The following is a 57,671-nucleotide window of genomic DNA, read 5'->3' on the forward strand; positions in this document are numbered from 1 at the left end:
TGTGCGACAGCTTCGTGGTTGCCCAACACGCAGCTCTAAACGAGGGAACGCTCCAGAGCGCCGGCCGACTCCTGCTCGGAAGTGCAGCACAGCCGGGCTTTCCATGAAGTGGTTCACCCACGTCCCCACACGCTCTGCAGCTACGAATTGCAGAGCCTGCGATATGATGCGGCCTGCGGTTGCAAGGACTTGGCGGCCTGCCGGCCTTGTTTAAAGGACAAGAAAGAGAGAGACCCTTGCGGTCAGGCGCTTCTCAAAAACACCACCGCATCTCCATAGAGCATCCCCTCCCCGCCGCACTTGCCCCATTTCCTCATACGACCGCGGCTATCGGCCCGGAGATCAACCGGCCCGCACATTCCGGACACGCGCCAGCACGCTCCAGAACATCTGCATCGTCAGGCTAAAAGGCCTTGAATCGCACGCGACGTCACGGTGTACCATGAGAAATAGATGACGAGGATGCCCCGAAAATCGGAGCGGACGGCGGCTTCCTGCCATCGGTGAGACGATGATGCCAATGCGGTCGTTGTGTGTGCAGCAGAGGGCCCTCGCGTGCGGGATCGCGCGAACGGGCAACGAGTGCTCGCATGCGAAAAATAACGTACTTCGTCCCAGCCCAGGGGAAGCTGGGTTGCTGCGCTCTGCGGCCGACACATTGACGCCATTCAGCTGCGGATCGTCTCTGTTCGGCAACGCTCACTTTATCACCATGGCTCGACGATCCTCAGGATAACGGACAATACACCCTTCAAGGTTTGTGCGAGCCAGCGTTGAGCCGCATTCGGTCAATATCGTCTGATAGAAAGGAAAAGGCGCGAGATTTCTCCGGTCATTAATCCTTTCGTAATTAGAATTTGCGGTGAACGTTTTGCCGCAAATAACCGTCGACAGTTCTCCCTCTGTCGACGACTGACTTCGGCCCGGCTATCGAAATGAGGCCGGGCTTTTTTTTGCCACCGATCGACGACAGTTTGGACTGTTCTGGCCCGTGGTATCTGATGATTGCGAAGCTTGGGGAGACAGAGACAAACGTCAGAATGATCGAGAGGATAGTTCATCACATCCTGAAGCCGATTGATCCGATCCTAGTGCCCGAGCTGCTCTGGCTGCTCGCCTCCATGGGCCATGGCGACCACCCTCGCGGCCCGGGCACCCACGACTCTGCTCGGAGCGCCTGATCCAGCTCCCGGGCATGAGTATGGAGAAGACTGTCCACGCCATCCTAACCTTCTACCCGCTTGAGATTTCGCCGATCCGCGCGCGTGATGATGCCGGTCGACGATCTCGACCGTGTGCCCGGACGCACGCACGGTGCAGACCGAGATCGAGCGCTGGGTCGGTCGCCCCATCAGTCGCAGCAAACTCTCATGTCCGGATCTTCTCGCGCTAAGGCTTAGGGCTGGCGCGGTGCAGGTGGGTGACAGCACCGGATATGCGTGCTTTCTGATCAGGAAGGGCGTGATCAGCTGAGAGAACAATTCTGCGCAAGATTGCGCAGGACTCTGCACCCAAATTTGAATAGCCTCCGCGCAACAGACCGACTATTGTCGATCCATGTCGCGCGCCTTGTGTGTCTAACTGCTACTATCATCCTGTCGCTGCTGTCGGTCGTCGCGAACGCTGCGCCAATCCAAAAGCGGCCCAAGCCGGTCTGGCAAGGTTACGGCTTCCTGCCCGGCTATCGCCAGCCGCTCAGCAACAGCATTCCGCTCTACGGGCATAAGGACGCGATGCGCCGGCTCTCGCGCGCCGACCGGCGCCACTGGTATATTGACCCGGTTCATCAGTACCACGGTTGGGATGGCGAATGGCACTATTTCGGCCGCCCCGGCTTCCGCCGGCGGCCGCTACAATGGCGGCGGTTTCGGGCCGTGCTGGACGCGGACGCCGATCGGGCCGATCTGGAATTGCGGGTGATCGGGCGGCGCGGCTAGGAGAATCTTCGGCCATTGCGCCAGCATTACGTCAAGGCGTTTCCTGACATCCTCGCCGATCTTCGTCATCGCGCCGCAGCCGCACGGGCCGAGCGTGCTCGCAGATTCGATGATCAACTCCGCTTGCGACACATGAGCAGCAAGTAACCGCGATTACGATGGCGGTCTTGATCCGATCCGGCACGAGATCGGCCGCTGATGATCGCGGCCCCCTTCTCCTGCGCCGCACGCTTTGCTGGACAATCGGCTGCTGCAGTTATGCTGGACGCCTCACGGCGACCTTCATATGGCATAAACACATGCTTCAGCTCGCTTTCCGATTGAGACAAGGAACTACGAGAACCAGTTGCTTCGAAGCAGTGCACCAGCTTACCAGAGGTTCAGACCATCAGCTGCCGTTCAGATGATTCCACGCTTCGAGCCCCAGCTGGCAGTGTTGATTCAAACATATGAAACGGCTCGGCCTGCTGGCTGCAAAGTCCTCGGTCGTGCCGGCTCGCCAAATAAATGATTGTCAGAGACCCACCACCCGCCCGACGCCGACGTGATGCGTGTGGTCTGCAATGGCAGCCGGAAACCGGAGTGCCCGCTCGGCTACTGACATCCCCTCGCCTTCATGACGCCAATTGTGCAGCTTTGGGTGGCATGGAGCGCGCTGGTCAGGTCTCCCAGCAATGAATGAGGCGCTCGATACGAGCAGCCACTAGAAGCGCGTATTTTTGAGCAATACATCACCTTCCACTGTGCGCGGATAATGGGCCGCCACTTCGAATGATGGTAGCAAGTCCAGAATGGCTTGCAGGGACAACTGCCCTTCGTAGAGCTCACGGTCGCTATATTCCGTGTAGATGAAGCGCGTGTTGCTCAAGGTCCGCATGCCGCCGGCAATAACATCGGCTTCGGCTCCCTGGACATCCATCCAGATGAAATCGACCGTGTTCAGCTCCGCCTCGCCGCACCAGTCATCCAGCCGCCGCGTTTCAACCGAGACAGGGCGATCGAATCGGACCCAATCATACTCAGTGAGATGATTCTTTGGGCGGCGTATTGAGCCGGAGAGGTCCCATTCCTTCGCGTCACCATCTGCATTGCTTGGATGGAAGTCGATCATCCCGTTTCGATCACTGATCGCGATTTCAAGCAGCTTCACCTTATTGAGGGACGAGCCCAGCTTTTTCTTGAAGCGCGCGATCGCTCTGGGGTCCGGCTCAAAGCAGTAGAGCTGAGCTTGCGGGCAGAGGTTGAGAAACTGTTGCGTATCGGTCCCGTCATTGCAGCCGATATCCAGGATGACTGGATTCGGCTTCTGAAGAAGTGAGACGATGTACTGGTGGACTTCTACAGAGGACACAGGTGCTTTTCCCATTGGGCGCGGAGATCGCGTGAATTTCGAGCTTCGAAGCTGCAATCACACGCCAGATGCGCCGGCACAACGTATATCAACGTATATTATTCATATGCCCCTCAGTCCCCTTGATCCATGACGGCTATTTGGATGCCATCGACATAAAAAGGGAAACCTCTCGGACCGACAGGTGCAGCGACTGCCATGGCGGGCCTCTGCTGGGTTCGTACCAGCGTGCAATGACCTTATCGAGCTCGGTCCAGATCAATTCTTGAAGGTCCCGCGCTCAAGATAGTTGGCATAATCGTTATTATGCGCGAGGATCTCATATTGTTCGAACCCGCCCTTCGATGAATCTTGTGCGCCGCACGTTTCCCCGGCTCCTAGATGCTGCTGTAAGACGAACCAATTATGTGCAGCCAGGCCGCCGCCGTCGAAATACGCCGGCGCTTCGATCGGTGTAAGGGCCGCCAAGTTGAGGAACCCTGGGATCAACCGGGTGTTCCGACGAAACGCAATGTCATTTTCGCAACAGCTTGGCGGACTGTGTACCTGAGGGCGTTTGCTTCCGGACAAAGACACGCGCAGACCAGGCAGCGATTCAGCAGAACTGCAGGCATGATCGTTCAGCTCATTTTTGGCCTGACTCTTGCTGTAATTGGGCTCGTCACAATGTGACTATCTCCAACTTGTTCAGACGCTCAGGAGACTTGTATGAATTTCCGTCCGCTTCACGACCGCGTCGTGGTCAAGCGCATCGACGCCGATGAGAAGACCGCTGGCGGCATTATCATTCCCGACACAGCCAAGGAAAAGCCTTCGCAGGGCGAAGTCATTGCAATCGGCCCGGGCGGCCGCGATGAGACCGGCAAGCTGATTCCGATCGACATCGAGGTCGGCGACCGCGTGCTGTTCGGCAAGTGGTCCGGCACCGAGGTCAAAATCGACGGCCAGGACCTGCTGATCATGAAGGAGAGCGACGTGATGGGCGTTCTCACCGATGTGTTTTCCACGAAGAAAGCCGCCTAACCCAGCGCTCGCACAGCCCACCCCCTGACGAGCGCCCGGCGGGCGCGCTGAAGGAAGAGAAAATAAGAACTGAGGAATTCTTTATGTCAGCCAAAGAAGTCAAATTCGGAGTAGACGCGCGGGACCGCATGCTGCGCGGCGTCGACATCCTCGCCAATGCCGTGCAGGTCACGCTCGGTCCGAAGGGCCGCAACGTAGTGCTCGACAAGTCGTTCGGCGCGCCTCGCATCACCAAGGACGGCGTTGCCGTCGCCAAGGACATCGAACTCGACGACAAGTTCGAGAACATGGGCGCCCAAATGGTGCGCGAGGTGGCTTCGAAGGCGGCGGATGCTGCCGGCGACGGCACCACCACCGCGACCGTCCTGGCCGCCGCGATTGTCCGCGAGGGCGCCAAGTCGGTTGCCGCCGGCATGAACCCGATGGACCTCAAGCGCGGTATCGACCTCGCGGTCGAGGCCGTCGTTGCGGACCTGCAGAAGAACTCCAAGAAGGTCACCTCGAACGAGGAGATCGCCCAGGTCGGCACCATTTCGGCCAACGGCGACCAGGAGATCGGCAAGTTCCTCGCCGACGCCGTGAAGAAGATCGGCAACGAAGGCGTGATCACGGTCGAAGAGGCCAAGTCGCTGGAGACCGAGCTCGACGTCGTCGAGGGCATGCAGTTCGACCGCGGCTACATCTCGCCCTACTTCGTCACCAACGCCGACAAGATGCGGGTTGAAATGGAGGACCCTTACATCCTGATATACGAGAAGAAGCTCTCCTCGCTGAACGAGCTGCTGCCGCTGCTCGAGGCCGTGGTGCAGAGTGGCAAGCCGCTGGTCATCGTCGCCGAGGACGTCGAAGGCGAGGCCTTGGCCACGCTTGTGGTGAACCGTCTCCGTGGTGGTCTGAAGGTCGCGGCCGTCAAGGCTCCGGGCTTCGGCGATCGCCGCAAGGCCATGCTCCAGGACATCGCGATCCTGACCGGCGGCCAGGCGATCTCGGAAGATCTCGGCATCAAGCTCGAGAACGTCACGCTCAACATGCTCGGTCGCGCCAAGAAGGTGACGATCGACAAGGAGAACACCACGATCGTCAACGGCGCCGGCAAGAAGGCCGACATCGAGGCGCGCGTGGCCCAGATCAAGGCGCAGATCGAGGAGACCACCTCGGAATACGACCGTGAGAAGCTCCAGGAGCGTCTCGCCAAGCTCGCGGGCGGCGTCGCGGTGATCCGCGTCGGCGGCGCGACCGAGGTCGAGGTAAAGGAGCGCAAGGATCGCGTTGATGACGCGATGCACGCGACCCGCGCGGCAGTCGAGGAAGGCATCCTGCCGGGCGGCGGCGTCGCCCTGCTCCGGGCTTCCGAGCAGCTCAAGGGCCTGCGCACCAAGAACGACGACCAGAAGACCGGCGTCGAGATCGTCCGCAAGGCGCTGTCCTGGCCGGCCCGCCAGATCGCGATCAACGCCGGTGAAGACGGTTCGATCGTGGTCGGCAAAGTCCTCGACAACGAGCAGTACTCTTATGGCTTCGATGCGCAGACAGGCGAGTATAGCAACCTTGTCTCCAAAGGCATCATTGACCCGACCAAGGTCGTGCGCATCGCAGTCCAGAACGCCTCCTCGGTGGCGGCGCTGCTGATTACGACGGAAGCGATGGTTGCCGAGCTGCCGAAGAAGGCCGGGGCTGGTCCAGCAATGCCTCCAGGCGCCGGCATGGGCGGTATGGACTTCTGATCCACTCTCTCAAAGTATCGATGACATCAAAAACCCTGGCACGAATGCCAGGGTTTTGCTCGGGCGAGCTTGCAACGTAGCCCTTGCAAGCCGCGCCAAAGGCCCAACCCATCCGCCTATCCGTATGAACGGCGGTAGGGCCCAGACTTAATTTGCTTGTGACTTTTCCTTCGGCGGGGAAATGGCCTCGGTCGACGTTAAACGGGTCCAGCACTGCGATGGAAGTGGGCCTGTCGCTATTTCAGTCTCACGAACCTACCTCTGCTGAGTGTTTGAACCCTTCGTCTGGCGCTTATCCGGCGCCGCCTACCCGTTTTCGACCTTCTTGCCTACTTTCCTGTCCTGACGCGTGGTCCCAAGCGCCCAAATACCTTTCCTGCAGTTTCGCACTTACATCTCATGGCGAGAGCGCTTGTTTGAAACCCCTCAGGAGAAGTGCTCATTGTCAAGAGCCACAAGATGTCCCGTGGAAGTGCCATGATTTAGCGTGCGCTTCATTTTTGTCCTCGCGGATGGGCTCCGCTTCGCCTACTGGGCCCTGAACTCCGCCGCAGGGTCCTACCATGATATCTGTTTTAGAGAGAGTGTGTGTCAGCAGGTTGCGCAATTGAGGCTGTTGAGCATACGGCCAGGCAAATCACGGGGAATGACTTTTGAGGATGCAGCGGGACCGAAACTTTGGACTACCCAGAAGTAGAGTTTTACGACTCTGAACACTTTGGCGGGCTGGTTGCGCCACGTGAGTTCGCAGCAAAATCGGCGATCTATTGCCGATTGCCCTCCGGGAGCATTCTTTGTTGTAGAATTTGCGCCAAATCCCCACGTTTCCTGGGCGTCTGCATGGCTGAGGAACTGATCGGCGCTGAGATCGGCCGGGAAGCGGTAGGCGCAATAAACCCCCGTCCCCGACAACGTGCTTATACTGCGCTTGCATCCACACTATACCAATGTGTAGCCAAGCTAGCCACGCGGATGAATTGGCCCGAAGCGGGGCCGGGATCATTATGGGCCTTATGGCTATGTATACTCAGGTTAACGCCCAATTCGGTGAGGCGCAGGAACGCACAGCTGAGGGCCGTGCAGCTGCACTTTTCTCCAGTTTGATCGCTGACCTCAGTCAGCTGAATTTCGCAGACGCTGATGACCGCCGAGCATTCCCTCCAACCCTACACAGCATCTTGGCAAGGCATGGACTGTTCGGGCTCACCACACCAGGAGAGCACGGCGGATTAGCTCTTTCCTTGCAAGAGGCCATCGACCTCATCTCCGCCACTGCATCCTTCGACGTCTCCGCTGCCTCCACCCTCGTCATCCATAACTTCCTAGCCTTGCCCTGCATCGAAGCGGCACCGCACATCCCCGAACAAAAGCATATCATTCGGGGTGCAACACGCGGCGATCTCTGCGCTTTCGCTTTGACCGAGCCTGGAGCTGGCTCTGCCCCGAGGCATATAGAAGCTTCGGCTCTCATGCGCGAAGATAAAGTTCGGATCTCTGGCCGCAAGATCTGGATCGGCCTCGCTGACTGGGCTCGCTGGATCGTTTGCTTTGCTCGCGCGTCTGGTCCCGATGCGAAAGGTCGGCTCGTTGGTGTACTCGTTGACAGGCAGGCTCCAGGGCTAAAGGTCACGCACGAGCATCGCACACTCGGTCTACGTGGCATTATTCAGAATACTCTGGAGTTTCAGGATGTCGAGGTGCCGCGTGCTTACGTGCTCTCTCGCGATCAAGACGGCTGGGGCGCGGCGTCATCTAGTATGAACCGCGGCCGCATCGGTGTGGCTGCTATGGGTCTTGGAGCGCTTGAGCGCGCTATCCAGCTCGCAGCCTCTTATGCAAGCCATCGTCGACTCGGTAAACTGCGTATGATCGAGAACAGCTACATCGAGCAGTTATTTGGGCAGATGGTGCTGCGGCGGGAGGTCGTGAAGGCGATGCTGGCAGCATCCTGCCGACTTGTTTCAGCGCAGGGCGCGCCCAACGTCCACCTTGCGTCGGCAACGAAGGTTTTGTCCTCGGAATGGTGCGGTCTTGTCGCTGATCAATGCGTCCAGCTGTTAGGTGGCCGTGGTTACGATGAGGGAACGCCTTTAGCTAAAATCTATCGAGACGCTCGCATCCTCCGCATCTTCGAAGGTCCGACTGAGGCGCTCTTATCACACCTCGGCCGCTGCCTCCTCTCTAAAGCCACCCGTGATGAAATAGCCGATCTGTTTCGGTCAGTTGGTGCGGCTTCAGTCCATGCTGCTGCAGTTGAGGAACTCTCTGGGCTCCATGAGACAGACGGTGCCGTGCTGATCTATGCGGGTTGGCTCACCACATTGGGCTTGGCAAAAGCTGTCATGTCTGCTGGTTGCTTCTCTATCTCAGATTGCGCCGCAGCAGCGGCTGACCTGGTCAGTTCCGAGCTAGCAACTCTCCGTACTCGCGCGCCGGCACGGCAATCTGTCGAAGTCCGCAATCGGGCCAGTCGGACTCTGACCACCTTCCTTCAAGACGCGGCTTGTTCTATTCGCTCACCTGTTCTCACTGACGATTACCTTAAGCTAGTGCAGTATGTCTGAGAACTAGCGGATGCCGGACCTCTTTCCACCTGGTGGTCCCGCGCGCGACTATGCAACTCCGGAAAGCCGAAGACTCAACGGCGAGATCAATCGGCGGACCGAGGTGGTCGGCATCTTCCCCAACGAGGACGCCATCGTCCGCCTCATCGGTGCAATTCCTGCCCGATCAGAACCACGAATGGGCCGTCCAGCGCGCCCATTACATGACGCTGGAAGCCATCGCAACGTTGAGCGATGATCCCACCATCAAGCCTACCGGCGATCGCCAACTGACCTCCCGGCTCCAGCCGCTGGACGCCGTGACCCGCCGCCCGTTGCACTATGACATGGGACACGATCGCATCGTATCATCTACGTGACACCCGACCACAATGTCGAGAAAGAGGGGTCCGTGAAAGGCAAGCGTAGATCGGATCCCGTTTTGACTGGCCGTTCACGGCTATTTTGGCCCGCGTGAAGCGCTGATGCGCCTTCCATTTTCCGGACAATGCGGAGACAGCGGCCTCGAGCGCTATCCGGTCGATGAAGCGGCGATCGAATCTCTCTGGGCCGCACGGACGCATATGTCCGTGCTCGGGACGAGAGGGGTCACCTATGACATCGAGGTATTCCGACATAGTCCGGCACACCGCCGACATCCGGCGGCATCGAGTAAGAGTGGAAGGCCGTTCGTTCGCCTGTTGTCGGATCACTTTTCGCGCTTGATCGGATGGGCCCAGCTGTCGTCGAAGTCGCAGAGATAATGGATCGTCTTTCGTGAATGATGTCGCGGAGCCGCGCCTTGCAAACATCGATGGGCTTCTGATGACACTTTCTGCGACACATGGCACATGCGAGTTTCACGACCTCTTTGAAGAGATCGGCTTGTGTCTATGCTTGACCATACCCTTAAGTCGGACGTCCGCTGGACAGACGCGTGGGTTCCAGACAGGAGCATCGACCCACCCACACCGGCCGCTTTCGTTTTATAGATCGCGTCGGGTTCGTCAGCTTTCGGAAAGCTAGTCCGTGTACAATGCCGTTGAAGTTAGCGGCGCGTGGTAGGGACAGCGCTTGCTCCGTGTATGCGTGGGGCTTTTGGGCGCCGAGTCACGTTTCTGCTAACTTCAACCAGTGCGGGCGTGGCAGGGACAGCGTCTGATCCATCCAGCCCGACCAGCGCCGAGTCGCGCCCGCGCTGCTTCCGGTGTGAGACTGGAATCATATCTAAACCACGGGGCGACGTCTTCCAGATCAAGCTAATAGCCAGCTTGCGCGCATTCCGCGGAGAGGGCTCCGGGTCGCATGTCACCTGGCATTGTTCGGGAAGTGTCAAATGACCTTCTAGCCCAGCTCGATGCAAAGTTTGACCGTCAGGCTTGGAACGAACCTGCGTCGGTTCCGGGGCTGAGGTCTTCTCCAGAGCTGAACGTCAGCGGAAGTGCAGCGACGAGGACAAGGCGCGGATTGTTGCGGAGCTCGTGGCGAACGTCGACTCGGTCGTGCGCTGGTGCGACGGCATGCATTGTCGTCCACGGCAGCTGTCTGGCTGGCGAGTTCAGTAGAGAAGTGGCCGGCGACGATTCCGAAGCCGACGAAATACAGCTTGTGCCGCCTGTGTTGGATCCGTGATGCTTGCCCTTGGCCCTGAGCGTAAGGACGAAAAGCGCCGAACCCCACGCGAGGAGCTTAACCAGCTTTCATGCAAGCTCTAACGGGCCAACGGTCCTGCTTCAGTGCAAGCGAAGCCCATTCAGTCTTTGACGCGCGAGGGCACGAGCTCATGAACCCGAGTGACCGGCCAGCCTCTCTCTGAATATTCTCCCCCTCGCTGCACTACTTCCAGAGAGCTTCCGTCGAGCGTGCCCCTCCAACGTCCGAAGGGCGCCGGTGAGCTCCGCTACCACGTCGGGCGCACGTTCAGGGTGCCACAATCCGTCTTCCGTGCCGTGGTGTTGCACTGTCGGACGCGACGCGGCTGTCCGGCATTAATCGCGAAAGCATCCGCGCGTGGGATCGGCAAGGCCCGTTTTGGAACCTCCGCAACACTCACGTCATCCTCTGTGTGACGACCATCGATATATCAAGTCCGTTCGGCGGGTTGCGGTAGCGGTCGGCAAGACTTTTGAACAAATCACCCATCTGATCTGACCGAACTGTAAACTCTCCATAGTTAGGATCAAAGAGGGTCGTCATTCCGTTCGATGTAGACGTTGCGATCATGTGGGCGTCACCTTCGGCGAATCGCAAGCTGACCAAATAGATCGATGGATCGTGGGTGACCTCGCTCACGATCTGGTCAATGCGCGAAGATGTACCAAACCTATATCGCTTTTGCTCGGCGGACGGCTCTAGGCCAGCTTCGCGTAACATCGTGCTTCTTGCCTGAGGATTGTGAGAACTTTCCGCCGACTTGAGGCGTTCATACCGCTGCTGCAGCACTGCGGCTGAGCTGTGAGTTTCAGTACCCGGGCGGAGCGCCCTCATCCGGGATGAAGGACTGCTTGGGAGATTGCGGATCCACTCCGCTGCCAATCCAACGCAGATGCCGTTGACATTGGCCTCGGACAATTCAGCAGTCCTGTAACCGAACAGAGGAGGGATAGGCCTCGCTGGAGAGGATGGACTTGAGCTGGAGGACAAAGAGGTTATGCTGGAATCTGAGGTGCTTGGACTGTAAATGTTTGCATCGGAGGTATGTGGCCTGCTGCAGCAGAGCCCCATTTTGTCGGGCAATTCCCCAGGTGACGAGCTCTCCCGTCGAGCGAGATCCATCAGTGTTTGCGCAAATTCGCTGCTGTCTGCCGGCTGACGCGGTTCGTTAGTTTGATTAGGGCGTGTGGATTGACCACTAACTCGATTATACATGGCGGCTCGCCTGCCTCTTCAGCGTACGTTTCCTCAGAGCGAGGGCGGGCTGCTTACGCCCTGCCTGCGAATGCTATTGCGGCAAGCTGACGACGAGCTGACAACCAAATAGGCTTGGAGAAGCTACCGCCCGAGTTGGCTATTTGGCGACTCGACCGTCTCTGCTCATCAGCCCCGCTTCAGATGAGGAGTAGTGCCGACGAGCTACCGGCTCTTGCAGAGCGACCGGTAGGCCTAGCTTGAGCAATTCCGCATGCCGTCAGGGTGACCGGACCCCGGCTCGTGGCGTAGGCGGCGCCTGGACAGCGCCTTCGTCAAACTGAATTCGGCCTTCGCTTTGGCTTCGGTCTCAGCATTTCGCGTTATGCCATTCGGTCGGCACATGCTTTTCGCTTCGTCGGATCGTCCAGTGATTGACTCGTGACAAGTCGTCTGCCCGGTGAGACGTCGTTGTTGCTGCCGAACCGGCGTTCAGCACGGTACTGCAAACACTGGTTTGAATGCCACCAAGACCCGAACTCCAATTCGTTCCTTCGATAATAATTGGTCCCAAGCGCATACGAGACATCTCTTGAACCGGATCAGTGCACCATCAGCAGCTCCTTTGAAAACAGCGATTTCAGGCTCAGCACCCCTGCACAGTGCAACAGGCGATCGGCGACTATATCCGCTTGCGACGCCGCGTTCCGGCGGCGCCGAACCGGTGCTTCTGCACCCGCTCGGCCTCATCTTCCGCTCAGATGTCCTTTTAACTCAGCTCATCATGCTGTCGCGCTCATCTGGGCGAACAACTTTGCGGCTTCTGATGGCCCTAGCCCAACGATGCCCACAAAGCTCGGCGGCGGCATTGGGATGCCGCGATGAGTGGGTCTCCACAGGTGCAGGCAATATCGGCTGTTATTCACATACTGCGAATGTGGCGGATGCAATTGCATGACACACTCCTCTTCATCCCAGAACAGGTCTTTGACAAAGCACATCTCGTCCCAATTCGGACAGCGCCGCGGCGTCGAGACAGCGACATGCTCCCAGCCAGGACGGACGAATCCACTTATCTTTAGTTCACACCCGCAAGGCCCCTGCACGAGGAACACGCCGCAAGGGCCTGATCCCGGAACGGTAGCGAACCGGCCGTGTTGCACGCGGCCGGCCTCCAGCTTCTCTATCATCTGCGCCCGCACGCCCGCTCCTTTGCCTCTCGGATGGCCTTGAACTCGACGCAGATGACGTTGTCTCGCAACTCGTCAACCGGCTCGATCCTCGGCCCAGCGCTCCTATACCCCTTTTCAGCGCACCATCTGAGAAAGCCGCAGATGTTCATCATCACTCGTTCTCCTGTTATAGTCTTCTAACACTCGCATTGTGGGCGAAGGTCGCTCTCAAGGGCCACTGATTGCCTGAGCATGCGCGATAACACGATCTGCGCGATGGCGAATCAGTCCGCCGATTGCACCTTCCCGCTCGTAAGGCAGCTGTGCCATCAAGCCCCTCTCATGCGAATCATCTTACTTATCGATGCCAGCCAGTATTGGTCGCACGTCGCCGAACAGATCGCGCATCAGCAACAGCAATGTCCGCCATCGCTCTTGCCCACTTCAAGCAAGCGTTAGCGCCCATTCATGTTTCATGGTGACCTTCTTCACAAGAACTTGTCGGCTCTTGGCCGTCACCTCCTCTTCAATGAATTGGTCGGCATCATGGCATGCTCCCTATGGTGGCGTTTGACATCCACATTCTATGATGACTCGCAAAACCACTGCTGGCACCAGTTGATGCTTCGCGGCGATCTTACTGCTTGGTGAGATCGTAGTACTTGACCATTCGCAGCTTTCGGTCGAGTCTGAACGGTGCCAATGCGCCATCTACGTAAGCTCGATTGAATTGTACGGGACCAAATCAAACGGGCCTGCACCAGAGCCGCTGACGCCGAGCACGAACTGTTTTCGAGCTGATAGCATCCAGCGGATCGCCTGCCATCTCGGTGTCTCCTCGTAAGGTGATGGTCAGAAACAATGATTAATCGATCTCTATGAGTGCGACCGTCGGCCGCCTTCCCGCGCTACTACGATACAGCTCTTACGCATTTCTCACGGTATGACGCTCGCGAAGCGCTCACGCTTTTGCTGCTAATGCGGGTGTTGTCTTTCAGACATGGACGTCGCGAATCCGACCTTGGACAGCGGTTCCGTGTCGCCAACGCCCGACAGAGGCGTTTTTGCTTACATCAAAGCGGTGCCGACACTTCTCCGTCGTGGCATGTAGATTGCTGTGGCAACGGAACGCCGACCTTAAATGCACCGACGATACGACGAGCATACCATCGGCCGGATGCTCGCCGCGCTCAGACAAACGATTCTGACACTCTCCTTATGAAAGAGGACCGCGAACTTATGAGTAGTACGAGGCATGCAAAACCCGGCATTTTTCCGTGGACCAGCGCGACGTCTGATGAAATGACGCATTGGCGCGCACCAAAGCAACAACCGATCAAGCATTACGGCGCCGATTGTCGCTCCCGGCAGGTGCAAAGGAGGTGGAACCTTTGGCTGCTGGCTGCACTCCTCATAAATGCGCTGCTTTGGGCCGGTATCTACTGGATCATCGCAGCGCTCTTCTGAAATAATCTCGCGGATGCCAAAGGCGCGAGGAGCTTACCGACACCTCTCGCATGCCGCGGCCGCACCGTATGCGCACCATCAATCGGACGTGGAGACCTCTTCACAGACTTGGTTCCAGTGACACACTTCGCGCGACTACCTGGAAATCCGTCCCTCCGACCAGCGCAAAGTAAATATTGACCGATGCCGCAGAACTCTCGAATTTGCCAAACTGATATGCCATTGCAGCCGCGACGAAGTGCAAAACACTGACCTGTAACAGCTCAACATGTCCCCGCGCGGATGTCATCCGGGCTTCCGCTTTAACTGCGACGCATTGACTCGTCTGGATCCCGCATTTTTCGTCATATGAGAATTAGCTTTCGAGAAGCTGACTAAACAAGTAGACTTGAAGGAGCGTTGGGCAGGCGGCCTGCTCCGCCTTCACCTACGTGTCGCGATCAGGAGCGCGCCACAGGACCGTCAGGATGCCTTGGCCCACGGTGCCCCTCAACGTCCCTTCCAGGCACTGACTTGCAGCTGAGCGACATTTTGCGCGGACCATTAGGTCGGGTAGCGATCAACGGGCTGGGGGCCTTTTGATGATCCGCAGGGACGCTTTACAGCTCTTCCTCAGGCCACGTATCGTCCTCGTTTTTGTGCATCCGCCACACGTGGGCACGCCGAGCCAGCTTGTCGTATTCCACGGCAATTTTAAGCAGCCTGTCTTTGGCTTTTCCGTCAGCGAGCGCTTCCGCTTTCTTTCGCGTTGCTTCCGCACGGCCTCGCCAGTGGTCGGGCTGGTAGAGTTTACTTTTCGGATTCATGCCGAGAGCATGCAATTGGCAGATCAAAGAAATGCGACACCGGCGCTCCGTATAATCACGTAACAGCGACGCTCGTGGCCTCGGTTGCCGAAGCGGGCAGTCGCCATGCACAGCTGCTATTCTGAAACACCAAAGTGCGCCTTGCAGCCGAGGCTCGTACGAAGAATGCACAGCCCCGACATCCTCAGACGATGGGATGCACGAGGGGCTTGAATCGGACCTAGCGTTAGATTGTACGATCCTGGACAAGTGGGAACCACGTCCGACAATCCAGCGGTCCGGACACGTCATGAGAATTGCGAATGTTTGAAACATCTAAACTCACCTGGCGCGACTCGATCAGGACGATAAGATCTTCCAGGCGCATCGTTGTCCGCGCTTCGTCGGAGCTGTTCCTGTCGCGGCTGGACGAAATCGCGCGTTTCGAGATCTGCACGGCAGGCGCTTCCATCACCGTAGCCTCGCCGGAACGGACGCAAGACGGAGGCTCCGCCTCAGATACCCCACCCAACGAACACGGGCGCGACTACACCAAACACAGTCTCGGCCCGCGCCATCATGGTTCGCTCTGAACGATCGAATGCATCATCAACCGTGGCTTGAGCGCACCTGGCTTTTGCCCGATCTCTCTGCCTCGCGATAGTTGGCACGTGCCCTTCCCGCCGGCTACCGCGTCAATAGTCGCCTGGCGGATAGGCTCAGCCAGAGTACCTAAGCACATGTCACGCCCAAGCAATGCCTCGCAACATCCAAGCATGCACAACCGCACAATCACCGGAAGCTCCGAAATGATCACTTGTTTGGCCAGCTCACCCGCCAGTGCATCCCCTCTTCGCGGAGCTCCACCACTAGGGCAGGTGTCGTTTCGTCGTGCCGGACAGATGACCAGCACCGTACAGTCAGACCGCAAAAGTGAAAGGACGAGCTTGCCGGCACAGCACTTAAGCAGTTCCAGCTTGTTTCGCGGTTGACAGGTCATGTTGGCACTTCGCGCAGGAAGAACAATACCGCTGCCCGACCGACCTAAAGGGATATCATGACTCAAAATCAACGAACTCAGCTGCCTTCGCGCCTCACACTCTACTACTGCGCCGTCGCTCTTGCCGTCGCAATGACAGCTCTAATACCCAGGCTGGTCAACGCGCGCGATCAAGCGCCGACCGCAGAGGAGAAAGAGGCTTGCATGGAGGACGTGTTCCGCCTTTGTAGCAGCCACATACCAGATCGCACCGCTATCACTGCCTGCCTCAGATCCAAGCAAGCGAGCCTCAGTCAGCAATGTCGCTACGTGATCTCCGTGCGCGACACTGGCAAAAAAAGCAGCGACTCGAAGTGAAGATGTGCTGCCTGTTCGTTTGCCTCATCCACAGAAGTGGTCCAAGCCTGACCTGCAGGACGGTCACCCGAGGTCAGATGACGAGCATGGCCGCCTACAATTGACCGACGCTCTGGTTCAATCGCGCTTGTCCGGATAGGCGAATGCATAAATTACCCTTCGATACGGTTCTGATCGCCAATAGGGGTGAGATAGCCGCACGTATCATCAAAACCTTGAACAAGCTTGGGCTTCGGTCTGCAATTGCCTACCATGAGGTTGACGCGGGAACCCCGGCCGTCTCAATGGCCGACCTGGCTATTCCGATCAGCGGCCGCACGCCGATCGCAAGCTATCTGGATATCGAGCAGATCATCGCTGCCGCCCGCAAGGCGAACGCCGGCGCGATACATCCCGGTTATGGAATGCTTTCCGAGAATGCGGAATTCGCCAGTAGAGTGACAAAGGCCTGTATTGTATTCATCGGACCCGCTCCAGAAACCATCGAGCTAATGGGCGATAAGATCCGCGCCCGTGAGTTCGTTCAAAGCAACGGCTTTCCAGTCGCACCCTGCGCCATCGAGGAAGATGATCCGGCCACATTCGTTTCGAGAGCGCGGGCTATTGGAGTTCCTTTGCTCGTGAAGCCATCATCTGGCGGTGGCGGCAAGGGAATGCGGATTGTACGCGACCTCGCTACGTTGGAGGCAGCCATTGAGCAGGCGAGCAGTGAAGCGCGTCGCTACTTTGGAGATGGCCGACTTTATGTTGAACGATATATCGAAAGACCGCGACACATTGAAGTACAGGTGCTCGGTGACGCCTTCGGTAACTTGGTCCATCTCTTCGAGCGCGAATGCTCGGTGCAGCGCCGTTTCCAGAAGATCATCGAGGAAACGCCCTCGCCAGCGCTATCACCAGAATTGCGGACCCGGATTTGCGAAACCGCCGTCGGCATCGCCCGTGCAGCGAACTATCAGAATGCAGGAACGGTCGAGTTCATTTTCAGCGGCGGAGAGTTCTACTTTCTAGAAATGAATACACGCCTTCAGGTCGAACATCCGGTGACCGAGATGATCACCGGCGTCGATCTGATCGCCGAACAAGTCTATGCGGCAGCGGGCCGAAAACTTGCACTTTCGCAGTCCGACATTCTTTCAAATGGGCATGCAATCGAGCTCAGGCTTTGCGCCGAGGCTCCCGAACGCGGATACGTCCCGACCACCGGCAAAGTACTTCTTCTCGAGTATCCGGATGGCGCACGAATCGACAGCGGCATCATGCAAGGCCAGCACATCACGGCGGCATTCGATCCCATGCTCGCCAAGATCATTGTGCATTCACCGAGCCGCATAGAGGCTGCTCTGAAAGCCTACCGCGCCGTTCGCGAACTGGTTCTACTTGGGTGCGGGACCAACGCGAGCTTGCTCGCACGGATTCTTTGCGACGAGGCATTTCTTGGCGGTCAGTTCCATACGGGATACCTAGAAGAAAATCCACATCTCGCCGCCGACAACTTTGCTGCCGAAATGTCTGCGTTCCTGGCATCTGCGGCTCTCCTGACAAGACCGGTCCGCGAGTCGGCCGATGCCGTGCCCGAGTTTCACGCAGCGCTCGGTAGTTGGAGAAATTGACGTGTATCACTCATTCGAGGTCGACGGCGTATATCATGAATTGTGGCTTTCACCCAACCAGCGAGACTACCGGCTCCATCTTCGAGACCAGGTGATTGCCCCTGTCGCGTTCAGCCATTGCAATGACAGTAGCGGCATCTTGACCATTGCGGGCCAGAGCGAACCGGTCAGATTCGCCATCGAGGGGGAGCTAATTCACCTCCACATCCGCGGCAGGACGCGCATTTTGCGCTACAACGACCCGTTGCGAGCGTGCGCATCCGGCAATAACGAGACTCACGCTTTGGAGGCCCGGGCGCCGATGCCCGGCTTTGTTGTTGCGATCACAGTTTCGTCCGGTCAATCGGTCTCGGCGGGAATGGCACTGATGACGATTGAAAGCATGAAGCTGGAAACGATCATACGCTCACCACAGGATGGCATCGTCCATCGGATTCACGTCAAGGAAGGTGAGAGCTTCGAGCACGACGCTGTGCTGGTCACGCTCTCTAAAGAAGGGCGCTGAAATGCAGCGGATCGGTTCCGTGGCGAACGTGAACTCGCAGGAATTTCGTCGCAACGACCTGCACAACAGACAACTTGCCGCCGAATTGAAAGAGCGCCAACGCGTTGCCCGCTTCCACAGGCCTGAGCGGGACTTCGAGCGGCTGCGTCGGCAGAATAAACTTTTTGTTCGTGAGCGGCTCGCGGCCTTGCTCGATCCGGAAACTCCGTTCCTAGAGCTTTCGACGCTGGCGGCTAACAAGGCATACGACGGCGAGGTGCCCGGCGCCGCCCAGGTTGTCGGCATCGGCATTGTGGCGGGGCGAGAGGTTATTGTTCACGCCGACGATGCCAGCGTGAAGAGCGGCGCATGGTATCCACTCTCGGTCAAGAAGATCGTGCGGACACTGGATATAGCCATCGAAAACCGTCTGCCGGTGGTTCACCTGTGCGACTGCGCCGGCGGATTTCTGCCTTTGCAGGCGGAATTCTTTGCTGATCGCTACCATGCCGGTCGAATTCTCCGCAATCAATCCGTTCTCTCGAAGATGGGGGTGCCGCAGGTCGCCATCGTCATGGGCCACTGCACCGCGGCAGGGGCCTACGTCCCTGCGCTTAGTGAATACAACATTATCGTCGAAGGCACTGGAGCGATTTTTCTCGGCGGTCCTCCGGTCGTGAAGGCTGCCACCGGCGAACAAGTGTCCGCCGACGAACTTGGCGGCGCTCTCATGCATACCAGCGTGTCGGGCACCTGTGATTACTTCGCAAGCTCCGAAATCCATGCGATTGCGATTGCCCGCGACGTCGTTGCTCGCTTCCACCAACCGGCGAAGACCTCGATCGATCGAGTGGTCCCCGAGCCGCCCGCCTATAGTGCGTCCGAACTCTACGGTATCATTCCAAACGACGCGCGAGCGCAGTTCGACATGCGAGAGATCATCGCTCGTCTGGTCGATGGCAGCCGATTTCAAGAATACCAGCCGCGGTATGCGACATCACTCGTGTGCGGCTTTGCGCGGCTTTATGGATATCAAATCGGGATCATTGCCAATAATGGCGTGCTGTTCGGCGACAGCGCGCTAAAGGGGGCTCATTTCATTCAACTGTGCGACAAGAACCGGACGCCCCTGCTCTTCCTGCAGAACGTAACTGGCTTTATGGTTGGCCGCGAATATGAACGGCGTGGGATCACCAAGGACGGCGCCAAGCTGATCATGGCGGTGTCCGGAGCGTCCGTGCCGAAGTTTACGATCGTTTGCAATAGCTCGCACGGCGCAGGAACTTACGCTATGTCGGGACGCGCGTTTGATCCTCGATTCGTGTTCAGCTGGCCGAATTCTCAGATATCTGCGATGGGCGCCGAGCAGGCCGCCGGAGTTCTCACACACGTCAAGGCGAGACAATTGGCTCGCGCCGGAGGGCGCCTCTCGGAGCAGGAATTGGCAGCCATTCGAGCACCAATTCTTGAAGAATATCGCGAGCGGTCAAGTGCCTATTATGCGACCTCGGAAATCTGGGACGACGGCATTCTTGATCCTGTCGATACCAGAACTGCCCTCGCAATCGCATTGAGCGCTTCGCTCAATGCGCCGATCGATGCGCCGCAATACGGCGTATTCCGACTGTAAGGCAGGACCGAACACGGCTGGCTCACCGCTTCATGCGCGCGGATCAACGGGACGCGTCGATCGCTCTATGAAGGCCGTCCTGCGCACCTTCATTTACAATCCGGTGGCGTTATTTTGTAGAGCCCAGCTGAGATCGGGCTCCATCTCCCCAGCACCAATACTCGCGAAGCAGGTAGAGGAAGCCGCTTCAATGCTCCACGACGGCGGCGCCCGACGCTAAAAGGCTTTGGCGGTGATCCGGTCGGAACACCGCGGTAAAGAGGCCGCTGCGGGCGTGGCAAGCGGGCGCGAGAGAGTGCCATCGGTCCTGGCATCAAGAAACTACAGTGTTCTACTGGCCGACGACCTCCTCTCGACGGCACGAAATGGAGAGCTTGACCCTCACGTAGCGTCAGGTTGTAGCCTCGCCGAGGGCGCCCACACTCAACCGACTGCCGCCTCAAACGTCGCGGAAGAGATCGAGGTTTGAACAAGGAACGTGTAAAGTTCGATGGAAGAGCTTAGATCGATCATTGGCAAAGTTGCCAGCGGCGCCACTCTGACGCGCGAGGAAACTGCGTCAGCCTTCGACAGCGTGATGTCGGGTTACGCGACTCCCTCGCAAATCGGAGGCTTGTTGATGGGGATGCGGGTCCGGGGCGAGACGGTCGAAGAAGTCACCGGGGCCGCCTCCGCGATGCGGAATAGAATGCTGCGCGTGGAGGCGGCTTGCGACCCCGTCGGTATCGCTGGCACGAACGACACCCCTATATATTCGGTCAACGTGTCGACGTGTGCTTCCTTCATCGTCGCCGGGGTCGGCATTCCTGTCGCCAAGCATGCCAACCGCGCTGCGTCTTCGGGTTCAAGCACCGCAGACGTGTTGGCGCGCCTCGGCGTGAAGGTCGATCTCAAGCCTGAAGCTATTGCACGTTGTGTACAGGAAGCCAACATCGGCTTCATGTTTGCCTCGGCCCATTATCCGGCGATGCAGCGCGTCGGCCAGATCCGGACAGCACTTGGAATCCACACGATCTTCAATCTAATCGAGCCTCTGTCCAATCCGGCCAGGGTCAAGCGGCAGATCGTTGGGGTATTATCTCCCGAATGGGTCCAGCCTCTGGCGTACGTCTTGAAGAACCTCGGTGCCGAGTCGGTATGGGTTGTTCATGGCTCGGACGGGCTCGACGAAATAACCCTTACCGGTCCAACCTTTGTTGCTGCGCTTGAGGCGGGTATAGTCCGCACCTTCGAAGTGACGCCGGAAGAAGCCGGGCTCCCCCGCTGCCGCGACGCGCTGGAGAGCGGCGATGCAGAGGCTAATGCCGTTGCGCTGCAAAATGTGCTTGATGGCGTACCAGGTCGATTTCGCGACGCTGCGCTTTTGAACGCGGCAGCGGCATTGGTTGTGGCCGGGCGGGCCTCGACCCTGCGGGAAGGCGTAGCACTTGGACAAGAATCACTTGATGGCGGCGCCGCAGCCGCTCGACTGAAGCGCCTGATCGCGGTTTCGAACGCGTGACAGCCGAGCTGGCCGATGTTCCAGTATTCCGACCAAGACTGTTGCTCACGAGCGCGAAAGTATTGCAGGCGTGAATGCGCGTCACTTCTGCGGGATTTCAAGGAGCGTGCGCCGCCTGCGCTCGCCCTCATCAAAGCAAGTCGCGCTGAGCACGCGGCCCGAGCGCCAACTTTTTTTCGACGAGAGTCTGCTGCAGCCAGAGTTGCCGAGGTGAGGACCCACGAGGAAGCGCGCTGCGCGCCAAAGGAGAGAATCGATGATGTCCTGGCTGAAGGTTGAAGCACAAGGATCTATTGCAGTGTTAGAACACATCATTCGGAAGTTCCGAGAATTGATCGATACAGATGGCTCGATCCCGCCGGAGTTGCGGGGAGCGCTGCACGCGACGCTGGATAAGCATCTTCTCGAGGCAAAAAAACGTATTCTCCTAAAGGCGCTTTAGGTACGCCGATGCCGTCTACATGCGGAGAAACTCTGGTAGCCGCGCGCCGGTACCGAAATCGGCATCATCCCCTCCGCCCGGCGGCCCAGCGAGGTTCCAGCCCAGCTGGTCGGATCGCGACCACAACTCTGTGTGCACTGGCGCGTCGGCGGCCGCTCAGCGCGGTTCTGCTTGAGAAGGGTCCTATTGAAACTCCTGGCGGCGGCAATTCTCAGTTCTGCCGCTGCAATCGCCGATCCCGATAACAAGGTGAGATACTGCACGTCCGTCTGGTCATGACTTCAGCTAATCCAGAGGACATCGAAGTCATAGCCGAGCTCGACCTGAGCTTGCTCGTCACGTAATTCCGACACCGGATACCTTATTAGGGGCCGCCCAATACGGATAAAAGTCGGAATCGGGTACAAGTCCAGAGGCAGATCATGAGCCACCAGTTTGAAATGCCGTCTATCCGACCGACAGAGTTCCGTCAGACCATGCGCAATCTGGCCAGCGGGTGTCGCCATCGTGACGAGCGGAACGGCAGCCGGACGACGTGGACTGGCGGTGAGTTCTTTGACGTCCATCTGCATGGAGCCGCCGTGCCGCTGGCGGTCGGGAGGGGCCCAAGGGTGTTCACCGCTTCGATACAGCGCCCACCGCTATTGCCGAACGCATTTTGCGCGCTCGAATGCGTTTTGTATGACCACAAGGTGCTTGGCACACATACCATCTTTATCGGATGAATTTATCGCGACCCGACAAGGCCGTGGCAATCCATTGATCAACTTCCGGGGCGCGGAACCCTACTGCTTGACTGAGCGCGGTGGCATCGATCCCTGGCCGCTTCCAGCGACAGTCGTCGAACAATCGACCGGGCTGCAACTGTTTCACTGATTAGAGCTCGTATTGAGAGGTCCGTCCCCTCAGCTCAGGCGATTTCGGCGCTTCGCCGCTCGTACGATGCTGCCGCTGGCCGGCGACCTTCCGCGTTGAGAGGCGTGGGGGTCACCTGGTCAGGACAATGCGATTTGCGCGGATCTCGCAGGAAGGTCCTGATCAGAATAATTACAGCTCACCAGAACGACCAACTCCAGAAGGGCCTTCTTCTTAGGTCCGCATAATCCCGTCGAAAACTACCAGCTTTGGTAGCTCAAGTTAAGATCGACAGGCGCGTACATCGTTGCCGCAGCAAGATCGGATCCAGAGGCACGCCTGGGTCACAACGGCTGGCGACCCTTTAGATGTTCGGCCTCGATTCTGATGTGAGTACATGGTTGATGTCATGATCTTGCAGAACGATAACAATCGAATTCAAAGGCGTCAGACAACTATGTCCAGCAACGCGTTCGAAATCGCCCCGATTCTCGAGGGCATTCGCCGCTGGGTCATGATCGAATCTCCGACGGAGCGGCCGGATCAGATCAACAAACTGGCTGATGTCGTCGCAGCAGGCTATCGCGACCTGCCCGCCAGCGTCGAGCGCGTTGCGGGGCATGACGGCTGCGGCGATCATTTGGTTATCCGCTCTTCTTGGGGGCAGGGCGTACCGGGCCTTCTAATCTTGAGCCATCTCGACACAGTCCATCCGATGGGATCCATCGAACGGCTACCCTTCAAGATCGACGGCGACAGTGCGTTCGGCCCCGGCATCTACGACATGAAGGGCGGCGCCTACCTCGCCTATCACGCATTCCGGCAGATCTGCGCCGATGACGCACGCCCGCCGCTCGGCATCACCCAGCTCTACGTCTCGGACGAAGAGATTGGCAGCCCAACCTCGCGCGCGCTGATCGAGGCCGAGGGCCGCAAGGCCAAATACGTGCTCGTGACCGAGCCGGCGCGCGACGGCGGCAAGGTCATCACCGGGCGCAAGGGCGTTGCGCGCTTCGAGGTATTCATAAAGGGTGCGGCCGCGCATGCCGGCACGCGCCCCGAGGACGGCCGCAGCGCGATTCGGGAACTCGGCCATGTGATCCAGACGCTGGAGGCGATGAACGATCTCACGCGCGGTATCACCGTCAATGTCGGCGTCGTCCGCGGCGGCACCAGGCCAAACGTGATCGCGGAACTGGCCTACGCGCAAGTCGACATGCGCGTCCCGACCATGGCCCATGCCGACGAGCTGGTGCCGAAGATTCTGGGCATCAGCTCGCGCACCGAGGGCGTCAAGGTGAAGGTATCAGGCGAATTGAACCGTCCGCCATATGAGAAGACCAGCGCCGGCGCCGCGCTTTACGCACACGCCAAACAGCTTGCTGCCGAGCTTGGATTCGAGCTGCTCGACGCGTTCAGCGGCGGCGGCTCCGATAGCAATTTCACCGCGCCGCATACCGCGACCCTTGACGGCCTTGGCGTCGATGGCAAGGGCGCGCATACGCATTATGAGCAACTCTACATCTCGTCGATTGAACCTCGCGCGCGGCTGCTGTACCGCCTCTATCAGACACTGCGATAATCGCGAAGTCAGTGACCACGAGGTACGTTGGATGACGCCCGCCGGCACATTCGCGGGATCGTTTCTCCAACGCCGCAAGGGCTATAGGCTGGTGCCCCTATCAGGCCGACCTCATCGAAAACTATCGGTCGGCCGCATTTGGCATCGCACGGTCGGCGCCAGATAGACGTGACTGAGCTATTCAATGACGGCGCAGCGGACTTCACGCGCGCAATCGGCTGCAAGGGCAGCGAGCGCCTGGTCGAAGGGCAAGCGTTTCCGGCAATGGGCTCATCGGCAGGCGACCCTGATCTCGACGGGAGACGAACTTTCTTGGCTCACATCGCAGCGCTGAATGCTTGCGACAGCACACCGGCCGGCGGCCCTTTTCCGGCAGCCTGAGAGCTTGGCCACGTTGTCACAGGCCCAAAAAAGGGCTTGAATCTCACGTAACGTTAAGTTGTACGGTCTTGAGGTTAGCACCTATCTCGGTCTGTCGCCGGGATTGTGAAGGATTGAGAATGTCTCAGCTGGTCAGATCCAAGCCCCCATGGTCGGTCGTGATCCTCATCCCCGATGCTGGGTCGGTCGGAAGGGCTATGCAGCGAGTGCCGGTTGCGGAGCTACTGCTCGCACGTAGCTTTGAATGGTTCGGCATTCCGGAACCGAGACTATGTGACTGTGCTGGGCCGGGCCACCAGACAGGCGTTGAGGTCAGAATTGATGGACGTAGACCTCCATCCGAAGCCCCAGCGGAGGGTCGCTGCTTCCTGAATCTGAACCAAACCCCTCCTCTGGCGCGACACCGCGCCAAAATCAGTTGGCCGAACCGGCTTTCCGCTCTGTTCAAACTGCTTTCCCATGGCTGGCAAGGCAGACGGCGGGCCTGCGCAGGTTTTCAAAGAGCCTGAGCTGCAAGTGCCGCTCCGCGCAACCACCCGGCATCGCAGATATTGCTTGGCATTCTGGAGCAGCAAGTTGAAAGCGCCCGACGACGTCAAGAAGGTCCTGTTAATCGACCATATTGAAGGCCAATGCCGTTGCATCATCGGCTTCAAAGATGGAGATGCCAGAGCGGCCTATATGTGCGGCGAGCCTGTATATCAAAGACGCGGCAAGAAACTGTCTTCGTGGTGTGCCTATCACTACCGACAGATGCACACGACCGCCGCCGAGCAGAGAGTCAGTGATCAATCGCCCGAGATCCCTCAAGCAATATCCATTGTTCGCAACCCATGACATCCATCAAGAAGGCCTAGGCCGTGTCATCATAGCCTGTACAAGGGCCAACCGAAGCATGTGATCGGAGCCTCGCCAAGCAATTCCGGGTTGCGGCTGAAGCGCATCGGGACAAACGTAATTTGCGAGCCTGAGGCGCATGGATAACAAGTTGGATCTCTGCACACTGATCGAGCGAAACGCTGCGTATACTCCCGGCAAAACCGCGATCCGTTTCGAAGGGCAGAGTCTCAGCTACGCCAGCCTCAATCGACGGATCGAGCGGATCGCTCGCGCCTTCAAGAGCCAGCTCGGCGTCCAAAGGGGAGACCGGATCGCGATCCTCAGCCTCAACAGGCCTGATTATCTGGCGCTGCTCTATGCGTGCGCGAGGCTCGGCGCAATCCTCATACCATTGAATTGGCGTCTTGCGGCCGCCGAGCACGCTTTCATTTTGTCGGACTCCGGGGCAAAAGTGCTCGTTCTTGAGCAGTGCTTCGGCGCAGCTTTGCCTGTCCTGACGAAGCAAGTGCCCCATGCCTCTCTTGTCGGGTTGGACTTTACGCCTCTCGGCGGCTGCAAATTGGACGATCTCCTGGACGGAGACTGTGGCGACGGACGCAATCCTCGCGCGGAGCCGTCTTGCCCGCTTCTGATCGTCTATACTTCGGGCACCACAGGGCGACCGAAAGGCGCCGTGCTGCGTCAGGAAGCGTTGCTCTGGAACGGCATCATGAGTCAGCACATGCATGACCTCACCTCGGCCGATCATACGCTGGCTGTTTTGCCGTTCTTCCACGTTGGTGGCTTGAACATCCAGACGACGCCGACTTTGCATCACGGCGCGACGGTGAGTATCCACACCCGCTTTGGGGCGGAGACCATGCTTGATGCGTTCGAGCGTGACCGGCCGAGCTTGGCAGCCCTGGTGCCAGCCATGATGCAAGCCCTGGCCAGCAATGGTCGATGGGAAAGCACCGACCTATCCTCGCTCAGAGCAATCTGTACCGGATCGACGATGGTGCCTCAGCACCTTGTCGAGCGCTTTGTCGCGCGCGGCGTTCCAGTCCTGCAGGTTTACGGTTCAACGGAGACCTGCCCGATCGCTGTGTATACGAAGCTCGGCGGAAATCTCGTGCCTGAGGGCTCAAGCGGCTTGGCAGGTCTCTGCTGCGAAGCGGCGATCCTGGATGATTCGGGCCGCAAGTTGCCGCCCGGTAACCCAGGCGAAATCGCAGTCCGTGGACCCAACGTTTTCTGCGGATATTGGGGCAATCAACAGGCAACGCGTGAGGCTCTTAGCAATGGTTGGTATCGCACTGGGGACATTGGCCGCTGCGACGCAGATGGATATATTTGGGTCCACGACCGCAAGAAAAACCTGATCATTTCGGGCGGAGAGAATATCTATCCGGCAGAAGTAGAGCGTGTGCTTGCGGACCATCCGGATGTCGCGGAATGCGCCGTGGTCGGTCGACCCGATGCGCGCTGGGAAGAAGTACCGGTCGCTTATGTGATCAAGCGACCGGGCGCCCGGGTCGAGGCGGAAGCGCTGACGGCACATGTCCAGTCACAGCTCGCCCGTTTTAAGGTGCCGCGCGAAATCATTTTCACACAAGAACTACCGAAAACCGCGTTGGGCAAGATCCAGCATTTTTTGCTGAAGGATCGCCACGTGATCAGCCCGAAAGGAGCTATCAATTGAGATCGGCAGATTGGAGGCGCGCCGTACTCTCCCGCTACATCGCAGGTGATATCGAGACGGCGCAAAATCAACCTTCGCTCAGTGCCTCACCACGGCGCAGCAAGTTCAACATTGTGGCCTGACGATCCCTGTCTGATCGCGTCCAGATGCCCGGAGGTCGCGGATGCCGCGGATCTTGATCATGAATGCCGGTACGGCTCAAATGTCGGGCGCCGATCTGACATCAGCTCAACTTTCGCTGGCCGCCAACTCGGCATACCGTTCAGCGTGGTTTGCCCAGCACGGCGACCTAATAGTCTCCCCGGTAGTCATCCCGGCGGATCTGCTATCCTTCATTGGCGCGACGCTCGATTTCGACGCATCGAGTCTTTTTCTCCTTGTACCTGAAGGCGGCCGCCAATCGCCGGTCCTTGATGACTGCACATTGCTGTCCAAGACTGTCGTTGAGCGCATCAACCGACATATTCGTCAGAAATCAAACTGGCGATTGCATCCCTGCTACTCTACTGAAGGCGTCGCACGCCTGGCGGCCATGCTGGGCATACCGCAGACCGGCGACGACTTCGCTCTGCAGCGAGGGCCTGATCTGTTGAACCGCAAGAGCCACTTCCGTCAATTGGCGACAAGCGTCGCACTTCCGCTGCCCAATGGATCTGTCACGACGGACTCAAACGAACTATTCAGAGCGGTCACTTCCCTCAGATCCGAGACCGGCAGAGTCATTGTAAAGCTGGACAATGGAGCCGGTGGGGTCGGAAATGTCATCCTGACCGGCAAAGAAAGCGATCCACTACCTGGGGCAAGAGATACCCGGCTAATTTCATGGCCGTCGTTTGATCCTGACGCGCTTTGGTCTGAGATGACAACAGCGTCGTGTAGGACGCTGGTCGTGGAGTCGTACCACCTGGCCCGGTCTTTGTTCTATCTCGAGTATGAAATCGAGGATGATGGTTCAATCGTTTTCATCAACAGTGGAAACATACGTCTGCGTAAAAGCACAGATCGATCCGAAAGAGCTCTGATCTGGACAGGACTTGAGCTTCCAAGTGACCTGACGAACGAGCAATGGTTGACCGCCCAGGCACACGCCTACCGATTTGTGGCACTTGCGCGAGACCTGGGATATCGCGGAATGATCAACATTGACGCCATTTTCGCGAATCACGGTCGGTTGCTGTTTAATGAAGCGAACGGCCGCTGGGGTGGCGGCTCGGTGTTACACAGTATTGCGGTCCGACTGCTGGGCTTCGACTATTCCGGTTGCAACGTTATTTTATCCGTGAGAAATGTTCGATCACGATCCCTCCAAACAGCGCATGATCGTTTCGGCAAGGAAGGATTTCTATTCGACCGCACACGCAAGGAGGGCGTGATCCCGCTTGCTGCCGACGAAGAGGCTGGCACGGTGGAGTGCCTTGTGATCGCGCGCGACAGGCCCGCGGCCCGCGATCTGCAGCACCGCCTACTGAGAATTGCTTGATTGAGATCCCATCGACCATATCTTGGACCGTTCAATTGATCCGAACTTGCCCCTGCTTTCGATCGCACCTTGAAACCCGTACCTGAGGACGTGACGTGAATGTCTGCTCCGTCTCGCTCTGGCTCTGTCAGCCCAAATCGCGGCTACCCTTAAGTCGCTCGTGCGTGCCGATCGGCGGTAAGCCTCCGAGAAGAGACGCCTTGCAGCGGACTGGCCTGATAGTTGAGAAGATCAGTGCGCTGAATCGACTTGAGGTGGTGGAAACAGGCCGGCGGCGCTGGTCTGAGAGGATAAGGCTCGGATTGCTTTGGAAAGCATGTCCGAGCCACGCCTGGTTGCGGCGACAGCGCGGCGATATGGCTTGTCGCGTTCTCTGCTGGTGACTTGGCGAAGGGCCGTCGCGGCAGACCGGACCAAATCCGAGGCTGGCTTTGTCAAGGCAGTTGTGGCCGAGGGTGGGGCATGGCCCCGGTGGCGGCCTCATCGGAGAGCGCGACAGCACATTGGACGGAGCATCGGATTGAGATAGAGCTGGCTGGCGGGCGGCGCGTCATTGCCGATGCGAGGCTCGACGTTGAGGCGCTTCGTCGGACTATCGAGGCTCCGGATCCGGGGTGATTCCAATCCCTAGGGGAGTTCGGGTGTGGCTGGCGACGGGCCACACCGACATGCGCAAAGGCTTCGTCTCAATTTCGTTGCAGGTCCAAGAGGTGCTGCGCCGTGATCCCCTGAGCGGTCGCTTGTTCTGCTTCCGCGGGCGCCGGGGCGATCTATTGAAGGTGATCTGGCATAACGGCCAGGGAGCATGCCTGTTTACAAAGAAGTTGGAGAGAGGTCGTCTTATATGGCCGTCGCTGGCGGACGGCGTGGTGTCGATCTCGCAGGCACAGATGAGCTATCTTTTGTCCGGCATCGATTGGCGCAATCCCCAGGAGTCCTTGCGTCCAACCAGCGTGGGCTGAGAGTTTGTCGTTTGAATCCGGCGGCGAACATGATTCCATTTGGTCATGGACTCCGCCGGCGACGGACTGCCGCCCGATCTCGCTGCCGCGCATGCAATGATCCTGGCCGAGCGTGCGGCCAGGCTTGCGGCGGGGGGCCAAACTTGCTGAAGCGGCCAATGCCCAAGCAAAGCAATCGAGCAGCAAGCGCTGATCTCCCACCTCAAGCTCGAGATTGAGAAGCTGCGGCGGACATTTTATGGGACGCGCTCGGAGCGGTCGGCGCGACTGCTCGATCAATTGGAGCTGGAACTTGAGGAGCTCAGGCGGCCGCAACTGAAGATCTACAAAGGAAGCGCCAATCAGATCATGGCCTTCAAGATGGACGTTTCGGTGCTGTCCAGGCCAACGAAACCGCTGACCCGCTCTACTCTCCGAACTACCTGAACCTTAAGCTTGCGGAGTGATCCGCTCAAAACGCGCGGCCCTGAGAGCGGGCCGCGAGTTAGACCACCGCACCCGTATAGCTTTCGAGCAGTCCGCACCCGTTTGTTCGGGCGGCATTCGCACACAATCAACATCCACAACAGCACGACCGCTAGGGGGTCCGTCAGGCCAATCCAAGTGGGACCGCACAGAAGTTCAACGAGAAGGGGCGGCATGGTAGCAAACGCTTTTCTCCATGGGCCTCATTCATCAATGATACTCAGCCACCCCGGGCTCCAAGCGCCCACAGGCAAGCGACCGTGATTGCGGTGAAAACGAACACAGCGCCAATTGCTAGCGCAATTTCCATCGTCGGCTTCCTTCTATTGCGCGGACCACCCACCAGACGGTGTATGTGAAGGAATTCCTCCGCCAATCGACTATCTGGACACCATTGTCCGTCACTCTCACGGAGAAGTGGGTTGAGGTGCAATAATCAAGGCCGCTGTAGAGTCGTGGGCACTTGGGCCCCGGTAGCCAATGCGGCTCCGCACCGAAGTGATATATACTCGGTAGCGCACCGGCCATGGGACATTCACTTTCGAAGTCGTAACCGTTTGTTATGCTCGCGGTTACGCGGACTCTGATTCTGTTGTACCTGCGGCCTTCATGTTCGTACACGCTGAGGACTTCACGACCGAACGCATGAGCGAACGCGATAGCCGCTGAAGCCGCTCGAATACGTTGCTCCATGTTGCCTCGCGAGCAATAGCGGGGCGGACCCGAAATGGCACTGAAACATGTCAGGCCCGCCCCAGCATCACAGCCCCTGCAAGACCGGTGACGCTCACTGCACCCAAGCAAGCAACGTGCCTTTTTTCAAAAGGCTGCTGTACCTCGCCTGGCTGTGTGTACTTGTCCAGTTTGTCCTATTTTGTTCTGTCCCATAGTCCGTTAGGACGCAAAATGTTTGCAACCCGACATTCGCGTGTCAACGTTGAACTCAAGCGCAGGTAAGCTCGCAATCGCACAGAAGGGCGATCGCATCGCTCCGGAAGTAGCGCTGACGCTTGCAATCTACACCCTGCCGATCCCAAGCAGCGATGGGAATTACTCAAGAGTCCAGGTTTTATTCTGAGTATCGCCGACAATAAGCTGTGCATCGACAACAAAACCGCGTCACGAAAGATGGCAATCCTACTTGGCTCTACCAATTCAACGGGTCAGTTGCTCAGCAGTGGAATTTTGTACCCCTAATGGAGCTTAGTGTTCCAGAGTGACTGCCTCAAGGGGCGCGACGATTCGCGGCGCGCACAAACCGAATTCCGCTGATTACTCGCAAAGTGCGTCTGGTACGATCATCCTGCAGGCGCAAATCCGAGTCGTAAGGCAAGCACGAAAATGAGTTCATGGGACGGGCTTAGCCCTGGCCAGTTCTTGGCGCGAGTAGCGTTTTCACTCGCTGTAACGTCCGCCGTCGTCGCCGTGACTTTCTTCGTAATCCGCTACATGGCGGGCTTTCATCGATGATCACAGCAGGCGCAGTGATCAAACATCGCGCTCTGCCGGACAAACCGATAATACGCGCAGCAAAACCGCGAAAGAAGGCGATGGAATGCCGAATTTAGGCGCCCATGCGGGATTTGTTGCATTAGTCGGTTTTCATTGAGCATTGAGCGCTACGATTTCATCGCTGAACGAGTGGCCTCACGAGGCAATCTAGGCGGCCTGGAAGGAACACAACGGGAGTCTTTTGGCTATTTGCTGCACAGGAGCAGAACATCGGTAACCATTTGTACCGTATGGGCAGGTTCGGCGGATGAGGTGCTCGATGTGCAGCGGCTTCGTCTGGCCGCTCGCCCCTCGCGACAATCGTCTAATCAGCGCTCGCTTCGCGTCTACCACAAAGTACTCCGCAATTAGGCCGTTCTGCTGCCGGGCCATGCCGGCCGCTTGCAGACGGGAGCCGAGACGTGCTGCGAGCTGCTCTGCGACGGTGTTGTTGTGAGACCCAGCGGAGTCATAGTGATAGGCAACAGGGGCGGCGGGCACGCGGCGATCAACCAGCAGCAGCGACCAGTCGGCGCCGCCGCCAGTAACACCACCATCGTTCACAGTCACGAACAGGAAGTTGGCGGTACCTTTGTCATCCTGATCATTGACAATCTGCCGGAAGGTTTGTGCGTCGTCGCTCCGGCTCCGGATTAAGCGCACCAGCTGGGCTTGCTCGGGTTGAACGAATCGGGTCTGGGCGATGAGATCCGGATCGTTCCTGTGCAACTCGTCCACGAGGGCGTGGTCGGCCGGGCGTCTGCCGACGGGGAGACCGACAAGTTCTCTTTGCTGGCCCGCGCTGCCCGACTCATGGAGCTTCCCTCGAGTTGAGGTAAAGTCCATCCGTTCTCTCTTTCGAAATGAATACTCAGGACTCGGCTAATGCAGGACGATCGAGCAAAACACCGCGCGCGATTAGGGGCTTCAGACGAGACTTCTCTTCTGATGGACCCTGCAAAGGCCCAGTCCCCGCACATCCGTCGCAAATTAGCCCGAGCATTCGGCTGTTTGCTAGGTGTGTAGCTGTCGAGAACCTGACGACAACAGGGCCTTCCCGCGCGCGGCGCGATTACACCATCACGCGCCGACACGCCTCTCGGTTCGAGGCAGCGACGATGACTTACCACAACTACCCTGAGCAAACCTTTGCTCGGATTACGCGTGGTGGCCTTTATACAGGCAGCAAAGCTAGCTGTGGCTTCTGACCTGCATTGTGGCAGCCTTTGCGAGCGACAGTCTGACCACAAGATGGCCAAGCTACCAATCTCTCCTGAGAGCTCACCCGTTACCCAACTCATTCGAAGCCATTTCAGCCACCTCATTCAAGGGCCCTTGGTAGAGCTTTCGATGATCCGGCGGTTCGCGCCGCTGCGCTTTGAACAGAAGTAGACCAGCGATCGGCGCTCGCCGGTCAGCACAGGCATCACCTCATGCCGGAGCTTACATGTGGTGACAAGTACCGTACCAAATGGCGGTTGGAACACCTGCTGTTCGTACCCGCTTGGATATACCACGAACTCACCCCCCTCAAAGTCTCTCGCCAGCTGCACAATCACCGAGTACTCGAAATCCGGGTCGCTCGCAGCATCCAGATGAATGCCAACAAAGGAGCCAGGGGGCATCCGATGCATTTGGCATCGGCGAATCACGTAATCTGACGTGGCTCCCAAAATCTTTCTTAGCGCGAAGGTGCGGTCTTTCCTTTCAAGTAGTTCCATGATCTCCCTTGGAGCTGCACCACTCGCGTCGCTAGGAGCGCGGCCGGGCGGGTCTATCCTCACGCGTTTGACGAAAACATTGTGCGAGTCGCCGGCATCTCCCTCCCTCACTTCTTCTTCGGGAATCTCAGCCTGCAGCTGATCGATCTTGGCCAAGTCATCTTGGGTGAACAATACCTGGGGGCCAATCACGACCGTACCCTTCACCAACAGCTCTATGCGGTATTTTGTCAAAGCCTCTTCTGAAAGCAGACGGGATTTATGATTCATTGCGCGCGCCATTCGAGTTCACTCCAGGGTTTTATCTTCGACGCAGGGCTCCAGGTCCTGGTGCATCGAGCGGAACGCTTGGTCCCAATGCTCGCCATCGAAGTCGCTTATTGTTATGCGTTCGATGGTCCTGTTATCCAGACATCGAATATTTACGCTGAATCCGGACGGGTTCGACCGCGGCCTATAGAATGGCTTTACGCCACAAACCCGGCAAAACGTGTGCCGAGCGATGTTCTTGTTGAACTGGTACGCCGTGAGGAATTCTTCGCCGCACTCAATGCCAAGCTTTTTGCCAGGTACGAGCAAGTGCAGAAATCCAGACATTTGACAGATTGAGCAATTGCATCGAACTGCAGAGAGCTCTCGCGGCGCTTGGACGTAGAACTTGACAGAACCACAATGACAACGGCCATGGTGTTCGATCTCCGACCGATCATCATGAAGTGAGACAATTCGGAGCAGATCGCGGCACCACTGTAAGCTGAGCCGATAGGCTCGATCGAATTCATCCAAAAAGCGATCGTTACGGTCAGCCGGGACAAGTTCGCCAATCAGCCGGCTTGTCATTTTTCCGTGATACTTCTCCGCGGGATCTTCTCCGCCGACATGGCTGCGGAAGTACTCAAGATCGTCAGGCCGCGCCTTAAAGGTTTTGACCAGAGTGGTCCATAGCGACTGGATCATATCTGCAGCGTGTAGCTCAAAAGCGACCATGTAGGCGCAACGCACCAAAGGATCTTTGGATGACAATCCGGCATAGAGAGAATGCAGGTACCGCTTCGTCGTGGCGCTGTAGTTGGGCCGTATTGCTCTGCCGAGTAGTTGCGACGCATCCTTTCTAAACAGGTTCGAGTGGAAGTTTTCAGTCACCAGAATATCGGGTAGCGCCGCCTTTCCGCCCTGGAGAATTTGGCCATAACCACCCGTCTCATCCCAACAGATGAAATTTGCGACCACGCTGGTCAGTTCAACGTCCCTCGCAAGATCTCGATTGTGATTCATTGCATCGAATATGAGATCCTTTTGCGACCCCGCCTGCAGGTACGGGAACGCCTGTGACATCGCCAGATATTCAGGCAGCAGGCTAGCGACCTGGTCCTGGGACATCTCCGCAGCGAACGGGTGCGGGCCGAACAGGGCTCGCGCTTGCTCGGTCAAATACTCGCAGCATATCTGCGGAGGCTGACCGGGTGTAAATCGAGACGCTTGAGATGCCATTTGACCCCTGGCGATGAGGAGAGAACGGTCCTTGACGGAGCAACTTCGTATCCGGGCCAACTATTGGCTACCGCCATTTCGTTGGTTTCGATGAGCTTGTGATCGCGTTTACCATCCAGGCGAAATTCTTGGTGGCCAGCTTCGCGGTAGCAGACAGCGGCATGTTCAGTCCTGTTCGCGCGCATGGAAGGGAACGCGTTCATCAGCTGAGCGGCGGCGATCCAGACGAATTCCGGTGCACGAAAAGTCCGATGCCGCGAATTCCCGACACGGCCAGCATTCGCTTGCAGAGCCATGGCGAGATTTGCGCCGCGCAGGCCCTCTCGATTTCTGCTCCTGCCAGTTGGTCGAACCGCTATGATCTTCGTACAGCATTACAAGGACTATCCGCATCCACCTGACTCTTGGGGCCTTCGCCCGCAAGCCGCGCGAATGCCGGCTGCTGGCCGGCACGAGCTTTTCAAAGAGACCGCCGCTAGGTTTCGCGCTTCGCGAGCACCGCCCCGCCGCTTTCTTGCATGCTTACAGCAATCACCGTGCCAACTCTTGCACTCACCCCACAGGTTCTGAATACATTGAAACAAAGCGCTGGCGACCGATTTCTCATTGCAAGTGTATTGAACCTGATGGCGCTTGCACGGCCGTCAAAAACCAACCGGCGAAGAGCCAGCCGCCACTCACAATGGGTATAGGGCTGTTGAATCGCGGAGATTGGTCCAAAGGTGCCACATAGGTGGGCTTCGCACTTTCAACAGCGGGACAGTGCTTTGGGCGTTCGGGCGCTAGTATGGTGGTCCCGGTCGCGGACGTATTCCGTCCTTGCTCGTGACAACTACGCGCGAAACAGTCGCCTCAACGCCGTCGAACACGACCATGCAGTGGGATCTGGACGCATGCGCAGCCCTTTGTCGATCTGCCTGACAATCGCGGCCAACTCCGGACATCGATCGAGGCCATAACGTGGTCTACGGAACATGCGGTCCCAGGTGATCGCGAGCAATCGAGAACGGCATGCACCCCGAATGCGCTGGTCGCGGGCCCCGATGCCTAGCTACATCTTGCGCGCTCACTTGACTCGGGTGCCTCTTGGCGTTGGCACATCCTTGGACCGTTTCAATCTGTTGTTGCCAGGACTCTCCAGATCAAGCGTCACGGACAAGTGCCTTAAGATCGGCTTCGAGCTTCGGTTCACGCTTGAAAATCGCGTCTATCAGCGCTTGCGCCGGTTGTTCGGCGGCCTCAACCAACGCCGCCTTCTCAGCCCGCGCAGAGGGGGCGAACACTCGCTTGACGACGGTCGGCGATCCCTTGAGGCCGCATTTGGAGACGTCTTCGATACCGGCATCGTGCGCGCTCCATTTCACAATTTTAGCACGCGCGGCACGCAAGGCATCCACCATCGCGCCGCGCCGAATCTGATTCGTTGCCTCCAGCATGGTGATGAGACAGGGCAGCCTCGTGTGCAGCACCTGGACACCACCTTCGGAGCGTCGTTCCGCTTCAATTGTATGGTTGGCGAGATCTAAGGATCTGACCTTCGCAACGTAAGTTAGCTGCATTACGCCCAGCCGCTTTGCGATGCCGGGCCCAACCTGCGCCGTATCGCCGTCGATGGTCTGCTTTCCCGTGAAGATGAGCTTTGTCGGGCCATATTCCTTATCAATTTTTCGGATGGCTGTTGCAAGTGCATACGTTGTTGCCAGGGTGTCGGAGCCCGCAAAGCAGCGATCGGTGAGTAGGACGGCGCGATCGGCGCCATAAGTCAGCGCCTTTCGCAAAGACTCTTCCGCCGATGGCGGTCCCATTGTAAGCACGGTAATTTCGCCGCCGAACCGATCGCGCAGCTCGAGCGCGGCCTCGAGCGCGAAGAGGTCATATGGGTTGATGATGGTCGGCACTCCCTGACGCATGATTGTGTTGGTCACGGGGTGCACGCGGATCTGCGCCGAGTCCGGAACCTGTTTGATGCAGACGACATTGTGCACGGTGTTGCTCCAACAATTGCGACAGCTGCGAAGAGCAGAGCAAGTGTTGTACCATCACCCGCCCCTTTGGAATCGGCTTGCTATCACACAGGCTTAGATCGGGTGATGCGCCCCTCTAGCTCGCTCTTCCCAACGAACAATGCCAACATAAGTCAGGGCTGCGACAGCGCTGTTCCGCACGGCGCGCCAGCTGAGTGAGGCCAGCCTTTTGACAGATTACCGTCGCTAATCACCAGCGGGCGGCGGACCGATTGACGTTTTTTGAGCATTGCCGCTCACTAAAGCGCGATGAGATTAAGATGAATCATCATCGCGCTTTAGATCTTTGTTTGAGCATGATCTTTTCGGAAAACGCTTCACACTTTTCCGGGGATCGGCGGATAGGCATCATAGCTTGTTAGAGGTGAGCAACCGACGATTCGCGATTGCATGGCCCACAGGTGACGCTCGGTATGTCATGGCGCGCGAGTCCATCTCTCACCGAACCAGGTAAACCCGCCTTTCGACAGCAGTCCCGCAAGCGGGCGGGTGGTTTCGCTCGGGGCCAAGTTGCCGCCGAGGGCGGACCATTCCGTTCAGATTGCGATGAGATTGCCTATCGGAGATCGTCCTCATATAGCTATTTGGGAGTAGCAGTTCCGGCCGATGTCGTCGTTCAGAACCGCTTTATCTCGATTCCATATTTCCTCAGCGCGTAGCCAATCTGGCGCGGCGTTAGTCCGAGCAGGCGCGCTGCTTTTGCCTGCACCCAGCCAGATTTTTCCATGGCCGCAACGACCCGTTCGCGATCGGCCATCTTCGCGCCACTAACGAGAGCTGTGCCGGGAGGCCCCAGTGAGGCCAGTTCGTCGCCGACAGACTGGACCGGCTGGCTCGCTTCAGCTAGCGGAATGATGGGCTTTGCCGGCACCGCTGGCATGGGTACGGGCTGCTCTTTCCTCTCGTCCGACGTGCTTTTCCACAGCATCGCGGAAAGGCACTGGCCGTGGCAGCATGCAAAGTCACTTCTCACGATCGATGATCCGGCGCACAGCGTCGCTGTTCGCTCGATGCAGTTTTCGAGTTCGCGGACATTTCCCGGAAAGCCGCAGTTCATCAGTACATCGATCGCACTCGGCTCCAAAGTCAGAGTACGGCCATTCTCGTTATTGAAATTTCTGAGGAACTCCCTGGCAAGCGGAGGAATATCACTGCGTCTTTCGCGTAGCGGTGGCAACAGTAAGGGAACTACGCTGATGCGATAGTAAAGGTCCGCCCGGAACTCGCTCTTTGCGACAGCCTCTTCGAGGTTCTTGTTGGTCGCAGCTATCACTCGAACATCGACCTTAATAGTCTGGTTGCTCCCGACGCGCTCGAACTCCTGCTCTTGCAAAACGCGCAGCAACTTCGCCTGGAACGGAGCTGAGATCTCGCCGATCTCGTCAAGAAAAAGCGTTCCCTTGTCAGCAAGTTCGAAGCGTCCCTTGCGCGAGCTAAACGCACCGGTAAAGGCGCCTTTCTCATGACCAAATAATTCGGATTCCAGGACGGTCTCAGGAAGCGCCGCGCAATTCAGCTTAACGAACGGGCGCTTGGCGCGGGACGATGATTCGTGAATGGCCTTGGCTACGAGTTCCTTTCCGGTGCCGGATTCACCACGCAGCAGAACCGTGCTGTTCGATCTGGCTACAACGGCAATCTTCTCGAGCAGCCCGCGCAGCGCCGGACTGTCGCCAATGATCCCATGGGCGTGTAGCTTCTTGCGCTCCCGAGAGGGTTGCCTGAGCTCTAATACCTCCTTTTGTAGCCGGTCTTTCTCCGCCATCAGTCGTTCGCGATCGCAGGCGAACAAGCGGTGTAACTTCACTGTTTGACCCACCAGGTTGGCGATCATGGCGAGCAGTCGCGCATCGTACTCGAGCCGGAGACTCGACCTATCGTCCCGGATGCGGTCGACCGTCAGCGTGCCCACGACCTTACGGTCAATGCGAATGGGAACCCCGATGAACGACACTGGCATACTATCGGAGGCGCCGAGCACTTCCCGGTCGGCAGCGCTGAATACCAGCTCGGCGGCCACGTTCTCGGCGACAAGAGGCCTGTCCGTCGCGATGATCTGGTCGATTGCGTTCCGCGGCAGTCGCATCCGGTAACTTTCGTCGCTGCCTTCGTTCCAGCCGGCGCCCACCGTAATATCCGGCATGCCGTCCTCGTCGAACAGTGAGACGATGCCGTGTCGCATCTGCACAAACGATTGCAAAAGACCAACAACGTTGGCCAACGTGACTTCGAGCCGACAAGGAGCGGCAAGAATTTTCGATATTTCGAAGATGCCGGTGAGCGCGCTCTCACGCAACGGCTCCCCCGGGGGCTTACCCTCCGGCTCAGGTTGCGAGGCAGATCTTTCGTGTGAGAAAGGGATATCCAGCATGAGGCGGCCTCCGTTGTCTTGATCGTCCTCCCTGGTACCTTGTCCTGGTTGGCGAGCTTCGTTTTGCATGTCACTCTCGATCTAACGCCAAGTGTTGACGAGATGACATAGAACCGTGACACCTTTTCATGGCACGACGATAAACTTACAGTGTGCCTTCATTCATTTTTGCGGATTGCGTGCGCATCGTCAGCGGAGACCATAAGCGCCGCTGCTGCAGCTCAAGTTAGCTGTGTCGCCAAGGCCGGCCGATTCACAGATGTTGCCCACCATTGACCGGCACCTCGGCCCCCGTGACATAGCTCGCCGCATCCGAGCACAGGAAGAAGATGACCTTGGCCACTTCATCCGGGGTTCCCACTCTGCGCAGCGGGATGCTTGGCACGAGACGCGCTTCTGTGTCGGGCGATAACATGTCCGTCCTGATTTCGCCGGGCGCAATTGCATTCACACGAATGCCATGCGGCGCATAATCGTGCGCCATTTCGCGTGTGAGGCTCGCAAGCGCAGCTTTCGACGTCGCATAGGCACTGCCGGCAAACGGGTGCACCCGCGAGCCCGCGATCGAAGTCACGTTCACGATCGATCCTGACGCGGCTCTTAGCTCGTCAAACAAACCCTGCGCCAGCAGGATCGGGGCCACCAAATTGAGATGGAACACCCTCATCCAGGTCTCGGTAGACGTCGTCAACGACGTCATCCGATCGCCAGCGGGCGTTTTCGGCGAGACACCAGCATTGTTCACTAGTGCGTGCAAAGGTGCACCGGCCAAGCGCTTCTTGACCTCAGTGATCGCGCGCGGCAGCATTCGATGATTACTGAGGTCGATCTGGACATGATCCTCGTCCCCTGCGTGCCAGGGACATCGCTCGCCGTCGAACGGTTGACGCGCGCAAGAAATGATGCGCCAGCCCGCCTCCGAGAACAGCTTGGCAGTGGCATGACCAATTCCGCGCGATGCTCCGGTGAGCAGCATCGCCTTCTGTTCTCCGCCATGAACGCGGGCTTTATCGGCGTGAAAGGGGCAACCCAAATGTGTTTCGGGCAGCGAGCCTGTGATCAGATCGTCATTTGGCAGATCGAGATCCACGCCCGCCTCCCCTCCTGTTGCGCGCCGCACGCGTAGCAGGATTTGGGCCACCGCGATGCAGGTAAATCCGCTTCCGTTTTGCGTCCTAATGTCGCGCACGCGGAATGCTTGGCGTATTCAAGACACGGTGCGTTTGCTTTGTGACAGCGATGGTGCATCGGCTACGTAACGTCACGAGCACACTCGCCTGCGCCAAGACCCGGCGGCAAGACGCACGTTATCTCCTGACTGCACAGGAGGAAGAGCCAGCGGAGGCCAGTGCTCTCGTCGAAGCAACGATCGATCAGGATCGCGGCCACGGCCAGTAGCCGCGTCAACTCGAAAACTGACGTCACCAGCTTCGTACGTTAGATTCTGTGGCAGCTGATGCTGACTTCATCGCGCCCTTGTTCTGCTGTGTCCAGCACCGGCACATCGCCGGGCGGATTGATTCCAGACCACGACCTGGCGTGATTGTTTCGCCAAAATAGTGGATCTCGAGAGCGCCCGACCGCCACGACGGAACTCGCCGGCTGAACGGCGAACCTTTCGATATGTTCATCCGCGATCGACCGCCGATCAGCTTCGACTTGCGGGTCCGCCCGAGGAAGACGAAGACGTGTTCCACTTGTTTAACGCGGCTGCAGCGCATTGCCGCCATTGTTGTCGACGTCGAGCTTCTGCGGAAGGCATTCGCCCGCCGCATCGTTCTGTTCTCCGCTGGAAGTTCGCGGCAGCGCATCCCTTTGGACAGACAATTGCCGCCCCGAAAAGAACTGCCAGTACTGCTGGATGCAAAGAGCGGCTATCAGATCGATCAATCGAGCTACGACTTTCATGAAGCTACGAGATCTTTCGATTCTTCTTCAATCAAGATCAATCGGCTCGGATCATTCAAATCGAATTCTATAACGCGTGGGGCAAAGAGACGCGCATAGCGCGTGAAGGCGCTCGTCGGGGGAAAACGGATCACGGTGTCGCAGCACGCAAGGAGATACATTTCGATGAGAGCGGAAAAGCCGCCCTCGGCTCCGAGCGCCGAGTTGTGCAATGGGCCAGCCTGAGGCGCCTGGAATCGTTTTGGGATCGTGAAAACATCAGGGAATATAGTCGAAACCTTCTCAAGGACGAGCGCGCTGTCCGTGCACAGGAAAGCCCTCACGGGTTTTGCGTGGGGTAACCCCATGGCCTTATCAATGGCGTTACAGACCTGTCGCAAGGCGCGCTCCGGGTCAGCCCAGTAGGGAGCATGCCCCATGATATCCTCGCCGTTGCCATGCCGGACATGGATGCCGATTACGCTGTACGATTCAAAGTTCTCGCGGTAGATAGCATCAATCCGAGCCTGAATTTCAGGTCGTGGCTTGATGCTTCGAAAGATTTCTCGTTCGGCCTCCTGATCACAGCGCCACATCAGGCAGGCGTCACACACAACCGTGTTAGCCTCACTATCTTTCTGACTTTGGAACAGTTGATCGAGTTCGTCGCGTTCCCGGAAAATCTGCTCGTCCGGGCGATAGACGCAATCGATGGATGGCTTGTTCCACCATGCCGGGAAGAATGGTCCCGGAAATGAACACTGGTTAATCTCGTCACCGCAAATCACCCGCACGCCAGCAATGTCTTGAACCGGTTCGAAGAAGACTGGAAAGGCATTGGTGAATGGCTCATCGAGATAACAAGACCCCCGCCAATCAATGGCTAGCGTCCGTCCCGTCTGCTTTGCAAAACGCCAGGCTGCCGCCAGTGACCACAGGCAATCGCCGAACCCCGTACGTCGCCGGGAAACTACGAACCGGTCATTCCTCGAACCGCTAAGCATCTGCATTTCCTCTTCCCGGGCTCCTGGTTGGACAATAGACGTCATCGCAGACATCTCACGTATCATCTCGTCCGAGGCCATGGCCTGATTTCGCGGTGCCGGCGAGCTGCGTCGGTAGAACTTCATAGCAGCGCTATCCCTGGTGAGCCGCGTTCTTTCAACAGTTTGCGTATTTTCTTCAGCGGTGTTGCGTCGACGTACCCGATTTCAGGCGGATGCCCGATGCCACCCTCTGCGCTGGATAGCCTTGCCCCCTCACATGCAGGTATAGCCATGGCCATTGCTCATGAGTTCGGGCTATGTTTCGTTTTGCACTTTATTGTGCCCTCGAGCGCGCGGAGGATGCAGGCGAACGCCCCGCACCTCCCACACGAGCCGCAATTCCTTCACGAGATCTTCACGCTTGGCCTGGTCCAGCATGGTTGCGTCGAAAAGACAGCTGAGCGACGCCTCGCCCTCGATCCGCATCAAGATCTCGAAAAGCTCATGTGAGATACGCATACTATGGTGGGCGGAATGTCCCGTGCGGATCTCGCACACCGTTTCCTGGCGATCTGGCGCTGTGTAGGATCGAACACGATGAAGGGATGCATACGGCGGCAATGACACGCCCAGTGCACACCAATCCTGCAGTGAAGCTGGCCGCTTCCTGACGAGGAAAGGGCCAACAACAAGTCCGTCCAGGTCAGTCGTCAAGAATGTGGTGATCGCATCTGACACGGACTGCACGATCGGCTCGGCATTGTTGTTAAACGAGGTATTTAGAAGTATCGGAATGCCCGTTCGCTTCTTGAACGCACTAATTACATCCCAATAGGTGGGGTTTGTCCTTCGCGATACTGTCTGCAGCCGAGCGGTCCCATCAACGTGGGTAACCGCACCGAGCACGTTACGCTTGGCTTCACGCACACGAACCACGAAATTCATGAAGGGGAGCTGCCGCGTGCCGTCCGGCAGCTCAAAGAACTCGCTCGCATCCTCTTCCAGTACAGATGGCGCAAAGGGGCGATAGCCCTCGCGCTTCTTGACCATCGCGTTGATGCGGTCCTTGTTTTCCGCAGGCCTCGGATCCGCAAGAATGCTGCGGTTACCAAGCGCACGTGGGCCGAACTCAGAGCGGCCCTGCACCCAGCCGATTACAGCACCATTTGCCATCCAGTCTGCCGCACTGGATGCTATGTCATCACTTCGTTGAATGTCGAGGTGGCCTGACCATGCGTTGAGCTCATGCTCTACGGCTTGCTCGCTCCCGAGATCAGGCCCCCAATAAACGTCCGGCAGTCGCTCGCGCGGCGCTGGCCTCCCCAGTTCGTTTGAGACCATCAATGCAGCGCCGAGCGCGCAACCGGCGTCGTGCGCCGCGGGTTGAACAAAGATGTCATCAAATAGCCCGGAATAAAGCAGCTTACCGTTCAGCGTGCAATTATGGGCTACCCCGCCAGCCAGGCACAAGCGTCTCATGCCCGTCGCTTCACGATGGTGCCGCAGGATGTGAAACACGATCCGCTCAAGCGCTTCCTGCAGCGAAGCGCTGACATCTCGATGCTGTTGGGTGAATGGCATTCCTTTTCGCCGAACATCGATGTTGCGGACCAGGGCCGGACCGATTCGATCCAGGTGAACGCGATAGCCACCGTTGTCCAACAATTCGTAGAACTGCGCGAAGAGTTCGCGATAGGGAGTGGGATCACCGTATGGGGCAAGTCCCATCACTTTGTACTCATCGAACAACCCGTAGCCGAGATATCGAATCGTCTCGAGATAGAACAGTCCCAGGGAGTTATGTTCCGGGAAGCTTGCAAGTTGCGCAATTTCAGTGCCAGACCCCGCCGCCAATAAGCCCGAGAGAAAATCGCCACCGCCGTCGATCGTAAAAACGAGACTTTGCTCGAACCCGGACATGGAAAACGCGCTCACGGCATGTGCCTCGTGGTGATTCACGAAGGAAAGCCGAGACGGATCGATCTCGGCGCCGAACTCCCGTGCCAGCAGCTGCCGCAGCAACAGTTTGGGGTCCAAGGGAACGGGCTGAGAAACAGAAAGACGCTCGAGCATGGTTTTGCAGTAGGCTTCAGTCGCGTAGAACGCGATACGGTCGATCTCGCCGAGCGAGACTCCTGCGGTAGAAAGGCAGTATCGGATCGAATTGCTCGGGAACTTGTTAGAGTGCTTGACGCGGTTGAGGCGCTCCTCTTCGACAGCAGCAATTACGCGGCCATCCTGCACAAGAACCGCAGCGCCATCGTGAAGAAATGTAGTCGGCAGCTCCGGAGAGCTCTCATAGACTTTATCAAGACCGCCACTCACTCCCAGGCACAACATCCCGTTCTCCATTTGAACATGACAGGAAGGCTAACTGCCGCCCCACCGATCTAATCTGTACAGTCGCGCCCCGCCGGGCGCGCGTGCCAGACAGCACAACACAACTTTGCTGGGTCCATCTCGGCGCCTAGCGACAGGCGCTCAGAAGCAAGGCTGCTAGCCCCCGACACCGATCGACCGAACAGGCGGCCGTAGAACCGGCTCGATTGCGGCCTCTTAAGGCCATTGCAGAAGCTGCTCTAATAGACGAGGTCACCCCCGAGCTACCGCAGAAGCATCGTGACACTGCATCGATTTGACTTTGTCCGTTTCGCTCAACTCACGTCAACGCAGCAGGCGGCGCCGAAATAGTGCTGTCGACGCGAAAAAGGGCAAAACCGCGTAAACGCAGAGCGCACCTACGTGCAGGGCAGCACTGTCGGCACCGCGCTCAAGCATCGCTGGGCGAATAAGGTCGACCGAATGTGCGAGAGGCAATAAGCTGACGAAGTGCCGAAATGAGTCGGGCAGTTGGCTTGACGGAAAGACCACGCCGCACAGAAACACCATAGGAGTGAGGACAAGTGTCTGGTAAAACACGAAGTAATCGTAACTTGGCGCAAGGGATATGACGACCATCGCCAAGCTGGCGAAGACAAGGCCAGTAAGGGCGATTGTTGGCATCGCATAGAGAATGGATAGCCATGATGCGTAACCGAGAGCGGCGGCGACGATCGCGATCGCTGTTCCGGCCAGAACGGACTTACTGGCCGCCCACACCAGTTCACCTAGGACGATATCGCCAAGCGTTAGCTGAGTAGAGAGAATTGCTTCCCAGGTGCGCTTGGCGTCCATGCGTGCAAAGGCTGCATACATGGTTTCAAAGGTCGCCGACGTCATGGCGCTGGTCGCGACCATGCCTGCCGCCAGGAAGGCGATGTACGACGTCCCCTCAACGCGCCCCAGGATCAGTCCAAGGCCAAAGCCGAGGCCAAACAGATTGGTTAGAGGATCTGCGAGGTTGCCGAGAATCGATGCAAGTGCGACTTTCTTCCATGCGAGGAAGTTCCGACGCCATACCGCGATCCAGTTGTACGCGTTAGCGGGCATCACCGCCGCATAACTTTCACCCATCGCTCACTTCTCCATCTCGCGCCCGGTCAGCCGCAAAAACACGTCTTCGAGATTCGGGGGGCGCTGCAGAATACGAAGGCTCGCATGCCCATGCAGTTGCACGCGCACCTGCTCCGGATATGGCGCATAACAAAAGAGCGTTTCTCCACTCACTTCAACGCGCCGGGCATACGGCCTGATCAGCTCGCGGAGCTGATGTGGATCACCCCCATAGATTTCGATCACATTGCAGCCAATATGCTCGTCGATCAGGTCGTCTGGCTTGCCTTCAGCGATCTTGCGTCCACCCTCGAGGACACACAGCCGATCGCACAAGCGCTCGGCCTCTTCCATGAAGTGAGTGGTCAAGAGAATCGTCTTGCCCCGCGCAAGTAGAACTCGCAGACGTTCCCAAATCAGGTGGCGGGCGTGCGGATCCAAACCAGTCGTCGGCTCATCCATCACGAGCAAATGCGGGTCATTGATTAGCGCACGTGCCAGCGTCAGCCGCCGTTTCATGCCACCGGACAGCGCGGCAACGCGCGTGTCCGCTTTTCTCTCGAGGCGTGCGAACTCGAGCAGCGAGGGGGCGATCGCCTCGATCTCGCGAGCGCTCATGCCGAAGTAGCGGCCAAACACCAGCAAATTCTCTCGTACGGTGAACTCGAGTTCAAGATTATCGAATTGCGGCACCACGCCGATACGCACACGTGCGACACGAGCGCGTGCAGGCACAGGCTCATTGAGCACCGTAATCTTTCCTCCGTCCGGCGAGATCATGCCAAGCAGCATGCGCGCGATCGTGCTCTTGCCGGCTCCATTCGGCCCGAGAAGGCCAAAGCATTCTCCGCGCGCGACCGAGAACGACAGCTCATTGACGATGACCTTGTCGCCAAATGATTTTCTCACGCCGGCAAGGTCGATTGCTACGGTGGACATGATCACTCTTAGGCTGAGAGAAGTCGTTCGTCCGACAATGGCTTCCCTACCACCGTTTTGGTCCAGAGCAGGCCGTCGCACCACACATGCTCAACGCGTCCCCAGTGGCAGGCCGCGGCAGCATCCGGGAAGAATCCACGCCCGTGGAGGTTAGCACTGGTATTGCAGAGCAGCGGAATGCCGGTAAGCTTCTCAAATTCGACGAGAAGCTCGGCGATTTTGTGCGGAGAGTTGCGGGAGATTGTCTGCAGCCGCGCCGAACCGTCGAGATGGACGACAGCGGGGACCCTGTCGCGCCATTCCGCGCGGGTCTGGTGATCGAACAGCATGTAGGGATCTGGCGTACCTGGGCTGAAAATCTCCGGCGCCCGATCCTCCAGACAGATCGGCGCCACCGGTCGGAACTGCTCGCGACGCTTGATGTCGTTGAGATGATCCTTCATTGCCGGGGAGGTCGGGGCTGCAAGAATGCTTCTGCCGCCCAACGCCCGCGGACCAAGTTCGGCGCGCCCGGAAAGGAAGATGACCGGCTTGTCGTCCGCGAGAATCGCCGCAAGTTCACGCAGACTGCACGGCGCCGCCTCCCAATCCGGCGGAAGCTCGCTGTCGTGCAGGGCCGGACCACTGTAGACTGACCATTCCAATGGCCCGAAGCCATTTTGCGCCGCCATCGCGCCGCAAGCAGCGCCGATCGCCGAGCCGCTGTCATTCGGAAACGGCGGCACCCAAACATCATCGAACAATCCAGTCGCACGAAGCGCGCTGTTCCACTTGATATTGAGACCGCAGCCGCCGGCGATACATAGATTTCGCGCTCCCGGAAGCGACGAGTGTTGCAGCAGAACCATCGCCATTTCCTTGACAAGAAGACGTTCCACGAACACATGAAACGACGCAAGGACGTCCTCCGCTCGCTTGGCCGTCAGGCGCAAAGCGCTTGCCTCGAAGAAGTCGTGCAGAGCTGCAAGAGACGCTTCCGGATTGTTGATCTCAGCGCGGTACCGACGTGCCTGCTCCGTGTCAGCGGCGAAGCGCTTTTCATAGAGCTCCTGAAACACTGCGACGATGCTTTCGTCGACAGAGCCTAGCGCGATGTAAGCCATCAGCTTGCCGGCGATGCCCAAATCCCAACTGGAGCGGTTCGGCTGCCTGTATGGGCCGAAGTGAAGGCCCGCGGCAGCATAGGCATGTCCGATCATCGGAAACAGGCATGCAATGAGCCGTGCCCCCCGAGGTTCCACATAGTAAAGACGTGGAAAGATGCAGCCGTCCCATACCAGACAGAACGTGGGTTTTCCCGCACCTGCAAAGGGACTGGTGCTATATGCTGACGCGACGTGGCCTGTAACGTGCGGGTAGCTCTTATATGGAAACACCTTGTCTCCGAGGATCACGCCAAAGCCGTCGACGGAATCAAGAAGGCCCTCAGCATGGCGCTCGACATATGGCGCCCCCTTCAGCGCGATCGGCACAGCTCCACTTAGGACCTGGAACTGCGACTCAATCTCCCCATCCCAGCCGTCGATGACGAACTGATCGATATCCCGCGGATCCAGGCCATGCTCCGCCAAGGCGAGCACGACTGCATCGAGATTCTCGACGGATTGGTAGCGTGGACCGTTGCCGCACTTCTCTTGCTCGGTGCAAAAGACAAGTCGCCCGTCCTCGATGACAGCAATTGCCCCGTCATGGGTTAACTTGATGCCGCAGATGCGCATACGATCCCCTGGTCTAGTGGCCGACGTTTGATTGTTCTGACGAGTGACCCGGCTTCCGGAACCGGACTATCAAGGAGTCTTCGTTGATTGACTCGGTGTGGCAGTGCAGACGTTCGACCTCCGATAGGCTCTCGTTGAAGAGGGCGATCACCGTTTCGGCACCAGCAGCAAGCCCCCACCGTTGACATGTGGCATCACGTGCGGACCCGAATATCAGAGCCCCATTTGGCGCTAGGATCCTCACCAGGTTGCGGATAGCCGCTTGCATCTCGACAATGTCCTTGAGGTAGTAAAGAACCTCGGCCACGACGATCAAATCGAACTGTTCAGTGGTCGAGAACCGCTGAATGTCGCAGGTCACCCACGTGATATGTGACCACTTCCTGGTCCGTAGTCGCGCTCGCTCGATCGCCTGCGGCATGACATCGACCACGGTGAGTCGTTCGCATAGCGGAGCCAGCATGTCCGTGAATGCACCGGCTGCACATCCTACTTCGAGGCCACACGAAACATCTCCGTTGCAACCCGACATCCGGAGCATTTGAGCGTATCGCTCCTGCTCGAAGGCACTACTGTCGAGACGCCATGGATCGTCGGCAGCCAGCTCTCGCGCTAATTGCTGATGGTTTGCGTCCAGGGTCATGAGCCAATTACCTACTTGCAGGCAGTCGAACGATCGCTACCGCAAACACTCTTTGTTGCCGTCAGGCTCGATGGGCTCTGGGAAACCCTCGCCTTACGACTTATACTAGACATTCCCCATTTACTTGCAGCACTTCGTCCAGCGTTCGGGTGCAGAATGACAGATTGCTTTTCCCCATCGGCCGGCACGTTGGCGACCTTGCGCGAGAGCCAATCGCTGTTGCTCAATGTACAAAGCGCATAAGCCTTCAAAGGAAGTAAGAGAAAGATATTGATCGGTGTGTGGAGCGAGAAGCCGAGAAACCGCAGTTCGCGAGCACGAATGGCTGCCACACTGCACCGGACCATTGTCATTGCTGCAATCGTCAATACCGTCCACCAGGGTACAGAGCCTGCCATTAGGAGCTGCGCGAGCGCAGCGAGTGATGAAAAGGCGAGAAGCAACGGGCCGAGATTTTGCCCGATAACGTCTAGCGTCAGATAGCCATCGAGCTCTGGCAGCAGGCGCAATGCGAGGAACGTGTCCCGGAAGGTACTGCGGGCCCAGCGGAGTTGCTGACGTAGATATGGCCCAATGCGGTCCGGGACGACTGTTGCTGCGATCGCGTCCGAGACGTATTCGGTTCGAAAGCCCGCCTTGAGCATGAGGATCGTTAGATGGCGATCCTCGCCGAAATCGCTCGGCTTCCCTCGAAAGAATTGCGCTTCATATTGATCAAGAAGCAAGGCGAGCGCGGAGCGACGATACATGGCACATGGGCCGCAGCAGCACATGACCGCACCGAAACGCGCCTGCGCCGCGCGCTCTTCGTTGCATGCCAACCAGTATTCCATATCGATCAGCCTGGTCAGCCAGGTTTGGCTGCGATTGCTCGCTATCAACTGACCCATGGCCGCACCGATTTGCGGGTCATGCATCTTCAATACCAGCTTCGTGACAACGTCAGCGGCAAGTATCGTATCCGAGTCGACGTTGAGGACCAGGTCACCGGATGAGCTGCGTATCGCAGCGATCTGCGCCTTGCGTTTTCCAACGTTGTTTGCCAGCAAGATGATGCTGAACCTCGGATCGTTCGCATAGATTTTGTGCACAGGCGCGACAAGGTCGCGATTTGCAGATCCGTCGTCGACCACATAAACCTGTAGCTTTCCGGTGTAGTCTTGACTCGCAAGCGACTCCAGACATTCGGCGAGCGTGATTGGATCCTCGTTGAAGCACGGCACGATGACGTCTACACTAGGAAGGACAACCTCCGATCGTCCCAGGTTGTCCTGCAGCGATGAGTTAATCGCCGGTTGAGCATAAAGCGCTTGCGCGCTCTTGTAGATCGTCGAGAGCAGCGCATAAGACGAAACAGCGACAGCACTGGTTGTAGCGAGCAGGTCCATAGGGTGTCAGTTTTTGCTCAGTGAAGTTGAGGGAGTGGATGGATTACAAACCCGCGCCGTTGTAGTGCCGGGATCAGATGTGACAGGGCCATCGTGGTCTGATCGCGCAGCGTGGCATCAGTGCACGGTCGCTCCTCATCAGGAGGATATCCGTCGTGCAGGAGCACAATTGCACCCGGGCGAACGCTCGCGAGTACTGAATTCACAATTCTATCGACCCCGGGGCGGGACCAATCTCTCGGATCGACCGACCAGTGCACAGCTGTGAGACCGGCGCTCGCTGACACAGCGAGCACCTCGTGCGTCCACATGCCGTAAGGTGCTCGCATGTGCCTAGGTGAGGCCTGCGGGCACGCCGAACGGATCGCCTCGCTCGCCGTGAGAACTTCATCGCGTACCTCCGCTGGTCCGCATCTGGAAAGATCCGGATGGGTCATCGTGTGGTTCGCAACCTCGTGACCTTCCGCGATCATTCGTCGAATGAGTTCAGGTTGTTCGGCCGCGTACGTGCCGATCACAAAGAACGTCGCCGGAATCCCATGTTGCGCCAGCACCTCGAGCACCTCTGGCGTGCAAAATGGATTTGGCCCGTCATCGAACGTCAAATAGACGGGGCGACTTCCGGCCACGTCAGCATAGTCGCAACGGACAGCAGATAGGGGGAGATGTTCTTTCACAACTCAGGCCCATTCCGATCGATGACCGTCCCGGCCGGCCACTCGCCTATCGAGCGTCCAACCGGGAAAACCACCACGATCACGTCTTCGATGCGGGTCGGCGACAAATTGGGATAGACATCCGGATGCGTGGAGCGGACGCGAATGCCGGACATGAGGGTGGCGAGCCCCTGCCTTCCGAGCAGTCGGGTCATGTGTTTCTCAAGCGCAGGCCGAACCGTGCCAAAGCCGAATGGAATCCCGAGCTCCTGCAGTGTGGGATACATCACGCGCATTGCGTGGCTGATTCCCAGCCCTTCGAGATCCGGACGCACCGCATACAATCCCAGTTCGGCCACGAGGAGATCGACCCCACCAATCTTGATGAAGCGGCGTAGTAGCCCGAGGTGAGCAGCTATCCCGCGCGCGTCGTAACCAATTACGCGGAGCTCAGGTCTTGCCCCGGCCCAACTTCGGTTGCCCTCAAATGGCTGCGCATTGAACGCACCGGTCGGCCCGTAGCTCTTGCGGAAGAACTCGGCGAGTTCGGCATGATCGGTGAGCCGCAGTTCGTTTTCCCAGCGACGGCTCCACTGCACTTGAGTGCGTGTAGAAGGAGCTTCCGCAGTCCGGGATACGGCAATGTTCATGGCGAGCTTCCTTGTGCCCCAGTGGAATGAAGAGCGGAGATGGTCACTTGAACTCGCTAGTCGCCGAAGCGCTGGTCAACAGTGAAATGCGCTGCTATGACCCGTCGGAGCGCGGCACTCCTCGCCTGCACCGCGCCGTGCGCCTTCGCTCGCGATGAAGATATCGCATGGTTCGCGCTCGTGATCCGGCCAAAGCCCTGCGCGAGATATGCCGAAAGATGCCGACGAGGCGATTGGACTGGCGAGAGCCTGTCTGCACCACGAAGCTTTGCCGCCTCGTCTAGCATCGCTGTCGACGCTTTGGAGGGCAGGTCTTCGATGCGCGGGGCCTCATCGATGGCGCATCGGAACGCCATCAAATCACACTGGTTCTTATCCATCTTCGACACGCCCTGAATGCGGTGGATAGGCGAGCCATTTGCAGAGTCGCCTGAATTACTTGGCATCCGCAATCTGCGCCTGCCGTTATGTCGCGACACTAGAATGCGGCTGAACGCGCTCTCAAGTGTACGCGGGTAAACCTGCAATATGGAAAGGGATGGAACACGCATACCAAGGTTTATCGAGGTCCGCCTGACGTCTCGATCGAGCGAGCTTCGCACAGAGAAGAAGCGACGCGGCTCGCGCGGCGCGCCCATAGCCGCTCTCGAAACACATGCGGCGCCAGCTCGCACGTCCAGGAGTTGTTCTCTGAGTCCGCGTGAACGAGCAGCAGCCATGGTGATATACTCGATTATTTTTTCCAAACTGATGTTTGCTATCCAACATCCCGCTATTTGGTAAAATCGATAGTTCCGATGGAACACATCCACACGATGGATAGACTTACAAGATGCGGTTCAAGGGACTTGATCTAAACCTTCTCGTTGCGCTCGATGCTCTGATGACGGAGCGCAACCTCACAGCGGCGGCGCGCAAAATTAACCTGAGCCAGCCCGCTATGAGCGCTGCCATCGCTCGGCTGCGTACCTATTTCCGCGATGAACTATTTACCATGAGAGGTCGAGAGCTCGTCCCGACACCTGGCGCGGAGGCGCTTGCAGGCCCGGTTCGCGAGGCGCTGCTGCACATCCAACTCTCGATCATATCACGGGACGCGTTCGACCCGACTCAGTCGAGCCGACGCTTCAGGATCATTCTCTCCGATTTCATGACGATCGTCTTTTTGCGCAAGATTGTGGACCGTCTTGCACAGGAAGCTCCCGCGGTGCGCTTCGAATTGCTGCCATTTTCCGATGAACCCGATGAGCTGCTCCGCCGGGGCGAGGTCGACTTTCTCATTCTGCCGGAACTGTTCATGTCGAGCGCGCATCCTAAGGCGACGCTGTTCGACGAGACCCTCGTATGCGTGGGATGCCGCACGAACAAGCAGCTATCGCGGCAACTTACGTTCGAGAAATACATTTCGATGGGCCACGTTACGGCGAAATTCGGACGGGCGCTCAGACCAAACCTCGAAGAATGGTTCTTGCTCGAGCACGGCGTCAAGAGACGCATTGAGATCGTTGTGCAGGGCTTTAGCCTGATTCCGCCCATATTGTTAGATACGCGCCGTATCGGCACAATGCCCTTACGACTCGCCAAACACTTCGAACAGCGGATGCCACTGCGGATCGTCGAACCACCGCTCCCTCTGCCCACATTCACCGAGGCTGTGCAGTGGCCTGCGTTCCACAATACCGACCCGGCAAGCATTTGGATGCGGCGGATATTGCTGGAGGAAGCATCCAACATGGCATCTGGGCCTCAGGAGACTCCAACTCGCAGGCGCTGCTAGAATCATAAGCCGCTCTCGGCAAGTTCCAAATACGCTCCGAACCCTTGGACATGCTCGGCCGCTTTCGTCACTTCAACGTTTCTGGCGCGAAGCGGCCAGAGATGGCGATCGGTTGCGAAGAATTGCCGAGTGCCGAGCGGTGATCTCGCTGGTGAGGTTTGGTGCGCTTGCACCTCAAACCGGCGACGCCCGGCACTATCGCGTCAGAACTCGCCTCCACCAGTGCGACAATGTTTGGCTTGCCCGATAAAATCGCTTGAATCGCACCCCGCGTCAGGTTGTAGGTTGGCCGCCGTGCTAACGCTGCGCTACGCGACCGTCGACTGGGCGGTTTGGTGAACTGACGGCGCTGGCCGGACACTGGGTTGAACTGCCATTAACCAACTGATCGGGTCCTGTTGCGTGGCTCGCTGGAAGCGGCGAGACCGATCAGCTTCGGGACTCCTGACGGTTTCTGGCCGCCGCTGGGTGGCCGGCCGCCTTGCTCTCCATTGTTGCGGTCATTTTACGAGCGTCTTCTCGCGATCGCAGGATGGAAACGATGTCCATTCGGGCGAGCCAATAGGACCTCTCCAGACGCAGCCGTCACCGCTCGTTGTATGCGCCGCAGTTACGTTCCTGCCGGATAAGAAGACATGCGTTTCAAAGGTCTAGATCTAAATCTTCTCGTCGCGCTGGATGCTCTCATGACTGAGCGCAACCTCAGCGCGGCGGCACGCAAGATTAACCTTAGTCAGCCGGCCATGAGCGCAGCCGTTGCCCGCCTGCGCTCCTATTTCGATGACGAGCTGTTTGGGATGAGGGGGCGGGAACTTGTCCCCACCTCACGCGCGGAAGGACTCGCAGCTCCTGTGCGCGAAGCTCTAACGCGCATTGAGCTCTCAATAATCGCGCGGGACGCGTTCGACCCAGCTCGATCGAACCGGCGATTCAGGATCGGCTTTTCTGATTTTATAACAGTCGTATTCTTTCGAAATATCGTGGAGCGCGTCGCGCGAGAAGCGCCTGCCGTCAGCTTCGAACTCGTGACGCTCACCGATGAGCACGATGAGCTTCTCCGCCGCGGCGAAGTCGATTTTGTTATCTTGCCGGAATTATTCATGTCCAGCGTGCACCCCAGGGCGGCCCTATTCGAGGAGAGACTCGTTTGTGTAGGTTGCTGCACGAACAGCCAACTACTACGGCGGCTTACATTTGATCGGTATATGTCGATGGGCCATGTTGCGGTTAAGCTCGGAGGTGCGCGCAAGACGCTGGTCGAGGAATCCTTTCTACTCGATCTCTGTCTCAATCGGCGGATCGACATTCTCGTGCAGAGCTTCAGCATGATCCCGCCCCTGCTGGTAGGCACGAACCGCATAGGGACGATGCCATTAGGGATTGTAAAGCATTTCCAAAGAACGATCCCCCTTCGGATTGCCGAGCTTCCGCAGCCATTCCCCGCCTTCACTGAGGCGGTCCAATGGCCCGTGCTTCACAATAGCGATCCGGAAAGCCAGTGGATGCGAGAGATATTGTTGCAGGAGGCTACCCGCATGGCAACTGGACAAGAGCCCTCCATCATCTGCACTTCGGAACGACCGGATACTGCCGGAGATTTCGCACGACCCGTCTCGCCGTTGTCGTAAGGACGATCTCAAGATCGTGCGAACCTCACATCCCAACGAATGTCTCAACGCACAATTTAGGCTCGCCTCTCTCGAATTCGTGGTCGCTCTATAAAGATCGTCGCAGGGGACGGCTATGATGACGACGTTGTGTAGGTCTTTCGCACGTTGGCATTAGGCTCGACGTGCGAGCGGCGGCTGGACCGTTGGCCTGCTTTTGGAGACAGGGACGCACGTTGCACCTGGCCGTCGGGCGCACCTGCCTCGATACAGCAGAATCGGCGCCGGGTTGTCGTCGTCAACTCTCCGAATCGGTAGTGGCTCCCGACGAGCGGAGACGGTTCTTTGCGGTTACCGAGTCGTACCACCACGCACAGTGAGCGTGGTGGTCATCGATCATGCACATGACCACGATCTCTTGCGCTGTCGAAGCAAGCATCGCGCACGCGTGTTGCCCTATCGCATCAGCCTGGAGTACATCGCATCTTCGTCGCTCCGTGCCGCGGGTCTGACTTCTTTTGGCCCTATCGCCGCCAAACGTCTTGACGACGTGCGCTGCCATTACGCAATGACAAACAAGGAGCTGACGTTGGAGCAATGCAGCGGCGTGTTCGATCCGGAAGAGCTTTCCGTCCTGGGAAGCCTTTATGATAGTGCGGTCACCGCGCTACCCCCATCGATGCGAAATCCGGAAAATCGCAAAGCAATCGCCAAACTCATCTTGGAGCGTACGGCGGCCGGCGATGCTCAACTGGCATGCCTGACGAGCTTGTTGACCGCCATTTCCCCTCAGGGTTGATCCCCCGCCATTCTGAGGATAGTCACCACTCTCGCGCTGGAATGGAAGACGATCCAGCTAGAGCTTTGAAATAACTTGAATCACACGTGACGTAAGGTTGTAGGCTTTGAAATTGAACAACATGAGCAAAGCTACACCACGAAGGCGTCGATGGCGCATTGGCGAACTTGCAGAGGCGACCGGAGTAACGGTACGCACGCTGCATCATTATGAACATACGGGACTCCTAGCAGCCTCAGAGCGTACTGACGGCGGCCACCGGATGTACGACCGCGAAAGTGTTCAACGGGTTCACCAGATTCGGGCGCTACGTGAGCTTGGCTTCTCCCTTGTCGAGATCCGCAAAGCTATGGAGGGCACGACCTCACTCACCGACCTGCTGCGCAAGCATCTAGAGCGCATAGAACTTCAGGTAGCTCGGGCAACTCTGTTGCGAGATCGCCTGCGCAACATGACCATCGACAGTGAGATCCAGGTAAGTGTGGATGACCTGCCAGCTACCTTGAATGCCATGTCGCGGGTCGAGACGCGTAGTCAGAAATCCCGATGCACCTGCAAGCTAGCTGCAGATCGCGAGGAGCGGTGGCGGCAGATCCGCGACGACCTGCGTGATTGTATGGATCGGGGCGAGCCCCCTTGCGGCGATCGAGCAAAAGCTGTCGCAGTTGCAGCCCGCCTGCTGATCAGCGAAATCGCCGGCGCCGATTCACGCGTTTCGATGATCCTGAAGGTACTTGCACGATTAAGCGCCCCCCGCAGTCTGGCTGGTTGGGATCCCTGCCTCATGCAATATCTCGATCTCGCCCTTGGCGGGTTGGAGGATCAGCCGTACTTTGGCTGATCGGCGGCTCTGATGCTGGCCGACAGTTTTACGGGTTCGAGCGGACAGATCGTCATGGCCTCGCCGATCCGGGGCTCCCTGACGCCTTGATCGAGACTCCCTTCAAACGGGGCTTGAACCGCACGTAACGTCAAATTGTAGGCTCTTACGTGGTCGCAATCTGGCCGACCTGACGCACGCTTCGCTTGGCTGGCGGCCTCGACCTGCAGGCACGTCTGATCACAGCTGTTGGCGGTTCACTTTAGGTGAGCATTGGGAGCTCTACAATGTTAAATGGGCATTACGCTTCTGCTGCGAGTGCAGCGCTTCTCTTCTGCGCCCTCGCCTCGGCTGCGCGCGGCTCCGAAGTCAAGATTGCCGTGGCTGGCCCAATGAGCGGAAGCAGCGCTGCGTTCGGCTTGCAAATGCGCGATGGTGCGGCTGCGGCGGTCGAGGCGCTGAACGCTTCGGGCCTACTTCCCGATACCAGGGTGGTTATGAGTGTCGCCGACGACGCCTGCGACCCGAAGCAAGCCGTCGCAGTCGCGAATAAGCTCACAACAGAGCGGGTACGGTTGGTCATTGGTCATTTTTGTTCCTCTTCGTCGATCCCGGCCTCCGACATCTATGCCGAAGCAGGCATCGTTCAGGTCTCCCCTGGCTCGACAAATCCTCAGCTAACAGAACGAGGCCTTCAGACCGTCTTTCGGATCTGCGGCCGCGACGACCAACAGGGCACCGCTGCCGCTGAGTACATTCACAGGAACTACCCTAACGCCAAGATCGCAGTGCTCGACGACAAGAGCACCGCAGGCAAGGGTATTGCCGACGTGGTTGAGGCACAGCTTCAGAGGTTCGGTGAACAAGTCATTCGGCAAAGCTACGTAGCCGGCGAAAAGGATTACAGGGCCCTGGTCTCAAGAATGAAGAAGGATGGGGTGCGCGTCGTCTATATCGGCGGCTATCATACCGAAATCGGCTTGTTTGTACGCCAGGCATCAGAGGCAGGAGCGGGCCTCGTCGTCATGGCGAACGATCCGTTGATGACCTCTGAATTCTGGGCCATTACCAGCACCGCTGGAAATGGCACGTTGTTTACCTTCATGCCGGATCCCGCCAGGAATGCCAATGCGGCCGGCGTGGTAGCCG

The 57,671-nt window shown here is 58.0% G+C and carries 43 protein-coding genes and 3 pseudogenes (2 of these 46 cut by a window edge); 24 read left to right on the forward strand and 22 right to left on the reverse strand.

The window, feature by feature from the left end:
* Positions 1-107: the 3' portion of an acyl-CoA dehydrogenase family protein gene (locus I6F24_RS28990; RefSeq protein ID WP_225130945.1), read on the forward strand. Its footprint begins 1,102 nt before the window's first position; 107 of the gene's 1,209 nt are visible here — the last part of the coding sequence; the start codon falls outside the window, past its left edge; its stop codon occupies positions 105-107.
* 1,446 nt (positions 108-1,553) lie between these two features.
* Positions 1,554-1,920: pseudogene (locus I6F24_RS28995) on the forward strand (hypothetical protein).
* Positions 1,921-2,640: 720 nt separating this feature from the next.
* On the opposite strand, the gene I6F24_RS29000 reads toward I6F24_RS28995, so the two are convergent.
* Both I6F24_RS29000 and I6F24_RS29005 read right to left on the reverse strand, forming a co-directional pair.
* Complete coding sequence (locus tag I6F24_RS29000; RefSeq protein ID WP_345944121.1) at positions 2,641-3,288, reverse strand: FkbM family methyltransferase; 648 nt, start codon at positions 3,286-3,288, stop codon at positions 2,641-2,643.
* 258 nt (positions 3,289-3,546) lie between these two features.
* On the reverse strand, positions 3,547-3,756 hold the full coding sequence (locus I6F24_RS29005) for a hypothetical protein (RefSeq protein WP_225130948.1): 210 nt from the start codon (positions 3,754-3,756) through the stop codon (positions 3,547-3,549).
* 240 nt (positions 3,757-3,996) lie between these two features.
* Between I6F24_RS29005 and I6F24_RS29010 the strand changes: the two genes are divergently transcribed.
* From I6F24_RS29010 to I6F24_RS29025, 4 genes and pseudogenes are all read left to right on the forward strand, one after another.
* Positions 3,997-4,311 carry a co-chaperone GroES gene (locus I6F24_RS29010; protein ID WP_128932171.1) on the forward strand — a complete coding sequence of 105 codons (315 nt, stop codon included), beginning with the start codon at positions 3,997-3,999 and terminating at the stop codon, positions 4,309-4,311.
* A gap of 83 nt (positions 4,312-4,394) precedes the next feature.
* Positions 4,395-6,035, forward strand: a complete 1,641-nt coding sequence (groL, locus tag I6F24_RS29015; protein WP_225130950.1) for a chaperonin GroEL — start codon at positions 4,395-4,397, stop codon at positions 6,033-6,035.
* Positions 6,036-7,039: 1,004 nt separating this feature from the next.
* On the forward strand, positions 7,040-8,599 hold the full coding sequence (locus I6F24_RS29020) for an acyl-CoA dehydrogenase family protein (protein WP_225130952.1): 1,560 nt from the start codon (positions 7,040-7,042) through the stop codon (positions 8,597-8,599).
* 70 nt (positions 8,600-8,669) lie between these two features.
* A pseudogene (locus I6F24_RS29025) lies at positions 8,670-8,838 on the forward strand (transposase); the annotation flags it as partial.
* Between the two features lie 1,789 nt (positions 8,839-10,627).
* Here I6F24_RS29025 and I6F24_RS29030 read toward each other — a convergent pair.
* Positions 10,628-11,446, reverse strand: coding sequence for a YopT-type cysteine protease domain-containing protein (locus I6F24_RS29030; protein WP_345944122.1), 819 nt, complete (start codon positions 11,444-11,446; stop codon positions 10,628-10,630).
* A gap of 3,217 nt (positions 11,447-14,663) precedes the next feature.
* Entirely contained in the window at positions 14,664-14,870 is a 207-nt protein-coding gene (locus I6F24_RS29035; RefSeq protein ID WP_225130962.1) for a hypothetical protein, read from the reverse strand.
* 302 nt (positions 14,871-15,172) lie between these two features.
* On the opposite strand from I6F24_RS29035, the gene I6F24_RS29040 reads away from it, so the two are divergent.
* The 6 genes from I6F24_RS29040 to I6F24_RS29065 all read left to right on the forward strand — a co-directional run bounded on the left by I6F24_RS29040 (position 15,173) and on the right by I6F24_RS29065 (position 21,876).
* Positions 15,173-15,442, forward strand: coding sequence for a hypothetical protein (locus I6F24_RS29040; protein ID WP_225130964.1), 270 nt, complete (start codon positions 15,173-15,175; stop codon positions 15,440-15,442).
* A 907-nt stretch (positions 15,443-16,349) separates the two neighbouring features.
* A complete protein-coding gene (locus I6F24_RS29045; protein WP_225130966.1) occupies positions 16,350-17,819 on the forward strand; it encodes a biotin carboxylase N-terminal domain-containing protein in 1,470 nt (489 codons plus the stop codon).
* A gap of 1 nt (position 17,820) precedes the next feature.
* Positions 17,821-18,324, forward strand: coding sequence for a biotin/lipoyl-containing protein (locus I6F24_RS37805; protein ID WP_225130967.1), 504 nt, complete (start codon positions 17,821-17,823; stop codon positions 18,322-18,324).
* 1 nt (position 18,325) lies between these two features.
* Entirely contained in the window at positions 18,326-19,933 is a 1,608-nt protein-coding gene (locus I6F24_RS29055) for a carboxyl transferase domain-containing protein (protein ID WP_225130969.1), read from the forward strand.
* Positions 19,934-20,423: 490 nt separating this feature from the next.
* Entirely contained in the window at positions 20,424-21,434 is a 1,011-nt protein-coding gene (trpD, locus tag I6F24_RS29060; protein ID WP_225130979.1) for an anthranilate phosphoribosyltransferase, read from the forward strand.
* Between the two features lie 256 nt (positions 21,435-21,690).
* Positions 21,691-21,876, forward strand: a complete 186-nt coding sequence (locus I6F24_RS29065; RefSeq protein ID WP_225130980.1) for a hypothetical protein — start codon at positions 21,691-21,693, stop codon at positions 21,874-21,876.
* Positions 21,877-22,157: 281 nt separating this feature from the next.
* Here I6F24_RS29065 and I6F24_RS29070 read toward each other — a convergent pair whose 3' ends face one another.
* Entirely contained in the window at positions 22,158-22,448 is a 291-nt protein-coding gene (locus tag I6F24_RS29070) for a hypothetical protein (protein WP_225130982.1), read from the reverse strand.
* A gap of 740 nt (positions 22,449-23,188) precedes the next feature.
* Between I6F24_RS29070 and I6F24_RS29075 the strand changes: the two genes are divergently transcribed.
* The 6 genes and pseudogenes from I6F24_RS29075 to I6F24_RS37810 all read left to right on the forward strand — a co-directional run bounded on the left by I6F24_RS29075 (position 23,189) and on the right by I6F24_RS37810 (position 30,083).
* Positions 23,189-24,313 carry a M20 family metallopeptidase gene (locus I6F24_RS29075; RefSeq protein WP_225130984.1) on the forward strand — a complete coding sequence of 375 codons (1,125 nt, stop codon included), beginning with the start codon at positions 23,189-23,191 and terminating at the stop codon, positions 24,311-24,313.
* Positions 24,314-25,153: 840 nt separating this feature from the next.
* Entirely contained in the window at positions 25,154-25,531 is a 378-nt protein-coding gene (locus I6F24_RS29080; protein WP_225130986.1) for a hypothetical protein, read from the forward strand.
* 151 nt (positions 25,532-25,682) lie between these two features.
* Positions 25,683-27,215 carry a long-chain fatty acid--CoA ligase gene (locus I6F24_RS29085; protein ID WP_225131013.1) on the forward strand — a complete coding sequence of 511 codons (1,533 nt, stop codon included), beginning with the start codon at positions 25,683-25,685 and terminating at the stop codon, positions 27,213-27,215.
* A 163-nt stretch (positions 27,216-27,378) separates the two neighbouring features.
* A complete protein-coding gene (locus I6F24_RS29090; protein ID WP_225130996.1) occupies positions 27,379-28,695 on the forward strand; it encodes a peptide ligase PGM1-related protein in 1,317 nt (438 codons plus the stop codon).
* 641 nt (positions 28,696-29,336) lie between these two features.
* The gene (gene tnpB / locus I6F24_RS29095) at positions 29,337-29,657 is read left to right on the forward strand and encodes an IS66 family insertion sequence element accessory protein TnpB (RefSeq protein ID WP_345944123.1); all 321 of its coding nucleotides are present in this window, start codon (positions 29,337-29,339) and stop codon (positions 29,655-29,657) included.
* A 96-nt stretch (positions 29,658-29,753) separates the two neighbouring features.
* Positions 29,754-30,083: pseudogene (locus I6F24_RS37810) on the forward strand (hypothetical protein).
* Positions 30,084-31,781: 1,698 nt separating this feature from the next.
* Here the strand turns inward: I6F24_RS37810 and I6F24_RS29105 are convergent.
* From I6F24_RS29105 to I6F24_RS29115, 3 genes are all read right to left on the reverse strand, one after another.
* Positions 31,782-32,459, reverse strand: a complete 678-nt coding sequence (locus I6F24_RS29105; RefSeq protein ID WP_225129661.1) for a hypothetical protein — start codon at positions 32,457-32,459, stop codon at positions 31,782-31,784.
* Positions 32,460-32,938: 479 nt separating this feature from the next.
* Complete coding sequence (locus tag I6F24_RS29110) at positions 32,939-33,616, reverse strand: 2OG-Fe(II) oxygenase (protein ID WP_225129664.1); 678 nt, start codon at positions 33,614-33,616, stop codon at positions 32,939-32,941.
* Positions 33,617-33,622: 6 nt separating this feature from the next.
* Positions 33,623-34,765, reverse strand: a complete 1,143-nt coding sequence (locus I6F24_RS29115; RefSeq protein ID WP_225129665.1) for a GFA family protein — start codon at positions 34,763-34,765, stop codon at positions 33,623-33,625.
* Positions 34,766-34,923: 158 nt separating this feature from the next.
* Here I6F24_RS29115 and I6F24_RS29120 point away from each other — a divergent pair, with 158 nt between their 5' ends.
* Positions 34,924-35,226, forward strand: coding sequence for a hypothetical protein (locus I6F24_RS29120; protein WP_225129667.1), 303 nt, complete (start codon positions 34,924-34,926; stop codon positions 35,224-35,226).
* Positions 35,227-35,967: 741 nt separating this feature from the next.
* On the opposite strand, the gene I6F24_RS29125 is transcribed toward I6F24_RS29120, so the two are convergent.
* From I6F24_RS29125 to I6F24_RS29190, 14 genes are all read right to left on the reverse strand, one after another.
* A complete protein-coding gene (locus I6F24_RS29125; RefSeq protein ID WP_225129669.1) occupies positions 35,968-36,810 on the reverse strand; it encodes an electron transfer flavoprotein subunit beta/FixA family protein in 843 nt (280 codons plus the stop codon).
* Between the two features lie 655 nt (positions 36,811-37,465).
* Positions 37,466-39,289, reverse strand: coding sequence for a nif-specific transcriptional activator NifA (nifA, locus tag I6F24_RS29130; protein WP_225129671.1), 1,824 nt, complete (start codon positions 39,287-39,289; stop codon positions 37,466-37,468).
* 184 nt (positions 39,290-39,473) lie between these two features.
* Positions 39,474-40,310: an SDR family oxidoreductase gene (locus I6F24_RS29135; protein WP_225129673.1), complete on the reverse strand. Its 837-nt coding sequence runs from the start codon at positions 40,308-40,310 to the stop codon at positions 39,474-39,476.
* Positions 40,311-40,921: 611 nt separating this feature from the next.
* On the reverse strand, positions 40,922-41,128 hold the full coding sequence (locus I6F24_RS29140; RefSeq protein WP_225152234.1) for a hypothetical protein: 207 nt from the start codon (positions 41,126-41,128) through the stop codon (positions 40,922-40,924).
* Positions 41,125-42,237: a nodulation protein NodZ gene (locus I6F24_RS29145; RefSeq protein WP_275945329.1), complete on the reverse strand. Its 1,113-nt coding sequence runs from the start codon at positions 42,235-42,237 to the stop codon at positions 41,125-41,127. The genes I6F24_RS29140 and I6F24_RS29145 overlap by 4 nt, the downstream gene beginning before the upstream one ends.
* Before the next feature lie 171 nt (positions 42,238-42,408).
* Positions 42,409-44,433: a carbamoyltransferase gene (locus I6F24_RS29150; RefSeq protein WP_225129677.1), complete on the reverse strand. Its 2,025-nt coding sequence runs from the start codon at positions 44,431-44,433 to the stop codon at positions 42,409-42,411.
* Between the two features lie 324 nt (positions 44,434-44,757).
* Complete coding sequence (locus I6F24_RS29155; RefSeq protein ID WP_225147986.1) at positions 44,758-45,546, reverse strand: ABC transporter permease; 789 nt, start codon at positions 45,544-45,546, stop codon at positions 44,758-44,760.
* Between the two features lie 3 nt (positions 45,547-45,549).
* On the reverse strand, positions 45,550-46,464 hold the full coding sequence (gene nodI / locus I6F24_RS29160; RefSeq protein WP_225129681.1) for a nodulation factor ABC transporter ATP-binding protein NodI: 915 nt from the start codon (positions 46,462-46,464) through the stop codon (positions 45,550-45,552).
* Positions 46,465-46,472: 8 nt separating this feature from the next.
* The gene (nodU, locus tag I6F24_RS29165; RefSeq protein ID WP_225129684.1) at positions 46,473-48,182 is read right to left on the reverse strand and encodes a nodulation protein NodU; all 1,710 of its coding nucleotides are present in this window, start codon (positions 48,180-48,182) and stop codon (positions 46,473-46,475) included.
* A gap of 13 nt (positions 48,183-48,195) precedes the next feature.
* Entirely contained in the window at positions 48,196-48,825 is a 630-nt protein-coding gene (gene nodS, locus I6F24_RS29170) for a nodulation methyltransferase NodS (protein WP_225129686.1), read from the reverse strand.
* 11 nt (positions 48,826-48,836) lie between these two features.
* Positions 48,837-50,213: a chitooligosaccharide synthase NodC gene (gene nodC, locus I6F24_RS29175; RefSeq protein WP_225129688.1), complete on the reverse strand. Its 1,377-nt coding sequence runs from the start codon at positions 50,211-50,213 to the stop codon at positions 48,837-48,839.
* Positions 50,214-50,230: 17 nt separating this feature from the next.
* Positions 50,231-50,842, reverse strand: coding sequence for a chitooligosaccharide deacetylase NodB (nodB, locus tag I6F24_RS29180; RefSeq protein WP_225129818.1), 612 nt, complete (start codon positions 50,840-50,842; stop codon positions 50,231-50,233).
* 44 nt (positions 50,843-50,886) lie between these two features.
* Positions 50,887-51,519, reverse strand: a complete 633-nt coding sequence (locus I6F24_RS29185) for a NodA family N-acyltransferase (protein WP_225129690.1) — start codon at positions 51,517-51,519, stop codon at positions 50,887-50,889.
* A gap of 56 nt (positions 51,520-51,575) precedes the next feature.
* Positions 51,576-51,899 carry a hypothetical protein gene (locus tag I6F24_RS29190; protein WP_225129692.1) on the reverse strand — a complete coding sequence of 108 codons (324 nt, stop codon included), beginning with the start codon at positions 51,897-51,899 and terminating at the stop codon, positions 51,576-51,578.
* A gap of 452 nt (positions 51,900-52,351) precedes the next feature.
* On the opposite strand from I6F24_RS29190, the gene nodD1 reads away from it, so the two are divergent.
* The 5 genes from nodD1 to I6F24_RS29215 all read left to right on the forward strand — a co-directional run.
* Positions 52,352-53,296, forward strand: coding sequence for a transcriptional regulator NodD1 (nodD1, locus tag I6F24_RS29195; protein WP_225129694.1), 945 nt, complete (start codon positions 52,352-52,354; stop codon positions 53,294-53,296).
* Positions 53,297-53,931: 635 nt separating this feature from the next.
* Positions 53,932-54,924 carry a LysR family transcriptional regulator gene (locus I6F24_RS29200; RefSeq protein ID WP_225129696.1) on the forward strand — a complete coding sequence of 331 codons (993 nt, stop codon included), beginning with the start codon at positions 53,932-53,934 and terminating at the stop codon, positions 54,922-54,924.
* 361 nt (positions 54,925-55,285) lie between these two features.
* On the forward strand, positions 55,286-55,702 hold the full coding sequence (locus tag I6F24_RS29205) for a hypothetical protein (protein ID WP_225129698.1): 417 nt from the start codon (positions 55,286-55,288) through the stop codon (positions 55,700-55,702).
* Between the two features lie 121 nt (positions 55,703-55,823).
* On the forward strand, positions 55,824-56,543 hold the full coding sequence (locus I6F24_RS29210) for a MerR family transcriptional regulator (protein WP_225129819.1): 720 nt from the start codon (positions 55,824-55,826) through the stop codon (positions 56,541-56,543).
* Between the two features lie 266 nt (positions 56,544-56,809).
* Positions 56,810-57,671, forward strand: partial view of a branched-chain amino acid ABC transporter substrate-binding protein gene (locus tag I6F24_RS29215; RefSeq protein ID WP_225129700.1) — the 5' portion only. The gene runs 251 nt beyond the window's last position; the window shows 862 of its 1,113 coding nt (coding positions 1-862); its start codon is at positions 56,810-56,812; its stop codon lies beyond the right edge, outside the window.

Source organism: Bradyrhizobium sp. BRP23, assembly GCF_020194135.1.
In the GTDB taxonomy this organism is placed as follows: domain Bacteria; phylum Pseudomonadota; class Alphaproteobacteria; order Rhizobiales; family Xanthobacteraceae; genus Bradyrhizobium; species Bradyrhizobium yuanmingense.

What these genes read in the sequence shown, in the direction of transcription:
- I6F24_RS29010 (WP_128932171.1), top strand. Translation starts at nt 3,997, where the DNA reads ATGAATTTCCGTCCGCTTCACGACCGCGTCGTGGTCAAGCGCATCGAC.
- groL (WP_225130950.1), top strand. Translation starts at nt 4,395, where the DNA reads ATGTCAGCCAAAGAAGTCAAATTCGGAGTAGACGCGCGGGACCGCATG.
- I6F24_RS29020 (WP_225130952.1), top strand. Translation starts at nt 7,040, where the DNA reads ATGGGCCTTATGGCTATGTATACTCAGGTTAACGCCCAATTCGGTGAG.
- I6F24_RS29030 (WP_345944122.1), bottom strand. Translation starts at nt 11,446, where the DNA reads ATGTATAATCGAGTTAGTGGTCAATCCACACGCCCTAATCAAACTAAC.
- I6F24_RS29035 (WP_225130962.1), bottom strand. Translation starts at nt 14,870, where the DNA reads ATGAATCCGAAAAGTAAACTCTACCAGCCCGACCACTGGCGAGGCCGT.
- I6F24_RS29040 (WP_225130964.1), top strand. Translation starts at nt 15,173, where the DNA reads ATGTTTGAAACATCTAAACTCACCTGGCGCGACTCGATCAGGACGATA.
- I6F24_RS29045 (WP_225130966.1), top strand. Translation starts at nt 16,350, where the DNA reads ATGCATAAATTACCCTTCGATACGGTTCTGATCGCCAATAGGGGTGAG.
- I6F24_RS29055 (WP_225130969.1), top strand. Translation starts at nt 18,326, where the DNA reads ATGCAGCGGATCGGTTCCGTGGCGAACGTGAACTCGCAGGAATTTCGT.
- trpD (WP_225130979.1), top strand. Translation starts at nt 20,424, where the DNA reads ATGGAAGAGCTTAGATCGATCATTGGCAAAGTTGCCAGCGGCGCCACT.
- I6F24_RS29065 (WP_225130980.1), top strand. Translation starts at nt 21,691, where the DNA reads ATGATGTCCTGGCTGAAGGTTGAAGCACAAGGATCTATTGCAGTGTTA.
- I6F24_RS29070 (WP_225130982.1), bottom strand. Translation starts at nt 22,448, where the DNA reads ATGCAGATGGACGTCAAAGAACTCACCGCCAGTCCACGTCGTCCGGCT.
- I6F24_RS29075 (WP_225130984.1), top strand. Translation starts at nt 23,189, where the DNA reads ATGTCCAGCAACGCGTTCGAAATCGCCCCGATTCTCGAGGGCATTCGC.
- I6F24_RS29080 (WP_225130986.1), top strand. Translation starts at nt 25,154, where the DNA reads ATGGCTGGCAAGGCAGACGGCGGGCCTGCGCAGGTTTTCAAAGAGCCT.
- I6F24_RS29090 (WP_225130996.1), top strand. Translation starts at nt 27,379, where the DNA reads ATGCCGCGGATCTTGATCATGAATGCCGGTACGGCTCAAATGTCGGGC.
- I6F24_RS29105 (WP_225129661.1), bottom strand. Translation starts at nt 32,459, where the DNA reads ATGGACTTTACCTCAACTCGAGGGAAGCTCCATGAGTCGGGCAGCGCG.
- I6F24_RS29110 (WP_225129664.1), bottom strand. Translation starts at nt 33,616, where the DNA reads ATGGCGCGCGCAATGAATCATAAATCCCGTCTGCTTTCAGAAGAGGCT.
- nifA (WP_225129671.1), bottom strand. Translation starts at nt 39,289, where the DNA reads ATGCAAAACGAAGCTCGCCAACCAGGACAAGGTACCAGGGAGGACGAT.
- I6F24_RS29140 (WP_225152234.1), bottom strand. Translation starts at nt 41,128, where the DNA reads ATGAAAGTCGTAGCTCGATTGATCGATCTGATAGCCGCTCTTTGCATC.
- I6F24_RS29145 (WP_275945329.1), bottom strand. Translation starts at nt 42,237, where the DNA reads ATGAAGTTCTACCGACGCAGCTCGCCGGCACCGCGAAATCAGGCCATG.
- I6F24_RS29150 (WP_225129677.1), bottom strand. Translation starts at nt 44,433, where the DNA reads ATGTTGTGCCTGGGAGTGAGTGGCGGTCTTGATAAAGTCTATGAGAGC.
- I6F24_RS29155 (WP_225147986.1), bottom strand. Translation starts at nt 45,546, where the DNA reads ATGGGTGAAAGTTATGCGGCGGTGATGCCCGCTAACGCGTACAACTGG.
- nodI (WP_225129681.1), bottom strand. Translation starts at nt 46,464, where the DNA reads ATGTCCACCGTAGCAATCGACCTTGCCGGCGTGAGAAAATCATTTGGC.
- nodU (WP_225129684.1), bottom strand. Translation starts at nt 48,182, where the DNA reads ATGCGCATCTGCGGCATCAAGTTAACCCATGACGGGGCAATTGCTGTC.
- nodS (WP_225129686.1), bottom strand. Translation starts at nt 48,825, where the DNA reads ATGACCCTGGACGCAAACCATCAGCAATTAGCGCGAGAGCTGGCTGCC.
- nodC (WP_225129688.1), bottom strand. Translation starts at nt 50,213, where the DNA reads ATGGACCTGCTCGCTACAACCAGTGCTGTCGCTGTTTCGTCTTATGCG.
- I6F24_RS29185 (WP_225129690.1), bottom strand. Translation starts at nt 51,519, where the DNA reads ATGAACATTGCCGTATCCCGGACTGCGGAAGCTCCTTCTACACGCACT.
- I6F24_RS29190 (WP_225129692.1), bottom strand. Translation starts at nt 51,899, where the DNA reads ATGGATAAGAACCAGTGTGATTTGATGGCGTTCCGATGCGCCATCGAT.
- nodD1 (WP_225129694.1), top strand. Translation starts at nt 52,352, where the DNA reads ATGCGGTTCAAGGGACTTGATCTAAACCTTCTCGTTGCGCTCGATGCT.
- I6F24_RS29200 (WP_225129696.1), top strand. Translation starts at nt 53,932, where the DNA reads ATGCGTTTCAAAGGTCTAGATCTAAATCTTCTCGTCGCGCTGGATGCT.
- I6F24_RS29210 (WP_225129819.1), top strand. Translation starts at nt 55,824, where the DNA reads ATGAGCAAAGCTACACCACGAAGGCGTCGATGGCGCATTGGCGAACTT.